At 60.9% G+C, this 57,457-nt stretch carries 49 protein-coding genes and 2 pseudogenes (1 of these 51 cut by a window edge); 19 read left to right on the forward strand and 32 right to left on the reverse strand.

The genetic code is table 11. From position 1 onward, the window contains the following. Nucleotides 1–64 precede the first annotated feature (64 nt). The 17 genes from SOP85_RS21560 to rpsB form a co-directional block, all read right to left on the reverse strand. Nucleotides 65–1,012 (reverse strand): acetyl-CoA carboxylase carboxyltransferase subunit alpha, encoded by a 948-nt coding sequence (locus SOP85_RS21560; RefSeq protein ID WP_274077160.1) that lies wholly within the window; start codon nt 1,010–1,012, stop codon nt 65–67. 150 nt (nt 1,013–1,162) lie between these two features. After that, complete coding sequence (gene dnaE, locus SOP85_RS21565; protein WP_274077161.1) at nt 1,163–4,684, reverse strand: DNA polymerase III subunit alpha; 3,522 nt, start codon at nt 4,682–4,684, stop codon at nt 1,163–1,165. A 77-nt stretch (nt 4,685–4,761) separates the two neighbouring features. Continuing rightward, nucleotides 4,762–5,388, reverse strand: coding sequence for a ribonuclease HII (gene rnhB / locus SOP85_RS21570; protein WP_323628191.1), 627 nt, complete (start codon nt 5,386–5,388; stop codon nt 4,762–4,764). A gap of 11 nt (nt 5,389–5,399) precedes the next feature. Continuing rightward, entirely contained in the window at nt 5,400–6,530 is a 1,131-nt protein-coding gene (gene lpxB, locus SOP85_RS21575; protein WP_272604841.1) for a lipid-A-disaccharide synthase, read from the reverse strand. 2 nt (nt 6,531–6,532) lie between these two features. Continuing rightward, nucleotides 6,533–7,309 (reverse strand): acyl-ACP--UDP-N-acetylglucosamine O-acyltransferase, encoded by a 777-nt coding sequence (gene lpxA / locus SOP85_RS21580; RefSeq protein WP_274077162.1) that lies wholly within the window; start codon nt 7,307–7,309, stop codon nt 6,533–6,535. After that, entirely contained in the window at nt 7,306–7,746 is a 441-nt protein-coding gene (gene fabZ / locus SOP85_RS21585; RefSeq protein ID WP_007978374.1) for a 3-hydroxyacyl-ACP dehydratase FabZ, read from the reverse strand. The genes lpxA and fabZ overlap by 4 nt, the downstream gene beginning before the upstream one ends. A 108-nt stretch (nt 7,747–7,854) precedes the next feature. Further along, on the reverse strand, nt 7,855–8,910 hold the full coding sequence (gene lpxD / locus SOP85_RS21590) for a UDP-3-O-(3-hydroxymyristoyl)glucosamine N-acyltransferase (RefSeq protein ID WP_274077163.1): 1,056 nt from the start codon (nt 8,908–8,910) through the stop codon (nt 7,855–7,857). A 3-nt stretch (nt 8,911–8,913) separates the two neighbouring features. Continuing rightward, nucleotides 8,914–9,417 (reverse strand): OmpH family outer membrane protein, encoded by a 504-nt coding sequence (locus tag SOP85_RS21595; protein WP_008057318.1) that lies wholly within the window; start codon nt 9,415–9,417, stop codon nt 8,914–8,916. Nucleotides 9,418–9,462: 45 nt separating this feature from the next. Next, entirely contained in the window at nt 9,463–11,838 is a 2,376-nt protein-coding gene (bamA, locus tag SOP85_RS21600; RefSeq protein ID WP_274077164.1) for an outer membrane protein assembly factor BamA, read from the reverse strand. A 72-nt stretch (nt 11,839–11,910) separates the two neighbouring features. Then, complete coding sequence (gene rseP, locus SOP85_RS21605; RefSeq protein ID WP_323628172.1) at nt 11,911–13,263, reverse strand: RIP metalloprotease RseP; 1,353 nt, start codon at nt 13,261–13,263, stop codon at nt 11,911–11,913. Between the two features lie 41 nt (nt 13,264–13,304). Further along, nucleotides 13,305–14,495, reverse strand: coding sequence for a 1-deoxy-D-xylulose-5-phosphate reductoisomerase (ispC, locus tag SOP85_RS21610; protein WP_323628174.1), 1,191 nt, complete (start codon nt 14,493–14,495; stop codon nt 13,305–13,307). After that, on the reverse strand, nt 14,492–15,298 hold the full coding sequence (locus SOP85_RS21615; protein WP_274077167.1) for a phosphatidate cytidylyltransferase: 807 nt from the start codon (nt 15,296–15,298) through the stop codon (nt 14,492–14,494). Before SOP85_RS21615 ends, ispC begins: the two co-directional genes overlap by 4 nt. Beyond that, a complete protein-coding gene (gene uppS, locus SOP85_RS21620) occupies nt 15,298–16,053 on the reverse strand; it encodes a polyprenyl diphosphate synthase (RefSeq protein WP_008057310.1) in 756 nt (251 codons plus the stop codon). Before uppS ends, SOP85_RS21615 begins: the two co-directional genes overlap by 1 nt. Before the next feature lie 13 nt (nt 16,054–16,066). After that, nucleotides 16,067–16,624: a ribosome recycling factor gene (gene frr, locus SOP85_RS21625; protein WP_323628175.1), complete on the reverse strand. Its 558-nt coding sequence runs from the start codon at nt 16,622–16,624 to the stop codon at nt 16,067–16,069. Further along, nucleotides 16,621–17,364, reverse strand: coding sequence for a UMP kinase (gene pyrH, locus SOP85_RS21630; protein ID WP_003222124.1), 744 nt, complete (start codon nt 17,362–17,364; stop codon nt 16,621–16,623). The genes frr and pyrH overlap by 4 nt, the downstream gene beginning before the upstream one ends. 212 nt (nt 17,365–17,576) lie before the next feature. Beyond that, nucleotides 17,577–18,440, reverse strand: coding sequence for a translation elongation factor Ts (gene tsf, locus SOP85_RS21635; protein ID WP_274077169.1), 864 nt, complete (start codon nt 18,438–18,440; stop codon nt 17,577–17,579). 190 nt (nt 18,441–18,630) lie between these two features. Beyond that, nucleotides 18,631–19,368: a 30S ribosomal protein S2 gene (gene rpsB / locus SOP85_RS21640; protein ID WP_003222119.1), complete on the reverse strand. Its 738-nt coding sequence runs from the start codon at nt 19,366–19,368 to the stop codon at nt 18,631–18,633. Between the two features lie 372 nt (nt 19,369–19,740). On the opposite strand from rpsB, the gene map reads away from it, so the two are divergent. The 3 genes from map to dapC all read left to right on the forward strand — a co-directional run bounded on the left by map (nt 19,741) and on the right by dapC (nt 24,588). Beyond that, nucleotides 19,741–20,523 carry a type I methionyl aminopeptidase gene (gene map, locus SOP85_RS21645; RefSeq protein WP_046816511.1) on the forward strand — a complete coding sequence of 261 codons (783 nt, stop codon included), beginning with the start codon at nt 19,741–19,743 and terminating at the stop codon, nt 20,521–20,523. Between the two features lie 41 nt (nt 20,524–20,564). Further along, nucleotides 20,565–23,267 (forward strand): [protein-PII] uridylyltransferase, encoded by a 2,703-nt coding sequence (locus SOP85_RS21650; protein WP_274077170.1) that lies wholly within the window; start codon nt 20,565–20,567, stop codon nt 23,265–23,267. 121 nt (nt 23,268–23,388) lie between these two features. After that, complete coding sequence (dapC, locus tag SOP85_RS21655; protein WP_046816509.1) at nt 23,389–24,588, forward strand: succinyldiaminopimelate transaminase; 1,200 nt, start codon at nt 23,389–23,391, stop codon at nt 24,586–24,588. An 8-nt stretch (nt 24,589–24,596) separates the two neighbouring features. Here dapC and SOP85_RS21660 read toward each other — a convergent pair whose 3' ends face one another. Next, a complete protein-coding gene (locus tag SOP85_RS21660) occupies nt 24,597–26,228 on the reverse strand; it encodes a Na+/H+ antiporter (RefSeq protein WP_323628176.1) in 1,632 nt (543 codons plus the stop codon). 281 nt (nt 26,229–26,509) lie between these two features. Here SOP85_RS21660 and SOP85_RS21665 point away from each other — a divergent pair, with 281 nt between their 5' ends. From SOP85_RS21665 to SOP85_RS21680, 4 genes are all read left to right on the forward strand, one after another. Further along, nucleotides 26,510–26,872, forward strand: a complete 363-nt coding sequence (locus SOP85_RS21665) for an ArsC family reductase (RefSeq protein WP_046816507.1) — start codon at nt 26,510–26,512, stop codon at nt 26,870–26,872. A 32-nt stretch (nt 26,873–26,904) separates the two neighbouring features. Further along, the gene (gene dapD, locus SOP85_RS21670; protein WP_274077172.1) at nt 26,905–27,939 is read left to right on the forward strand and encodes a 2,3,4,5-tetrahydropyridine-2,6-dicarboxylate N-succinyltransferase; all 1,035 of its coding nucleotides are present in this window, start codon (nt 26,905–26,907) and stop codon (nt 27,937–27,939) included. 114 nt (nt 27,940–28,053) lie between these two features. Next, the gene (locus tag SOP85_RS21675; protein ID WP_274077173.1) at nt 28,054–29,259 is read left to right on the forward strand and encodes an aminotransferase class V-fold PLP-dependent enzyme; all 1,206 of its coding nucleotides are present in this window, start codon (nt 28,054–28,056) and stop codon (nt 29,257–29,259) included. Further along, nucleotides 29,256–29,663, forward strand: a complete 408-nt coding sequence (locus SOP85_RS21680; RefSeq protein ID WP_323628178.1) for a SufE family protein — start codon at nt 29,256–29,258, stop codon at nt 29,661–29,663. The genes SOP85_RS21675 and SOP85_RS21680 overlap by 4 nt, the downstream gene beginning before the upstream one ends. Before the next feature lie 69 nt (nt 29,664–29,732). Here SOP85_RS21680 and tcdA read toward each other — a convergent pair whose 3' ends face one another. Next, entirely contained in the window at nt 29,733–30,542 is an 810-nt protein-coding gene (tcdA, locus tag SOP85_RS21685; protein WP_406591888.1) for a tRNA cyclic N6-threonylcarbamoyladenosine(37) synthase TcdA, read from the reverse strand. A gap of 213 nt (nt 30,543–30,755) precedes the next feature. Between tcdA and SOP85_RS21690 the strand changes: the two genes are divergently transcribed. The 4 genes from SOP85_RS21690 to SOP85_RS21705 all read left to right on the forward strand — a co-directional run bounded on the left by SOP85_RS21690 (nt 30,756) and on the right by SOP85_RS21705 (nt 35,990). Then, the gene (locus tag SOP85_RS21690) at nt 30,756–33,347 is read left to right on the forward strand and encodes a glycosyltransferase (RefSeq protein ID WP_274077176.1); all 2,592 of its coding nucleotides are present in this window, start codon (nt 30,756–30,758) and stop codon (nt 33,345–33,347) included. A 220-nt stretch (nt 33,348–33,567) separates the two neighbouring features. Continuing rightward, nucleotides 33,568–34,719 carry a succinyl-diaminopimelate desuccinylase gene (gene dapE, locus SOP85_RS21695; protein WP_323608748.1) on the forward strand — a complete coding sequence of 384 codons (1,152 nt, stop codon included), beginning with the start codon at nt 33,568–33,570 and terminating at the stop codon, nt 34,717–34,719. Continuing rightward, the gene (locus tag SOP85_RS21700) at nt 34,719–35,528 is read left to right on the forward strand and encodes a putative RNA methyltransferase (RefSeq protein WP_323628179.1); all 810 of its coding nucleotides are present in this window, start codon (nt 34,719–34,721) and stop codon (nt 35,526–35,528) included. The genes dapE and SOP85_RS21700 overlap by 1 nt, the downstream gene beginning before the upstream one ends. An 84-nt stretch (nt 35,529–35,612) precedes the next feature. After that, a complete protein-coding gene (locus tag SOP85_RS21705) occupies nt 35,613–35,990 on the forward strand; it encodes a hypothetical protein (protein WP_046816499.1) in 378 nt (125 codons plus the stop codon). 133 nt (nt 35,991–36,123) lie between these two features. Here the strand turns inward: SOP85_RS21705 and SOP85_RS21710 are convergent, their stop codons facing one another. Further along, on the reverse strand, nt 36,124–36,333 hold the full coding sequence (locus SOP85_RS21710) for a cold-shock protein (RefSeq protein ID WP_008035470.1): 210 nt from the start codon (nt 36,331–36,333) through the stop codon (nt 36,124–36,126). Nucleotides 36,334–36,499: 166 nt separating this feature from the next. Here SOP85_RS21710 and plsB point away from each other — a divergent pair, with 166 nt between their 5' ends. The 3 genes from plsB to SOP85_RS21725 all read left to right on the forward strand — a co-directional run bounded on the left by plsB (nt 36,500) and on the right by SOP85_RS21725 (nt 40,295). Beyond that, complete coding sequence (plsB, locus tag SOP85_RS21715) at nt 36,500–38,998, forward strand: glycerol-3-phosphate 1-O-acyltransferase PlsB (RefSeq protein WP_323628180.1); 2,499 nt, start codon at nt 36,500–36,502, stop codon at nt 38,996–38,998. Nucleotides 38,999–39,136: 138 nt separating this feature from the next. Continuing rightward, on the forward strand, nt 39,137–39,502 hold the full coding sequence (locus SOP85_RS21720) for a YbaY family lipoprotein (RefSeq protein WP_323628182.1): 366 nt from the start codon (nt 39,137–39,139) through the stop codon (nt 39,500–39,502). Between the two features lie 109 nt (nt 39,503–39,611). Next, on the forward strand, nt 39,612–40,295 hold the full coding sequence (locus SOP85_RS21725; RefSeq protein WP_323628183.1) for a DUF4197 domain-containing protein: 684 nt from the start codon (nt 39,612–39,614) through the stop codon (nt 40,293–40,295). A 61-nt stretch (nt 40,296–40,356) separates the two neighbouring features. On the opposite strand, the pseudogene SOP85_RS21730 reads toward SOP85_RS21725, so the two are convergent. From SOP85_RS21730 to SOP85_RS21740, 3 genes and pseudogenes are all read right to left on the reverse strand, one after another. Next, a pseudogene (locus SOP85_RS21730) lies at nt 40,357–40,899 on the reverse strand (Fic family protein); the annotation flags it as partial. 315 nt (nt 40,900–41,214) lie between these two features. Next, a complete protein-coding gene (locus SOP85_RS21735; RefSeq protein WP_274077182.1) occupies nt 41,215–44,280 on the reverse strand; it encodes an efflux RND transporter permease subunit in 3,066 nt (1,021 codons plus the stop codon). Nucleotides 44,281–44,286: 6 nt separating this feature from the next. Then, complete coding sequence (locus tag SOP85_RS21740) at nt 44,287–45,387, reverse strand: efflux RND transporter periplasmic adaptor subunit (protein ID WP_323608743.1); 1,101 nt, start codon at nt 45,385–45,387, stop codon at nt 44,287–44,289. A 93-nt stretch (nt 45,388–45,480) separates the two neighbouring features. Between SOP85_RS21740 and SOP85_RS21745 the strand changes: the two genes are divergently transcribed. After that, nucleotides 45,481–46,119, forward strand: coding sequence for a TetR/AcrR family transcriptional regulator (locus SOP85_RS21745; protein WP_323608741.1), 639 nt, complete (start codon nt 45,481–45,483; stop codon nt 46,117–46,119). Nucleotides 46,120–46,241: 122 nt separating this feature from the next. Here the strand turns inward: SOP85_RS21745 and SOP85_RS21750 are convergent, their stop codons facing one another. After that, the gene (locus SOP85_RS21750) at nt 46,242–47,024 is read right to left on the reverse strand and encodes a class I SAM-dependent methyltransferase (protein WP_406591885.1); all 783 of its coding nucleotides are present in this window, start codon (nt 47,022–47,024) and stop codon (nt 46,242–46,244) included. A gap of 93 nt (nt 47,025–47,117) precedes the next feature. On the opposite strand from SOP85_RS21750, the gene SOP85_RS21755 reads away from it, so the two are divergent. Beyond that, nucleotides 47,118–47,741 carry an energy transducer TonB gene (locus SOP85_RS21755; protein WP_323628184.1) on the forward strand — a complete coding sequence of 208 codons (624 nt, stop codon included), beginning with the start codon at nt 47,118–47,120 and terminating at the stop codon, nt 47,739–47,741. Between the two features lie 3 nt (nt 47,742–47,744). On the opposite strand, the gene SOP85_RS21760 is transcribed toward SOP85_RS21755, so the two are convergent. The 7 genes and pseudogenes from SOP85_RS21760 to ppc all read right to left on the reverse strand — a co-directional run bounded on the left by SOP85_RS21760 (nt 47,745) and on the right by ppc (nt 55,057). Continuing rightward, nucleotides 47,745–48,434, reverse strand: a complete 690-nt coding sequence (locus SOP85_RS21760; protein ID WP_323628186.1) for an extensin-like domain-containing protein — start codon at nt 48,432–48,434, stop codon at nt 47,745–47,747. A gap of 2 nt (nt 48,435–48,436) precedes the next feature. Next, complete coding sequence (locus SOP85_RS21765; protein WP_274077187.1) at nt 48,437–49,258, reverse strand: isocitrate lyase/PEP mutase family protein; 822 nt, start codon at nt 49,256–49,258, stop codon at nt 48,437–48,439. A 34-nt stretch (nt 49,259–49,292) separates the two neighbouring features. Continuing rightward, nucleotides 49,293–50,150, reverse strand: a complete 858-nt coding sequence (locus tag SOP85_RS21770; protein WP_442967933.1) for a DUF72 domain-containing protein — start codon at nt 50,148–50,150, stop codon at nt 49,293–49,295. Beyond that, entirely contained in the window at nt 50,150–50,455 is a 306-nt protein-coding gene (locus SOP85_RS21775; protein ID WP_274077188.1) for a hypothetical protein, read from the reverse strand. The genes SOP85_RS21770 and SOP85_RS21775 overlap by 1 nt, the downstream gene beginning before the upstream one ends. Nucleotides 50,456–50,726: 271 nt before the next feature. Next, nucleotides 50,727–51,401 carry a tRNA (adenosine(37)-N6)-threonylcarbamoyltransferase complex dimerization subunit type 1 TsaB gene (gene tsaB / locus SOP85_RS21780; RefSeq protein WP_323628187.1) on the reverse strand — a complete coding sequence of 225 codons (675 nt, stop codon included), beginning with the start codon at nt 51,399–51,401 and terminating at the stop codon, nt 50,727–50,729. Between the two features lie 88 nt (nt 51,402–51,489). Beyond that, a complete protein-coding gene (gene adk, locus SOP85_RS21785; RefSeq protein ID WP_274077190.1) occupies nt 51,490–52,137 on the reverse strand; it encodes an adenylate kinase in 648 nt (215 codons plus the stop codon). A gap of 289 nt (nt 52,138–52,426) precedes the next feature. Next, nucleotides 52,427–55,057, reverse strand: a pseudogene (ppc, locus tag SOP85_RS21790) (phosphoenolpyruvate carboxylase). Between the two features lie 200 nt (nt 55,058–55,257). On the opposite strand from ppc, the gene SOP85_RS21795 reads away from it, so the two are divergent. From SOP85_RS21795 to SOP85_RS21805, 3 genes are all read left to right on the forward strand, one after another. Next, nucleotides 55,258–55,602: a pilin assembly protein gene (locus SOP85_RS21795; protein WP_274077192.1), complete on the forward strand. Its 345-nt coding sequence runs from the start codon at nt 55,258–55,260 to the stop codon at nt 55,600–55,602. 274 nt (nt 55,603–55,876) lie between these two features. After that, the gene (locus SOP85_RS21800) at nt 55,877–56,284 is read left to right on the forward strand and encodes a DUF4398 domain-containing protein (RefSeq protein ID WP_323628188.1); all 408 of its coding nucleotides are present in this window, start codon (nt 55,877–55,879) and stop codon (nt 56,282–56,284) included. Between the two features lie 59 nt (nt 56,285–56,343). Then, nucleotides 56,344–57,141 (forward strand): OmpA family protein, encoded by a 798-nt coding sequence (locus SOP85_RS21805; RefSeq protein WP_323628193.1) that lies wholly within the window; start codon nt 56,344–56,346, stop codon nt 57,139–57,141. A 123-nt stretch (nt 57,142–57,264) separates the two neighbouring features. Here SOP85_RS21805 and SOP85_RS21810 read toward each other — a convergent pair whose 3' ends face one another. After that, nucleotides 57,265–57,457, reverse strand: the 3' portion of a protein-coding gene (locus SOP85_RS21810) for a hypothetical protein (protein ID WP_274077194.1). It continues 137 nt past the right edge of the window; the window shows 193 of its 330 coding nt (coding positions 138–330); the start codon falls outside the window, past its right edge; its stop codon occupies nt 57,265–57,267.

Consider the following 57,457-nt stretch of genomic DNA (forward strand, 5'->3'; position numbering starts at 1 on the left):
TTTGATCTTAAAAAATCAAGATCAAAAGATCGCAGCCTGCGGCAGCTCCTACAGGGGTACCGCGTTAGAGACCGTAGCTCATCAGACGATCATAGCGGCGCTTCAGCAGCGCATCGTTGTCGAACTTCTTCAGCATTGCCAGTTGCGAGCTCAGTTCGGCGCGGATCGAGGCAGCGGCAGCAGCCGGATCACGGTGTGCGCCGCCAAGTGGCTCGCTGATCACTTTATCCACGATGCCCAGGCCCTTGAGACGCTCGGCGGTGATGCCCATGGCTTCAGCGGCGTCCGGTGCTTTCTCGGCGGTTTTCCACAGGATCGATGCGCAACCTTCCGGCGAGATCACCGCGTAGGTCGAGTACTGCAGCATGTTCAGCTGATCGCAAACGCCGATGGCCAGCGCACCACCAGAACCACCTTCACCGATCACGGTGGCGATGATTGGGGTTTTCAGGCGAGCCATGACGCGCAGGTTCCAGGCAATCGCTTCGCTCTGGTTGCGTTCTTCAGCGTCGATGCCAGGGTAAGCGCCCGGGGTGTCGATGAAGGTCAGGATCGGCATCTTGAAACGCTCGGCCATTTCCATCAGGCGACAGGCCTTGCGGTAACCTTCCGGACGCGGCATGCCGAAGTTGCGGCGAACCTTTTCGCGCACTTCGCGGCCTTTCTGGTGACCGATGACCATTACTGGCTGGTCTTCCAGACGGGCAATACCGCCAACGATGGCGGCGTCGTCGGAAAAGTGACGGTCACCATGCAGCTCGTCGAACTCGGTGAAGATGTGTTCGATGTAGTCCAGGGTATATGGACGCTTCGGGTGACGCGCCAGACGCGCGATCTGCCAACTGGTCAGCTTGCCGAAGATGTCCTCGGTCAGCGTGCTGCTCTTGTCCTGCAGGCGGGAAATCTCATCGCCGATATTCAGCGAATTGTCATTACCGACCAAGCGCAACTCTTCGATCTTGGCTTGCAGGTCGGCGATCGGCTGTTCGAAATCTAGAAAATTCGGGTTCATAGGCGTCCGTCTTGGGTCGACGTCCAAGAGAGCTTGGGCCGGCCGGTTGTCTATTCGCGCCCTACCATAAGGGACAGGCGCGTTCAGGTCGAGATTAAATTCTGGTCAAGCTCAGGGCCCCGCTCAAAGTTAAAAGCGACACCCTGACCGTTAACGGTATTGGAGGAAGACGTTGTCTCGCCCGAACTGGTCACGCAGGGCTTGAATCAACGCATCCGCCGGGTCGATTCGCCAGCCTTCGCCGAACTGCAGCAAGGCTTTCGCATCGGGACTCGTGTAGTCCATGGTGATCGGGCACGCACCGCGGTGACGCTTCAACAGCTCACCCAGCCAGCGTAGCTGATCGCCCTTGAGATCCTTGGCGTGTAACTTCAGGCGCAGGCTCTCGGCCAGGTTGGTGCGCGCATCCTCCATGCTCATCACCCGCTTGACCCGCAAGCGCAGGCCACCGGAGAAGTCGTCGTTGCTGACTTCGCCTTCGACCACCACCATCGCATCGGTCTGCAACAGCGATTGCGCGGAATGGAACGCATCGGCGAACAGCGACGCTTCGATCCGCCCCGAACGGTCGTCGAGGGTGATGAAGCCCATCTTGTCGCCCTTTTTGTTTTTCATCACCCGCAGGGCGATGATCATGCCGGCAACGGTCTGGGTATCGCGCGCAGGTTTCAAATCGATGATGCGCTGACGGGCGAAACGGCGGATTTCGCCTTCGTATTCGTCGATCGGGTGACCGGTCAGGTACAGGCCCAGGGTGTCTTTCTCGCCCTTGAGCCGTTCCTTGAGGGTCAGTTCCTTGGCCTTGCGATGATTGGCGTAGACGTCGGCGTCTTCCTCGACGAACAGCCCGCCAAACAGGTCGGCATGGCCGCTGTCATGGGTACGGGCGGTTTGCTCGGCAGCCTTGATCGCCTCTTCCATCGCGGTCAGCAGTACCGCACGGTTGCGGTCGATATTGGCCTGATAGGCTTTGGCTTCGTCGTGGAAATACGGGCCCAGGCGATCCAGCGCACCGCTGCGGATCAAGCCGTCGAGGGTGCGCTTGTTGATGCGCTTGAGGTCGACCCGGGCGCAGAAATCGAACAGGTCCTTGAACGGACCGTCCTGCCGCGCTTCGGTGATCGCCTCCACCGGCCCCTCGCCAACACCCTTGATCGCGCCAAGGCCGTAAATGATCCGGCCTTCGTCGTTCACCGTGAACTTGAACTCGGAAGTGTTCACGTCCGGCGCGTCGAGACGCAGCTTCATCGTGCGCACTTCTTCGATCAAGGTCACGACCTTGTCGGTGTTGTGCATGTCCGCCGAGAGTACCGCGGCCATGAACGGCGCCGGGTAGTGCGCTTTCAGCCACGCGGTCTGGTACGACACCAGGCCATAGGCGGCGGAGTGGGACTTGTTGAAGCCGTAACCGGCGAATTTTTCCACCAGGTCGAAAATGTTACCGGCAAGGTCCGCGTCGATGTTGTTGGTCGCGCAACCTTCGATGAAACCGCCGCGCTGCTTGGCCATTTCCTCGGGCTTTTTCTTACCCATGGCCCGGCGCAGCATGTCCGCACCGCCGAGGGTGTAGCCGGCCATGACCTGGGCGATCTGCATCACCTGTTCCTGATACAGGATGATGCCGTAGGTCGGGGCCAATACGGGCTTGAGGCCTTCGTACTGGTAGTCCGAGTGCGGATACGCGAGTTCCGCGCGACCGTGCTTACGGTTGATGAAGTCGTCCACCATGCCCGATTGCAGCGGGCCGGGACGGAACAGCGCTACCAGTGCGATCAAGTCTTCCAGGCAGTCGGGCTTGAGCTTCTTGATCAGCTCTTTCATGCCTCGGGATTCAAGCTGGAACACCGCTGTGGTTTCGGCTTTTTGCAGCAGCGAATAGGTCGGTTTATCGTCCAGCGGGATGAACGCGATGTCCAGCGGCGGCTCGTTGACCTTGGCGCGGTCGCGGTTGATGGTCTTCAGCGCCCAGTCGATGATCGTCAGGGTCCGCAGGCCGAGGAAGTCGAACTTCACCAGGCCGGCGGCTTCGACGTCGTCCTTGTCGAACTGGGTTACCAGGCCATCGCCCGCTTCGTCGCAATAAATGGGCGAGAAGTCAGTCAGCTTGGTCGGCGCGATTACCACGCCACCGGCGTGCTTGCCGACGTTACGCACAACGCCTTCAAGCTTGCGGGCCATCTCCCAGATTTCCGCGGCTTCTTCATCGACCTTGATGAAGTCACGCAGGATTTCTTCCTGTTCGTAGGCCTTTTCCAGGGTCATGCCGACTTCGAACGGGATCATCTTCGACAGGCGATCCGCCAGGCCGTAGGACTTGCCCTGCACCCGCGCCACGTCGCGGACCACAGCCTTGGCGGCCATGGAACCGAAAGTAATGATCTGGCTTACCGCGTTGCGGCCGTATTTCTCGGCCACGTAGTCGATCACCCGGTCGCGACCGTCCATGCAGAAGTCGACGTCGAAGTCGGGCATGGAGACCCGTTCCGGGTTGAGGAAACGTTCGAACAGCAGGTCATATTCCAGCGGGTCGAGGTCGGTGATCTTCTGCACATAGGCCACCAGCGACCCGGCACCCGACCCCCGGCCAGGACCTACCGGCACACCGTTGTTCTTGGCCCACTGGATAAAGTCCATCACGATCAGGAAGTAACCGGGGAACCCCATCTGGATGATGATATCCAGCTCGAAATTCAGCCGGTCGACATAGACCTGGCGCTTGGCTTCATAGTCCTCGGTGGTGTCCTTGGGCAGCAGGACGGACAGCCGCTCTTCGAGGCCATCGAAGGACACCTTGCGGAAGTATTCGTCGATGGTCATGCCATCGGGGATCGGGAAGTTGGGCAGGAAGTGCGTGCCCAGCTTGACTTCGATGTTGCAGCGCTTGGCGATCTCGACGGTGTTTTCCAGCGCCTCGGGAATGTCGCTGAACAGCTCGGCCATTTCCTCGGCACTTTTGAGGTACTGCTGATCGCTGTAGTTCTTCGAGCGGCGCGGATCGTCGAGGGCCCGGCCCTCGCCGATGCATACGCGGGTTTCGTGGGCGGCGAAATCTTCCTGCTTGATGAAGCGCACGTCGTTGGTCGCGACCAGCGGTGCGCCGATTTTCTCGGCCAGCGCCACGGCGCCGTGCAGTTGCTCTTCATCGTTGGGGCGGTTGGTGCGCTGGATTTCCAGGTAGAAACGATCCGGAAAAACCGCCATCCACTCACGCGCCAGGGTTTCCGCTTCGTCCGGGTTGCCGCTGAGCATGGCCTGGCCGATCTCGCCCTCTTTGGCCGCCGACAGCATGATGAGGCCGTCGCTGGCTTCGGCCACCCATTCGCGCTCGATGATGATCGAGCCATTGCGCTGACCGTCGATGAAACCTCGAGAGATCAATTCGGTGAGGTTGCGATAACCCGCGGCATTCATCACCAGCAGGCTGATCCGGCTCAGGGGGTTGTCCGGATCCTTGTTCGACAACCACAGGTCGGCGCCGCAGATCGGCTTGATCCCGGCACCCATGGCGTTTTTATAGAATTTGACCAGGGAACACATGTTGTTCTGGTCAGTGACCGCTACGGCAGGCATGTTCATGCCGACCAGGGTCTTGACCAGCGGCTTGATCCGCACCAGACCGTCGACCAGGGAGTATTCAGTGTGCAGGCGTAGGTGAACGAATGAAGCCGGCATAGTGATCCTGCATTAAGTCATGAAAACAACAAGGCCCGGATTGTACCGGGCCTTGGTGAAAAAAATCAGCCTTGCAACTAAGACTCGATGAGACTCTCTCCGGCCTCATAGGCCAGGCGCACCGGGGCAAACGAGCGCCGGTGAATCGGCGTCGGCCCCAGGCGTGCCAGCGCTTCCAGATGAACGGGCGTCGGGTAGCCTTTGTGCCCGCCGATCCCGTAACCCGGGTAGATCAATTCGAAAGCAGCCATTTCACGGTCGCGACTGACCTTGGCCAGAATCGATGCCGCGGCGATCGCCGGGACCTTGCCGTCGCCCTGCACCACCGCTTCGGCACGCATCGGCAACTTCGGGCAACGGTTGCCGTCGATCATCGCCAGTTTCGGCTGGACGTGCAGCCCGGCAATGGCGCGCTGCATGGCCAGCATGGTGGCATGGAGGATGTTCAGCTCATCGATCTCTTCGACTTCCGCGCGGGCAATGCACCAGCTAAGGGCTTTTTCGCAGATTTCGTCATAGAGTTTTTCGCGCCGGGCTTCGGTGAGCTTCTTCGAGTCGTTCAGCCCGAGGATCGGACGGTTAGGATCAAGAATCACCGCCGCGGTCACCACGGCGCCGCATAACGGGCCGCGACCGACTTCGTCGACACCGGCAACCAGTTCTTCCACTTCCGCGACCAAGGTGAAATCCAGCCCCATCTGCATGCTTGTCTTACTCATTTTACTGGGTCGATCAGGTTCAGCACTGCATCCGCAGCCTGGTTGGAGGCATCCAGACGAAGGGTCCGGTGAATTTCATCAAAACCGCGGGTTTGCTCTTCGCCACCCTCGATCAGCGGCGACAGGGTCTGGGCCAGCGCTTCGACCGTGGCATCGTCCTGCAACAACTCGGGCACCAACAGGCGCTGGGCCAGCAGGTTCGGCAAGGACACGTACGGGCTCTTCACCATGCGCTTGAGAATCCAGAACGTCAGCGGTGCCAGGCGATAGGCAACCACCATCGGCCGCTTGTACAACAAGGCTTCAAGCGTTGCGGTCCCCGAGGCAATCAGTACGGCGTTGCAGGCTGCCAAAGCCAGATGGGACTTGCCGTCGAGCAAGGTCAGCGGCAAATCGCGACCGGCCAGCAGCTCTTCAAGCTGCGCCCGGCGCTGTGGGTTGGCACAAGGCACGACAAACCGCACACCGGGGCGCAGTGCCCGCAGGCGTTGGGCGGTATCGAGAAACAAGGCGCCTAGTCGGCCGACTTCGCCGCCACGACTGCCGGGCATCAGCGCCACCAACGGCCCGTCGGGCAATCCCAGTTCGGCCCGCGCCGCAGCGCGATCGGCTTCCAGCGGAATGGCATCGGCCAGGGTGTGCCCGACAAACCGCACCGGCACACCCTTCTCTTCGTAGAATTTCGCTTCGAACGGGAACAGCGTGAGCATCAGGTCGCAACCTTCGCGAATCTTCAGCACCCGCTTCTGCCGCCAGGCCCAGACCGACGGACTGACGTAATGCACGGTCTTGATCCCGGCCTGACGCAACTTGAGTTCGATGTTGAGGTTGAAGTCCGGGGCATCGATACCGATGAACACGTCCGGCTTCGCGGCGATCAGGTCGGCTACCAGCTTCTTGCGGCGCGCCAGCAATTCCCGCAAACGGCCCAGCACTTCCACCAGGCCCATGACCGACAGGCGTTCCATGGGAAAGTAGGACGTCAGGCCTTCGGCCTGCATCAACGGACCGCCGACTCCGATGAACTCGACCGCCGGATGGCGAGCCTTGAGCGCGCGCATCAGACCCGCGCCCAAAATGTCGCCGGAAGCCTCGCCCGCCACCAGCGCAATACGCAAATTGGCCATGGTTAGCGGGTGATGCCGCGGGTCGAGGACTGTATGGAGTCGCGGAACACCGCCACTTCCGGGAACTGGGCAGAGGATTCGGCCAGTTCGGCGAGCGCCTGCTCAACCGTCAAGCCCTGGCGATAGACCACCTTGTAGGCACGACGCAGGGCGTGGATCGCGTCTTCGCTGAAACCGCGACGGCGCATGCCTTCGAAGTTCATGCTGCGGGCTTCGGCCGGGTTGCCGAACACCGTGACATAGGCCGGGACGTCCTTGCCAATCGCCGTACCCATGCCGGAAAAGCTGTGGGCACCGATGTGGCAATACTGGTGAACCAGGGTAAAACCGGACAGGATCGCCCAGTCTTCCACGTGCACGTGGCCGGCCAGCGCCGTGTTGTTGACCAGGATGCAGTGGTTGCCGATGACACTGTCGTGACCGATGTGGGCGTAGGCCATGATCAGGTTGTGATCGCCCAGGGTGGTTTCCGAACGGTCCTGAATGGTCCCACGGTGAATCGTCACACCTTCGCGGATGACGTTGTGGTCACCCATCACCAGGCGGGTTTCCTCGCCTTTGTATTTCAGATCGGGCGTGTCCTCACCTACCGAGGAAAACTGGTAGATACGGTTGTGCTTACCGATTCGGGTCGGGCCCTTGAGAATCACATGCGGCCCGATCACGGTCCCCTCGCCGATTTCCACACCTGCGCCGATGATCGACCACGGGCCGACCTCGACACCGTCAGCCAGGACGGCCGTCGGATCGATGATTGCGCGAGGGTCGATCAAACTCATAGTTTGCGTTCCGCGCAGATGATTTCAGCGGAGCAGACCGGCTTGCCATCGACCGAAGCCTGGCACTCGAACTTCCAGATCTGCCGCTTGCAGCTGATGAACTTGGCTTCCAGGATCAGCTGGTCGCCCGGCAGTACAGGCTGGCGGAAGCGCAGCTTGTCGGAGCCGACGAAGTAATAAAGGGTGCCGTCGGCGGGTTTCACGTCGAGCATTTTGAAACCAAGGATCCCTGCAGCCTGAGCCATCGCTTCGATGATCAGTACGCCCGGCATGATTGGATGCGCAGGAAAGTGACCATTGAAGAAGGGTTCGTTGATGCTGACATTCTTGTAGGCGCGAATGCGCTTGCCTTCAACATCCAGCTCCACTACCCGGTCCACCAGCAGGAACGGGTAACGGTGAGGCAGGTATTCGCGAATCTCGTTGATGTCCATCATTTCGGGGGGAAGCCTATGTAAAGATTGGGAGCGCGCGACTGATGCACACTCCTCTAGCAAATCAAGGACGCAGTCTAGCGGCTGTGCACACTTGATATGGAAATGGTATCAGCCATCTGATGAAGCATTACCGCCAGGGGTCACGTCCCCAGTTTGCTTTTCCAGCTGTCGCAGACGCCGCGCGATGTCATCGAGCTGACGAATACGGGCCGCGCTTTTGCGCCACTCGGCGGCTGGCTGCATCGCCGTTCCGGAAGAATAGGCACCCGGCTCGGTGATCGAGTGGGTCACCATGGTCATCCCGGTGATGAAAACGTTGTCGCAAATATCGATATGCCCCACCAGCCCTACGCCACCGGCGAGCATGCAATGCTTGCCGATTTTAGTGCTGCCGGAGATCCCCACGCAGGCCGCCATGGCGGTGTGATCACCGACCTGAACGTTGTGGGCGATCTGGATCTGGTTGTCGAGTTTCACACCATTGCCAATGACGGTATCGGCCAGCGCACCACGGTCAATGGCGGTGTTCACGCCGATTTCCACGTCATCGCCGACCAGGACACCACCGATCTGGGCAATTTTCTGCCAGATGCCTTTCTCGTTGGCAAAGCCGAAGCCTTCGCCGCCAAGCACCGCACCGGACTGGATCACCACCCGCTTGCCGACGCGCACGTCGTGATACAGCGTGACGCGCGGTGCCAGCCAGCCGCCTTCGCCAACGACGCTGCGGGCGCCGATGAAGCAGTGCGCACCAATGGTCGTACCGGCAGCAATATGCGCCCCGCTTTCGATCACCGCAAATGCACCGATACTCGCCGCCGGATCGACCACCGCATCCGCGGCAATCACTGCCGTCGGATGAATACCGGCTGCCGCCTTGGGCTTGGGATCGAACAGGTGGGAAATACGCGCGTAAGCAGCGTAAGGATCGGGCACCACCAGGCAATCCCCGGCAAAACCTTCGGCGTCAGCGGCCTTGAGCAACAACGCTGCCGCCTGACTGCCTGCCAGGTATTTGCGGTATTGGGGGTTTGCGAGAAAGCTCAACTGAGCTGGGCCAGCCTCCTGCAAGGTGGCTAGCCCAGTAATTGCTTTCTCCGGGTCGCCACGTAGCGTGGCGCCGAGGAACTCGGCCAGCTGGCCGAGCTTAATGGTCACTGTCATGGATTACTTCAGCTGATTCATGCGCTCGATAACCTGGCGCGTGATGTCGTACTGAGGTTTGACATCAATCACTGCACCACGCTCGAAGACCAGGTCAAAAGCACCTTTCTTGATGACTTCTTCCACAGCGCTGTCCAGTTTCGGCTTGAGCTGCTTCAGCATTTCACGGTCGGCAACGGCTTTGGCTTCGTTCAGTTCCTTGGACTGGAACTGGAAGTCACGGGCCTTTTGCTTGAATTCAAGCTCCAGACGCTCACGCTCGCCTTGCTGCATTTTGTCGCCACCGGCCATCAGGCGATCCTGGATACCCTTGGCGCTGCTTTCCAGCGTCTTGAGCTTGCTCAGCTGAGGACCGAATTTCTTCTCGGCATCCACGGCGTATTTCTTGGCCGCATCGGATTCCAGCAGGGCCATCTGATAGTTCAGGACGGCGATTTTCATGTCGGCAAATGCCGGACCTGCAACCAGTACGGAAGCCAGGAGAACCAATTGAGTCAACTTACGCACGATGCACTCCTACAAAATCCATTGTCGTTATCTTGGGGCAGACGCTTAGAACGTCTGACCGAGGGAGAATTGGAACACTTGAGTTTCAGCGTCATCCGGTTTCTTGACTGGCATGGCCAACGCAAAACTCAGAGGACCCAGTGCGGTGACCCAGGTCACACCCACACCGACGGAACTGGCCATATTGCTCAGACTGATGTCGTTGCACTTGGTGTTGGACTTCGTGCCATCAGCGTTGGTGGAATCAGAGCACGATGAGTCGAAAACGTTACCCACATCCCAGAATACCGAGGTACGCAGGGAACGCTGGTCCTTGACGAACGGCAGCGGGAACAGGACTTCAACACCACCCTGGATCAGGACGTTACCACCGAACGGCAGCGGATCCTGGTCCGGGTCGAGCGCAGTGCCAGGGTTCTTGCCGGTACTTGGTGTACTGCGAGGACCCAGGGTGCTGTCCTTGAAGCCGCGAACCGAGTTGAAACCACCAGCATAGTAGTTTTCATAGAATGGCAAGCCATCGGTCGAACCGTAACCATCGCCATAACCCAGTTCGGTATGCAGGCGCATGGTGTAGTTGTCGCTCAGTGGCTGGAACAACTGGCCACGGTAGTCGAGCTTGAAGAACGACAGGTCGCTGCCTGGAACCGTGGATTCCAGCACGAGGCTCTGGGAATGACCACGGGTCGCCAGTACGCCCTTGTTCAGGGTGGACTCGGACCAACCGGCCGAAGCCTTGAAGTTCAGGTACTTGTCGCCTTCCTTGTTAACGAAATCAAAGATTTCGTCGACGGTATAGACACCGGTCTTGATCTCGTCCTGCTGGGCCGTCAGGCCGAAGGTCAGGCGCGAAGTCTCGCTGATCGGATAACCGACGCTCACGCCGGCACCCAGGCTGTCCACGGCATAGCTGGCTACGTCGACGTCGAGGTCATCGTAGTCAGTCGTACGGTAGAACGCGTTGTAGCCCAGGCTCACGCCATCGGCAGTCCAGTAGGGGTCAACGTAACCGAAGTTGTAGCGGCTCTGGTATTCGCTGCGGGTCAAGCCGAGGCTGACCTTGTTACCGGTGCCGAGGAAGTTGTTCTGGGTGATCGAACCACCGAGGATCAGGCCCGCACTCTGGGCGAAGCCGACGCTGGCGGTAATCGAACCGGACGCCTGCTCTTCAACGCTGTAGTTGACGTCAACCTGGTCATCGACACCCGGTACAGCCGGGGTTTCAACGTTGACTTCCTTGAAGAAGCCCAGACGCTCCAGACGGGTCTTGGATTGGTCGATCAGGTAGGTCGAGGCCCAGCCGCCTTCCATCTGGCGCATTTCGCGACGCAGCACTTCGTCTTCGGACTTGGTGTTGCCACGGAAGTTGATGCGGTTCACGTAGGCACGCTTGCCTGGATCGACAGCGAAGGTGATGTCTACCGTGTGGTCGTCATCGTGGGGCTGAGGCACGCCATTGACGTTGGCGAAGGTGTAGCCCTCGTTACCCAGGCGACGAGTGATCAGTTCAGACGTGGTGGTCATCAGCTTGCGCGAGAACACCTGGCCTTTCTGTACCAGCAGCAGCGACTTGACCTGGTCTTCAGGGACTTTCAGGTCGCCGCTGAGCTTCACGTCACGAACGGTGTACTTGTCACCTTCGTTGATGTTGACGGTGATGTAGACGTGCTTCTTGTCCGGCGTGATGGACACCTGGGTCGAAGCGATGTCCATGTTGATGTAGCCGCGGTCCAGGTAGTAGGAACGCAGGCGCTCCAGGTCACCGGAGAGTTTTTCACGGGCGTACTTGTCATCGTTCTTGAAGAACGACAGCCAGTTGGTGGTCTTGAGTTCGAACAGGTCGATCAGGTCTTCATCAGGGAAGACCGTGTTGCCTACCACGTTGATGTGCTGGATAGCGGCAACGGTGCCTTCGTTGATGTTGACCTTCAAGCCGACGCGGTTGCGCGGCTGCGGGATCACTTCAGTGTCGACGGTAGCCGAGTAGCGACCCTGGGCGACGTACTGGCGCTGCAGTTCGTTACGTACGCCTTCGAGGGTGGCGCGCTGGAAGATCTCGCCTTCGGCCAGGCCGGATTGCTTGAGACCCTTCATCAGGTCTTCGGTGGAGATCGCCTTGTTGCCTTCGATCTCGATACTGGCAACCGACGGACGCTCGACTACCGTGATAACCAGGACGTTGCCATCGCGGCCCAGTTGGATATCTTGAAAGAACCCGGTTTTGAACAGCGCACGAGTGGATTCCACCAGGCGTCGATCATCCGCCTGTTCACCGACGTTCAACGGCAAAGCACCAAAGACGCTACCCGCGGAGACCCGCTGGAGGCCATTGACGCGAATATCAGAGATAGTGAAGGACTCGGCGTGAACTTCGGCGATCATCAATACGGTGAGAACCGCAGTTAGCAGCAGACGTTTCATGAAGTCCTTTCTTATTCCAACTGGCAATAAAAACTGCCGCAAAATGCGGCAGATTCGCAATTCAGCGAAGCGTTACAGTCGACCCAGATCATTAACCAGAGCAAGCAACATCACCCCGATCACCAAACTGATGCCGATCTGTATCCCCCAACCTTGCACCCGATCCGACAAGGGACGACCACGCGCCCACTCGATCAGATAAAACAACAAATGCCCCCCATCCAGCACAGGAATGGGCAGCAAATTCAGAACCCCCAGGCTAATACTCAGATAAGCAAGGAAATTCAGGAAATCAGCGACACCCGACTGGGCCGAAGCGCCCGCCACTTTAGCAATGGTTATCGGTCCACTCAAGTTTTTTACCGAGAGCTCGCCGAACAACATTTTCTTCAGCGAATCGAGGGTCAGCACGCTCATCGTCCAGGTGCGTCGAGCCCCTTCCCCCACGGCTGCCAACGGCCCGAAACTGACTTCGCGAATCATCTCTGGTGGCCAATCGACAGCTTTTACCCCTGCCCCCAGGTAACCACTGGGTGCCTTTTTTTCGCCACGGGCAGCCAACATCACGGGAACGTCGATTTGAGCACCGTCACGCTCCACCCGCAGCATGATTTTGGTATCAGGATGCATACGAACGATATCGACGACCTGCTGCCAGTCATCCACGGCCTTGCCATCGAGCGCCAACAGGCGGTCACCGGTCTTCAGGCCGGCGGCCTGGGCCGGGCCTTTGGAATCCAGTTCAGCCAGGACGGGCGGCAATGCCGGGCGCCACGGGCGAATGCCCAGGGAACGAATCGGATCCGGTTCATCGGCACCTTTGAGCCAGTTGTCCAACACCAGCTCGCGCGGCGAATCCACTGTAGTGCCCTGCTCGCGAACCAGCAGCTGCAGGGAACCGCTTTCACCCAGGCGACGGACCAGTTGCAGATTGACCGCAGCCCAGCCGAAAGTGGGCTCGCCGTCGATGGCAACGATTTCCTGACCTGCGTTCAGGCCCGCCTTGGCAGCCAGGCTACCGGACTCGACAGCGCCGATGACCGGGCGCACCTGCTCGGTGCCGAGCATCGCCAACGCCCAGAAAAAAACCATTGCCAGCAAGAAGTTGGCAATCGGCCCCGCCGCCACGATAGCGATGCGCTGGCGCACGGTTTTGCGGTTGAAGGATTGCTCGAGCTGATCGGCCGGCACTTCGCCTTCACGCTCGTCGAGCATCTTCACGTAGCCACCCAATGGAATGGCAGCCACCACGAATTCGGTACCCTTCTTGTCGTGCCAGCGCAGCAGCGGCATGCCGAAGCCCACGGAGAAACGCAGCACCTTGACCCCACAGCGACGCGCGACCCAGAAATGGCCGAACTCGTGGAAGGTAACCAGCACGCCCAAAGCGACCAGGGTGCCGACAATCATATAGAGCGCGCTCATCTATTTTCTCCGCATTCCTATCCAGTCCTGCATCGCAGCACTTACCGCCCTTGACGACTCAACCATTGTTCAGCCAGCAAACGCGCCTTGGCATCCGCCGTGAACACCGCCTCAAGATCATTCACTGCAACCACAGGTTCGAGATTGAGGACTTCCTCGATGATACTCGCGATTTCCAGGTAACGAACCCGTCCGTCGAGAAAGGCCGCGACAGCGACTTCATTTGCCGCATTCAACATCGCCGGAGCGCTGTTACCCGCCTCGGCTGCCTGGCGCGCCAGTCGCAGGCACGGGAATCGATCTTCGTCCGGGGCCTGGAAGTCCAGGCGCGCGACGGCAAACAGGTCCAGCGGCGGCACGCCCGAGTCGATTCGCTCCGGCCAGGCCAGCGCGTTGGCGATCGGCGTGCGCATGTCCGGGTTACCCAACTGGGCCAATACCGAACCATCGATGTAGTCGACCAGCGAATGAATCACGCTTTGTGGGTGGATCACTACTTCAACCTGGGACGGCTTGGCATCGAACAGCCAGCAGGCCTCGATCAGTTCAAGCCCTTTATTCATCATGCTGGCCGAATCGACCGAGATCTTGCGCCCCATGGACCAGTTAGGGTGGGCACAGGCCTGCTCGGGTGAAACATGCGCCAGCTCGGCCATGGGCGTCTGCCGGAACGGACCGCCAGAGGCGGTCAGCAGGATCCGGCGTACGCCGACCGGTTCCAGGCCACGGGCAAAATCCCGGGGCATGCATTGGAAAATCGCGTTGTGCTCACTGTCGATCGGCAGCAATACCGAGCCGCTTTTGCGCACGGCCTGCATGAACAAGGCGCCGGACATGACCAGCGCCTCCTTGTTGGCCAGAAGGATCTTCTTGCCGGCCTCGACGGCCGCCAGGGTCGGGCGCAGGCCTGCGGCGCCGACGATGGCCGCCATGACCGCATCAACCTCAGGGTCGGCAGCCACCTGGCACAACCCCTCCTCCCCCACCAGCACGCGAGTGGCAAGACCGGCAGCGCGCAGGTCATCCTGCAAGCCGCGGGCAGCAGCGGCCTCAGGCACCACGGCAAACCGCGGGACGTGACGCACGCACAGCGCCAGCAGCTCGCTCAGGCGAGTGAAACCGCTCAAGGCGAAGACCTGGTAGCGCTCAGGGTGGCGGGCGATGACATCCAGGGTGCTCAGACCAATCGAGCCGGTCGCCCCGAGGACGGTAATCTGCTGAGGACGGCTCATGGTGCAGCCATCCACAACAGTACGGCAAATACCGGGATCGCCGCGGTCAGACTGTCGATGCGATCCAGCACGCCGCCATGCCCCGGCAGCAGGTTGCTGCTGTCCTTGATCCCGGACTGGCGCTTGAACATGCTTTCGGTGAGATCACCCACCACCGAGACGAACACGATCAGCGCGGCGCCGATCAGCCCCTTGAACAATTCGGCCACCGTCCAGTCGCGCACCAGGGCAACCAGGGTGGTGATCACCAGGCTCAGGGCCAGGCCGCCGTACACGCCTTCCCAGCTTTTGCCCGGGCTGACCTGCGGCGCCAGCTTGCGCTTGCCAAACGCACGTCCGGAGAAATAGGCACCGATATCCGCGCCCCAGACCAGCACCATCACCGCCATGATCAACCAGTTGCCCAGCGGGTACTGCTTGATCTGCACCAGGCCTTGCCAGGCCGGCAACAGGATCAACAGGCCGATCAGCAGCTTGCAGGCGGCGCTCGCCCAATGCTCACTGGAGCGCGGGTAGGTCAGCACCAGGTAAGTCGCCAGCGCCCACCAGAGCACCGAAGCCCCCAACACCCAGGGCGCAAGGCCGGGCAGGATGTACATGACGAACAGCATCAAGGCGACGACGGCGGCATAGCCGGCACGAAACGCTTGCGCAGCGAAACCGGCCAGGCGCGCCCATTCCCAGGCGCCCAGGGTTACGACCAGGCCGATGAACAGCGCAAAAGCGGAACCCTCCAGCAGAAAAAACCCACCCAGGGCAATCGGCAGCAGGATCAGCGCGGTGATGATTCGTTGTTTAAGCATTAAACCCGGGCTCCAGCCTCGACCTGCTCGCTCGTTTTACCGAAGCGGCGCTGGCGAGATGCGAAATCGGCCAGCGCATTGCGCATGGCATCGTGTTTGAAGTCCGGCCAGAACAGGTCGGAGAAGTACAACTCGGCGTAGGCCAGCTGCCACAGCAGGAAGTTACTGATGCGATGCTCGCCACCGGTACGGATGCACAAGTCCGGCAACGGCAGGTCGCCGGTGGCCAGGCAGGTTTGCAGCAATTCCGGGGTAATGTCTTCCGGCCGCAGATGCCCCGCCTGGACTTCACGCGCCAGACGCTGTGCGGCTTGGGCGATATCCCACTGACCGCCGTAGTTGGCGGCGATCTGCAGGACGAAGCGATTGGCGCCGGCCGTCATGGCCTCGGCTTCACGCATGGCGGCCTGGAGCTCCGGGTGGAAGCGCGAGCGGTCGCCAATGATGCGCAAGCTGATGTTGTTGTCGTTGAGGCGCTTGGCCTCACGACGCAATGCCTTGAAGAACAGATCCATCAAGGCACTGACTTCATCGGCCGGGCGCTGCCAGTTCTCGCTGGAGAACGCGAACAGGGTCAATACTTCGACCCCTGCCTCGGCGCACACCTCAATGACTGCACGCACCGCATCCACACCCGCTTTATGCCCGGCGACACCCGGCATAAAGCGTTTTTTCGCCCAGCGATTATTACCATCCATGATGATCGCGACATGGCGCGGCACCGCGGAAGGTGCAACCTGCTTGGTCTTTTCCATGAACACGCGACCCTTATACGGCCATCAGGTCTTTTTCTTTCTGCGCCAGGTTCGCGTCGATTTGAGCCACGTACTTCTTGGTCAGATCATCGATTTCGCCAGTTGCGCGACGCTCTTCGTCTTCGCTGATTTCCTTTTCCTTGACCAGATCCTTCAGCGAGCTGTTGGCATCGCGACGGATGTTGCGCACGGCAACGCGGGCATCTTCAGCTACATCACGCGCCTGCTTGGTGAAGCCCTTGCGGGTTTCCTCGGTCAGGGCCGGCATGGAGATCAGCAGCAACTCACCCAGGTTGGTCGGGTTCAGGTTCAGACCTGCACTGCCGATGGCCTTGTCGACGGCACCGAGCATGTTGCGCTCGAAGGCAACGACTTGCAGGGTACGGGCGTCCTTGACGGTGATGTTCGCCACTTGCTTGAGCGGGGTATCGGCGCCGTAATACGGAACCATTACACCTTCCAGAATGCTTGGGTGCGCCTGGCCGGTACGGATCCGACCGAAGTTGTGCGCCAGCGATTCCACGGACTTCTGCATGCGCTCTTGAGCGTCTTTCTTGATTTCGTTGATCATTGTTGGCCTTCCTCGATCAGGGTCCCTTCAGCGCCACCATGGACGATGTTCAGCAGGGCGCCGGGCTTGTTCATGTTAAAGACGCGCAGCGGCATCTTGTGGTCGCGGCACAGGCAAATGGCCGTCAGATCCATCACGCCCAGCTTGCGATCCAGTACTTCATCGTAGGTCAGATGATCGAACTTCTCGGCATGCGGGTCTTTGAATGGGTCAGCGGTGTAGACGCCATCGACCTTGGTTGCCTTGAGCACGACATCGGCATCGATTTCGATTGCACGCAGGCAAGCCGCGGAATCCGTGGTGAAGAACGGATTACCGGTGCCGGCCGCGAAAATCACCACGTCCTTGGAGTTCAGGTGGCGCATGGCCTTGCGGCGATCGTAGTGATCGGTCACACCCACCATGGAAATGGCCGACATCACGATGGCCGAGATATTGGCACGTTCCAGCGCGTCGCGCATGGCCAGGGCGTTCATCACAGTGGCCAGCATGCCCATGTGGTCGCCTGTGACCCGGTCCATGCCGGCCTTGCTCAGCGCTTCGCCGCGGAACAGGTTGCCGCCGCCGATCACCAGGCCGACCTGGACACCGATGCCGACCAACTGGCCGACTTCCAGCGCCATGCGATCCAGAACCTTCGGGTCGATCCCGAACTCTTCCGAGCCCATCAGGGCCTCGCCGCTAAGCTTGAGTAGAATGCGTTTATAGCGAGCCTGATAACCACTGCCCTGCTGAGCCATTGCGAATCTCTCCTGCGGCGTATTTTAAAAATTCTTTGCGAGCTGTTTTTCAGCTGGCGTTCACTCTAGCGTGACGCTGCTTCAGCGCCATCGGAACATGGCTTTGTAAGCCAGTTCCAAGTGGAAGCCAATTAAAAATTGGCAACCCATCTGAAAAGAGGCTGCGCGCGTGAGCGGGCAGCCTCTTCAGGGCGACAGTTAAAAAAACCGTCTTATTGCTTGGCGGCAGCCAGTTGTGCGGCAACTTCTTCAGCGAAGTTGTCAACTGGCTTCTCGATGCCTTCGCCCACTTTGAAGTAGGTGAAGGAAACGATTTCAGCGCCGGCTTTCTTGGCCAGGGCACCTACGGTGACTTCCGGGTTCATCACGAAAGCTTGCTCAACCAGGCTGGCTTCGGCCAGGAACTTGGTGATACGGCCGGCAATCATCTTCTCGACGATTTCAGCTGGCTTGCCTTTCATCTTGTCTTCGTTCAAGGACAGGAAAACGCCCTTTTCACGCTCGATGGCTTCTGGCGAAACCTGCGATGGCAGCAGGAACTCAGGGTTGCTTGCCGCCACGTGCATGGCGATCTCTTTGGCCAGCTGAACATCGCCGCCCTTGAGAACAACAGCAACACCGATCTTGTTACCGTGCAGGTAAGTACCGACCACGTCACCTTCAACGCGAACCAGGCGACGGATGTTGACGTTTTCGCCAACTTTGGCCACCAGGGCTTCACGAGCCGATTCCTGAGCAGCGATCAGCGGAGCTGCGTCGGTCAGTTTTTCGTCGAATGCTTTTTCTACGCTGGCAGCAACGAAGTTCTTGAAGTCGTCTTGCAGTGCCAGGAAGTCGGTCTGCGAGTTCACTTCCAGCAGTACGGCGGACTTGTCGTCAGCCTTGATGGCGATGGCGCCTTCAGCGGCAACGTTGCCCGCTTTCTTGGCAGCCTTGATGGCGCCCGAAGCACGCATGTCATCAATGGCTTTCTCGATGTCGCCGCCGGCCTTGGTCAAGGCCTTTTTGCAGTCCATCATGCCTTCGCCAGTACGCTCGCGCAGTTCTTTGACCAACGCTGCAGTAATCTCTGCCATTTCAAAATTCCTCTTGGATAGGTTATCAACCATTCCACCCGATCGAACGGGCGTTCAATTCTTCCCGAACCACCCTTGTTAGCTGCCGCACGTTACAGATAGAGCAGTGGGCGCCGACAAATGGTTTTCGAGGTGGCAAAAAGGGGGCCAAGCCCCCTTTTTGCTTACTGAGTCAACGCCAGGGCGTCAATTACTCAGCTGCAGCCTGAGTTTCTTCAGCTGCGAACTCTACGGTGCCGCCGGCAACGTTGTTGCGACCACGGATAACAGCGTCAGCCATCGAACCCATGTACAGCTGGATAGCGCGGATTGCGTCATCGTTGCCTGGGATGATGTAGTCAACGCCTTCCGGGCTGCTGTTGGTATCGACTACGCCGATAACCGGGATGCCCAGCTTGTTGGCTTCGGTGATCGCGATGCGCTCGTGATCAACGTCGATAACGAACAGAGCGTCTGGCAGACCGCCCATGTCCTTGATACCACCCAGGGAACGATCCAGCTTTTCCAGGTCACGGGAGCGCATCAGCGCTTCTTTCTTGGTCAGCTTGGCGAAAGTACCGTCTTCGGCTTGTACTTCAAGGTCACGCAGACGCTTGATGGAAGCACGGATGGTCTTGAAGTTGGTCAGCATGCCGCCCAACCAGCGGTGATCGACGTACGGCGAACCGCAACGTGCTGCTTCTTCAGCAACGATCTTGCCAGCGGAACGCTTGGTGCCGACGAACAGAATCTTGTTTTTGCCCTGGGCCAGACGCTCTACGAAAGTCAGAGCTTCGTTGAACATTGGCAGGGTTTTTTCAAGGTTGATGATGTGGATCTTGTTACGCGCGCCGAAAATGTACTTACCCATTTTCGGGTTCCAGTAACGGGTCTGGTGACCGAAGTGCACACCGGCCTTCAGCATATCGCGCATGTTGACTTGGGACATGATAGTTCCTTAATAAGTCGGGTTTGGCCTCCACGTATCCCAATGACCAACCACCAGCATTTCGCTTGCGGCACCCAGGTCATCGTGTCGACACGTGTGTGGATTTAGGCTTTTCGGGGCATCCCCGGAAAGCGGCGCATTTTATACCACAAGGATGGAAAAAACGGAACCCGGATTCTCAAATCGAGGCGAACGCACATCGCCAGCCCTTGGAATCCGCCCAGAATGCACCATTCTATAAGGAGAAGCGATGCACTGAGCCGCGGATTTGCGCTGATCGTCTGTTAGAATCGCGTTTTTCAGGGCTGCGAAGATCGATCGCGCAACGCCCTTTTCGTCAAGAAAGCGCCATCGAGCGCAGAGAGAGCCTGTATGACCGTCACCCTCAAAACCCCCGAGGACATCGCAAAAATGCGCGTCGCCGGCAAACTGGCCGCCGATGTGCTGGAAATGATTGCTGAACATGTCAAACCGGGCGTTACCACCGATCAACTGAACCAGATCTGCCACGACTATATCGTCAACGAGCAGAAGGCCATCCCTGCCCCGCTGAACTACAAGGGCTATCCCAAGTCGATCTGCACCTCGATCAACCATGTGGTCTGCCACGGCATCCCGAACGACAAGCCGCTCAAGGATGGCGACACCCTGAACATCGACGTCACCGTGATCAAGGATGGCTACCACGGCGACACCAGCCGCATGTTCCACGTCGGCACCGTGCCGGTCTGGGCCGAGCGCCTGTCGCAAGTGACCCAGGAATGCATGTACAAGGCGATCGAGATCGTCAAGCCCGGCTGCCGCCTGGGCGACATCGGTGAAATCATCCAGAAGCACGCCGAGAAAAACGGTTTTTCGGTGGTTCGTGAGTTCTGCGGCCACGGCATCGGCAAGGTGTTCCATGAAGAGCCGCAGATCCTGCACTACGGCCGTGCCGGTACCGGCATGGAACTGAAGGCCGGCATGACCTTCACCATCGAGCCGATGATCAACCAGGGCAAGGCCGACACCAAGGTGCTGGGCGATGGCTGGACCGCGATCACCAAGGACCGCAAGCTGTCGGCACAGTGGGAACACACCCTGCTGGTGACCGAGACCGGTTACGAGATCTTCACCCTGCGCAGCGATGACACCATCCCCCGCGTTTCGGCCTGATCCGCTCACCGAACCCAGCCTATAGAAAGGAAAGCCAATCAATGCCGCAGGTGGATCCCGAACTCTTCGATCGTGGCCAGTTCCAGGCTGAACTGGCCCTGAAGGCCAGCCCGATCGCGGCCTTCAAGAAGGCGATCCGCCAGGCGCGCGAAGTGCTCGACGGACGCTTTCGCAGCGGCCGGGACATTCGCCGATTGATCGAGGACCGTGCCTGGTTCGTCGATAACCTCCTGCAAAAGGCCTGGGAGCAGTTCGACTGGAGTGAGGACGCCGACATCGCGCTGGTCGCGGTCGGCGGCTACGGTCGTGGCGAGCTGCACCCCTACTCCGACATCGACCTGTTGATCCTGCTCGACAGCGCCGACCACGAGGTTTTCCGCGATTCCATCGAGCGCTTCCTGACCCTGCTGTGGGACATCGGCCTGGAAGTCGGCCAGAGCGTTCGGTCGGTCGAGGAGTGCGCCATCGAAGCCCGCGCCGACCTGACAGTCGTCACCAACCTGATGGAAAGCCGCACCATCTGCGGCCCGGAGCACTTGCGCCAGCGCATGCTGGATGTCACCAGCACCGCGCACATGTGGCCGAGCAAGGACTTCTTCCTGGCCAAGCGCGCCGAGCAGAAAGCCCGTCACCACAAGTACAACGACACCGAATACAACCTGGAACCCAACGTCAAGGGCTCGCCCGGCGGCCTGCGGGATATCCAGACGATTCTGTGGGTGGCCCGTCGCGAGTACGGCACCTTGAACCTGCGGGCACTGGCCGGCGAAGGGTTCCTGGTCGAAAGCGAAAACGCCTTGCTGGCCTCCTCCCAGGAGTTCCTGTGGAAGGTCCGCTACGCCCTGCACATGCTCGCCGGGCGCGCCGAAGACCGCCTGCTGTTCGATCACCAGCGCACCATTGCCGGGCTGCTGGGCTTTGAAGGGGACGACGCCAAGCAGGCCGTCGAGAACTTCATGCAGCAGTATTTCCGCGTGGTCATGAGCATTGCCCAGCTCAGCGACCTGATCATCCAGCACTTCGAGGAAGTCATCCTCGCACCGGAGGATGCAGCGCCGCCACAGCCGGTCAACTCGCGATTCCAGCTGCACGACGGCTACATCGAGGCGCGTAACGACAATGTGTTCCGCCGCACGCCGTTCGCCATGCTCGAGATCTTCGTGCTGATGGCCCAGCAACCGGAAATCAAGGGCGTACGCGCCGACACCATTCGTCTGCTGCGCGAAAATCGCCACCTGATCGACGACAACTTCCGCAACGACATTCGCAACACCAGCCTGTTCATCGAGCTGTTCAAATGCAAGATCGGCATCCACCGCAACCTGCGCCGGATGAACCGCTACGGCATTCTCGGGCGTTATCTGCCGGAGTTCGGTTTCATCGTCGGGCAGATGCAGCACGACCTGTTCCACATCTACACGGTCGACGCCCACACCCTGAACCTGATCAAGCACCTGCGTAAGTTGCAGTACACGCAAGTGTCGGAAAAATTCCCGCTGGCCAGCAAGCTCATGGCCAAGCTGCCCAAGCCTGAACTGATCTACCTCGCCGGGCTGTATCACGACATCGGCAAGGGCCGGCATGGCGATCACTCGGAGATCGGCGCGGTGGACGCCGCCGCCTTCTGCCAACGCCATCAACTGCCGGTGTGGGACAGCCGCCTGATCGTCTGGCTGGTGCAAAACCATCTGGTGATGTCGACCACGGCCCAGCGCAAGGATTTGTCCGACCCGCAGGTGATCCATGATTTCGCCCTGGCCGTGGGCGATGAAACCCGCCTCGACTACCTGTACGTGCTGACGGTCGCCGACATCAACGCGACCAACCCGACCCTGTGGAATTCCTGGCGGGCCAGCCTGCTGCGCCAGCTCTACACCGAGACCAAGCGCGCCCTGCGTCGTGGCCTGGAAAACCCGGTGGACCGCGAAGAACAGATCCGCCAGACCCAGAGCGCCGCGCTGGACATCCTCGTGCGGGGCGGCACCGACCCGGACGACGTCGAGCAGTTGTGGGCGCAATTGGGTGACGACTATTTCCTGCGCCACACCGCCGGCGACGTCGCCTGGCACAGCGATGCGATCCTCCAGCAGCCGGCCGACGGCGGGCCGCTGGTGCTGATCAAGGAAACCACCCAACGCGAGTTCGAGGGCGGCACGCAGATCTTCATCTACGCACCGGACCAGCACGACTTCTTCGCCGTGACCGTGGCCGCGATGGACCAGCTCAACCTGAACATCCATGACGCCCGGGTCATCACCTCCAGCAGCCAGTTCACCCTCGACACCTACATTGTGCTCGACACCGACGGCGACTCGATCGGCGATAATCCGGCGCGGGTCAAGCAGATCCGTGACGGCCTGGCCGAAGCCCTGCGCAATCCGGACGATTATCCGACCATCATCCAGCGTCGGGTACCGCGCCAGCTCAAGCATTTCGCCTTTGCGCCACAGGTGACGATCCACAATGACGCCCAGCGTCCGGTGACCGTCCTGGAACTGACCGCCCCTGACCGCCCTGGCCTGCTGGCACGGGTCGGCACGATTTTCCTGGAGTTCGACCTGTCGCTGCAAAACGCCAAGATCGCCACCCTCGGCGAGCGCGTGGAAGACGTGTTCTTCATTACCGACGCAAACAACCAGCCGTTGTCCGACCCGTTGTTGTGCAGTCGGTTACAAGACGCAATCGTCGAGCAGTTGAGTGTTAACCAGGAACCCGATATCAAGTTGTCGCGCATCAGTATCTGAATATACATATTCCCCCTGTGGGAGCGGGCTTGCTCGCGAAAGCGTCCTGTCAAACACCATTGATGGCGACAGACACACCGCTTTCGCGAGCAAGCCCGCTCCCACATTGAACGAGGCCCTCATGAACAACGCCCTGACCCAGCTCCAGCCCTACCCGTTCGAAAAGCTCCGCGCCCTGCTCGGCAGCGTCACGCCCAACCCCGACAAGCGCCCTATCGCGCTGTCGATCGGCGAACCCAAGCACCGCTCGCCAAGCTTCGTCGCCGAGGCCCTGGCCAGCAACCTGGATCAGATGGCCGTGTACCCGACTACCCTCGGCATCCCGGCCCTGCGCGAAGCCATCGCCGCCTGGTGCGAGCGTCGCTTCGGCGTGCCGAACGGCTGGATCGACCCGGCGCGCAACGTGCTGCCGGTCAACGGTACCCGCGAAGCGCTGTTCGCCTTCACCCAGACCGTGGTCAATCGTGGCGACGACGCGCTGGTGGTCAGCCCCAACCCCTTCTATCAGATCTATGAAGGCGCTGCGTTCCTCGCCGGGGCCAAGCCGCACTACCTGCCGTGCCTGGACGAAAACGGCTTCAACCCGGATTTCGATGCCGTTTCCCCGGACATCTGGAAACGCTGCCAGATCCTGTTCCTGTGCTCGCCGGGTAACCCGACCGGCGCTCTGATTCCGGTCGAGACCCTGAAGAAGCTGATCGCCCTGGCTGATGAGCACGACTTCGTGATCGCCGCGGACGAGTGCTACAGCGAACTGTATTTCGACGAACAGACCCCGCCGGCCGGGCTGCTCAGCGCCTGCGTGGAATTGGGTCGCAAGGACTTCAAGCGTTGCGTGGTCTTCCACAGCCTCTCCAAGCGCTCCAACCTGCCGGGCCTACGTTCTGGCTTCGTGGCCGGTGACGCGGATATCCTCAAGGGCTTCCTGCTCTATCGCACCTACCACGGCTGCGCGATGCCGGTTCAAACCCAACTGGCCAGCGTCGCCGCGTGGAACGACGAAGTGCACGTACGCGCCAACCGTGCGCTGTATCGCGAAAAGTATGACGCCGTGCTGGAAATCCTCAGCCCGGTGCTGGACGTGCAACGCCCGGACGGCGGTTTTTACCTGTGGCCGAATGTGGCCGGTGACGACGCAGCCTTCTGCCGCGACCTGTTCGAGCAGGAGCACGTGACCGTGGTGCCAGGCTCCTACCTGTCGCGGGATGTCGATGGCGTCAATCCGGGTGCCGGCCGTGTGCGCATGGCGCTGGTTGCGCCGTTGGCCGAGTGTGTCGAGGCTGCGCAACGTATCCGCGACTTCATCCAGCGCCGCAAATAACCGCGGGGTTATTTCACCTGGCCGAGCTTGGCTTCACTCAGATCCAGCTCACCCAACACCTCACGCAACACGTCATCGCCGATCTGGTGATGACGACTGAGGCTGTACAGCTCCAGGCGCTGCGCCCGCAGCGCCTTCAAGCGCAAACGCCGCTCCAGCAAATCCATCTGGAACGCCAGTGCCTGGGCTTCGGCCGAGTCATTGAACACCTCCAGCTGATGCCGATATTCGGACATGATCCGCGCCTTGAGCTCTGCCGCCAGCGCCGCTTGAGCAGCGTCCTGTGGGTTGACCTCTTCGGTTTCGAGGGCATGGATCGCCGCTTCGGCGGTTTTGCGCCAGGCGTCGCGCACTTCATTGCGGCGCTTGTCGTCCGGGCTTTTCTCGATGCCGCGCAGCAGCAACGGCAAGGCAATGCACGCGGCGATCAACGACAGCAGAATCACCCCGGCGGCGATGAAGATCAGCAGGTCGCGCTCGGGAAATGCGTCGCCCCCCATGAGCATCGGCACCGACAACACACCCGCCAGCGTCACCGCCCCGCGCACGCCACCGACGGTCAGCAACCAGCAGGAGCGCGCGCTCGGCACCCGGGTGATCTCATCCTTGCCGCGCCAGCGCCGCAGCACAATGGACAGGCGCCAGATGCTTTGCACCCAGACGAACCGCAGCACCAGCAACACCAGGAAAATCGCCAGCACATCGAAGCATCGATACAACAGCGTCGGCCACAGCGAGGTTTCATGGCTGGCCACGGCCTTGACGATGTCCGGCAACTGCAAGCCCAGCAGCAGGAAGATCAAGCCATTGAAGGCGAACTCGAGCAATGACCAGACGCTGCGATTGAGCAGCCGCGTGTTGGTCTGGCGCGGCAGCAGATCGAGCCAGCTCTGCATCATCCCCGCCGCGACCGCCGACAGGATGCCCGACGCCCCCACGCGCTCGGCCAGCACGTAAGCGGCAAACGGCAGCAACAACATGAAGACGACGTGGGTGGCAGGGTCATCCCAGCCACGGGCGATCATCCACGAGCGCAGGCGCCCCACCACCCAGCTCAATGCCACGCCGATGGCCAGCCCCCCAACTGCCACCAAGACGAAGGTGACGCTGGCATTGGCCAGCGAGAACGCACCGGTCACTGCCGCCACAAGAGCGAACTTGAACGTCACCAGACCAGAGGCATCGTTCATCAAGGCTTCGCCCTGCAGGATGTGCATCAAGGGCGTGGGCAAGCGATTCTGCGAGATCGCCGAGACCGCCACGGCGTCCGTGGGCGACAGCACTGCGGCCAAGGCAAAGGCTACCGGAAGCGGGATAGTCGGCAGCAACCAGTGAATGAAATACCCGGCGCCGACCACGGTAAACAGCACCAACCCCACCGCCAGAGTCAGGATCGGGCCACGTAGTTGCCAGAATTCACGCTTGGGCATGCGCCAACCGTCGGAAAACAACAAAGGCGGCAGGAACAGGAACAGAAACAATTCAGGGTCCAACGCCACATGCAGACCGAGGGTCGGCCAGGCCAGCAAGGCGCCCGCGGCAATTTGTACCAACGGCAGTGGCAGGGGGATCAACCGCCCGAGCAAGCGCGAAACGCCTACCAGCATCAACAGGATCAGGACGGTGTAGGCGGTTTGCATAAAACGGAAATCTCAGACTATCGACAGCGTTGAACTGCCATATTAGCCGCTTAGGATACGTCTGACCGTTGTACCTATGTCGCAGCCCCCGTGTGGGAGCCAGCCTGCTGGCGATGGCGGCGCCAAATTCAATACTGATGCCGACAGATCCGACGCTATCGCCAGCAGGCTGGCTCCCACAGGTTTTGCAGTGGGAAATCGACCTCAAGCGCCGCGAAACCGTCCGGCCATGGCATAATCCGACACCTTTTATTTCCGACACCTGTAAAGGGGGCGATTCCTTGACCGTTTCAAGTAAAACGTTGCACCTTTTCGGCATCAAGGCCTGCGACACCATGAAAAAGGCGCGCACCTGGCTCGATGAACACGCTGTCAGCTATGACTTCCATGATTACAAAGCGGTCGGTATCGACCGTGAACACCTGACCCAATGGTGCAACGAGCACGGCTGGGAAGTGGTGTTGAACCGTGCAGGCACGACCTTTCGCAAGCTCGACGACGAACGCAAAGCCGATCTCGACCAGCCGAAAGCCATCGAACTGATGCTCGCACAACCTTCGATGATCAAGCGCCCGGTGCTCGATCTCGGTGACCGAACCCTGATTGGCTTCAAGCCAGATATCTACGCGGCCGCGCTCAAGTAAGCAGCCCGTTCCAATTTGTTAGAGGTATCAACATGTCCACTACCCTGTTCAGCCTGGCCTTTGGTGTCGGCACTCAAAACCGTCAAGGCGCGTGGCTGGAAGTGTTCTACGCACAGCCACTGCTCAACCCTTCGGCCGAACTGGTTGCTGCCATCGCGCCGATCCTGGGCTACAGCGAAGGCAACCAGGCCATCACCTTCACCACCGCGCAAGCTTCGCAGCTGGCTGAAGCCGTGAAAGGCGTCGACGCTGCCCAGGCCGCCCTGCTGACCCGTCTGGCAGAGAGCCACAAGCCCCTGGTCGCCACCATCCTGGCTGAAGACGCACAACTGACCTCCACGCCTGAGGCTTACCTCAAGCTGCACCTGCTGTCCCATCGCCTGGTCAAGCCCCACGGCCTGAACCTGGCGGGCGTGTTCCCGCTGCTGCCGAACGTCGCCTGGACCAGCCAGGGCGCGATTGACCTGGCCGAACTGGCTGAGCACCAACTCGAAGCCCGCCTGCGCGGCGAGCTGCTGGAAGTGTTCTCGGTGGACAAGTTCCCGAAAATGACCGACTACGTGGTACCGGCCGGCGTGCGTATCGCTGACGCCGCGCGCCTGCGCCTGGGCGCCTACGTGGGCGAAGGCACCACCGTGATGCACGAAGGCTTCATCAACTTCAACGCCGGCACCGAAGGCCCGGGCATGATCGAAGGCCGCGTTTCCGCTGGCGTATTCGTCGGCAAGGGCTCGGACCTGGGCGGCGGTTGCTCGACCATGGGCACCCTGTCTGGCGGCGGCAACATCGTGATCAAGGTGGGCGAAGGCTGCCTGATCGGCGCCAACGCCGGTATCGGCATCCCGTTGGGCGATCGCAACACCGTTGAATCGGGCCTGTACGTGACCGCCGGTACCAAAGTGGCGCTGCTGGACGAGAACAACAAGCTGGTCAAGGTCGTGAAGGCCCGTGAACTGGCCGGCCAGGCCGACCTGCTGTTCCGTCGCAATTCGGAAACCGGTGCCGTGGAATGCAAAACCCACAAATCGGCCATCGAACTGAACGAAGCGCTGCACGCTCACAACTAAGCCTGTGGGAGCGAGCCTGCTCGCGATGGCGTCCTCGAAACCGCCATCGTGAGCAGAATCGAACCCATAATGGTCAGGCGTACACCCCGCCCATGTTCACCAGGGCCCGATAGCATGATGATTCTCTCTCCCTGGCGTGCCGACTTTCCGGCCATCGCCGCCCTGCAACGGCAAGGCCAGACCTATCTGGACAACGCCGCCACCACGCAAAAACCGCAAGCCCTGCTCGATGCCCTGGCGCATTACTACGCCAACGGCGCGGCCAACGTGCATCGGGCGCAACACCTGCCCGGCGCCCATGCCACCCAGGCGTTCGAGGACAGTCGGCGCAAAACCGCCCATTGGCTGAATGCCGGCGACAGCGGTCAAATTGTCTTTACCCACGGCGCGACTAGCGCGCTGAACCTCCTGGCCTATGGCCTGGAACCTCTTTTCAATCCAGGCGACGAGATTGTCATCAGCGCCCTGGAACACCACGCCAACCTGCTGCCGTGGCAGCAACTGGCGCACCGTCGCGACCTGAAGCTGGTGATCCTGCCGCTGGATGCCGACGGTGTGATCGACCTTGAAGCCGCCGCACCCATGATCGGCCCTCGCACACGTCTGCTGGCCGTCAGTCAGTTGTCCAACGTTATTGGCGCCTGGCAACCGTTACCCGCGCTGCTGGCGCTGGCCAAGGCACACAACGCCTTGACCGTGATCGACGGCGCCCAGGGCGTGGTCCATGGCCGCCATGACGTGCAGGCGTTGGGCTGCGACTTCTATGTATTTTCCAGCCACAAGCTCTACGGCCCCGATGGCCTGGGCGTTCTGTTCGGGCGCAATGAGGCGCTCAAGCAACTGCGCCATTGGCAGTTCGGCGGCGAAATGGTGCTGGACGCGGATTACCTCAGCGCGCGCTTTCGCCCTGCCCCGCTGGGTTTCGAGGCCGGAACGCCGCCGATTTCCAGTGTCATCGGGCTGGGGGCAACCCTGGATTACCTCGCCGGCCTCGACCAGGACGCGGTCTCGGCCCATGAAGCGGCGCTGCATGCCTGTCTGTTGAAAGGCCTTGAGTCACGCAACGGCATCCGGTTGCTAGGCAAACCGCAGGTGGCACTGGCCAGTTTTACCGTCGAAGGTGTGCATAACTCGGATCTGGCGCACTTGCTGACCGAACAGGGCATCGCCGTGCGCGCCGGTCATCACTGCGCCATGCCATTGCTCAAAAGTCTTGAGCTGTCCGGGGCGATTCGGGTGTCGTTGGCGTTGTACAACGATTCCGAGGATCTTCAACGGTTCTTTGAAGCGCTGGACCAGGCGCTGGAGTTGCTGCGATGAGCTTGCCCGCCGATGCCGTGACTGCACTCGCAACTTTTCAGGCTGCCGCTGGCTGGGAACAGCGTGCGCGTTTGCTGATGCAATGGGGCGAGCGTCTGCCCGCCCTGAGCGATGCGCAGATGTGCGACGCCAACCGGGTGCACGGCTGTGAAAGCCAGGTGTGGCTGGTGGGCGAGTTGCAGAGCGGTCATTGGCAGTTCAGCGCCAACAGCGATGCGCGGTTGATTCGCGGTTTGGTGGCATTGCTGCTGGCGCGGGTCAACGGCTTGTCTGCGGTCGAGTTGCGGCAGGTGGATTTGCCGGAGTGGTTCAATCAGTTGGGACTGGGGCGGCAGTTGTCGCAGTCGCGCAGTAACGGCTTGAATGCTGTTCTCCAGCGGATGCGGAGCCTAAGCGACGTGTAGGAGCTGCCGCAGGCTGCGATCTGTTGATCTTGATTTTCAAGATCAACAGATCGCAGCCTGCGGCAGCTCCTACAGGGGTTTGACCCGCTCCGCCGGCCGCCTTACACCCGCCACAATCTTGTCCACCGCCTTGGTCGCCGCGACCATGCCGAAGGTCGCCGTCACCATCATCACCGCGCCAAAGCCGCCGGCACAATCGAGCTTCACCCCATCACCGACAAAACTCTTCTGCAAACAAATGCTGCCATCCGGTTTCGGGTAGCGCAGTTGTTCGGTGGAGAACACGCACGGCACGCTGTAATGACGGGTCACGGTGCGCGAGAAGCCATAGTCGCGACGCAAGGTGGAGCGTACTTTCGAAGCCAGCGGGTCATTGAACGTGCGGTTGAGGTCGCAGACCTGGATCAGCGTCGGGTCGATCTGCCCGCCCGCACCACCGGTGGTGATGATCTGGATCTTGCGCCGCTTGCACCAGGCGATCAGCGCCGCCTTGGCGTTGACGCTGTCGATGCAGTCGATCACGCAGTCGATGTTCGGCGTGATGTACTCGGCCATGGTCTCGCGCGTGACGAAATCCGGCACCGCGTGCACCGTGCAGTCCGGGTTGATCCCGCGCAGGCGCTCGGCCATCACCTCGACCTTGGGTTTGCCGACGGTGCTGTCCAGTGCATGCAACTGGCGGTTGGCGTTGCTGACGCAAACATCATCCAGATCGAACAGTGATATCTCGCCCACACCGCAACGCGCCATGGCTTCCGCCGCCCAGGAGCCGACGCCACCGACACCGACGATCGCCACATGCGCCGCTTTCAAGCGCTCAAGGCCTTCGATGCCATACAAACGGGCGATGCCTGCAAACCGCGGATCTTCTGTACTCATGACCATAACCCCAAAAACCGGCGGGCATTATATGGCGATATGAAGACAAAATCAGTCACATGAAAAACTGAAAGAACTTTAACGAAATCAAACTGCCCAATATCGGGTAATTCCCTGTCCGCTGTACGTTCAGAGAATGCCCAGTGTAGGATGCGCGCCCCTCGGCGGTCCGACCGTTCCTTCGTTCCACAGTCTTTGGAACCCGAAATAACTATGTCATCGCGTAAATTTGGACTCAACCTGGTGGTGGTGCTCGCCATCGCTGCCTTGTTTACCGGCTTCTGGGCGCTGATCAACCGCCCGGTGACCGCCCCCAACTGGCCCGAACAGATCTCCGGCTTCTCGTACTCACCTTTCCAGCAGGGTCAATTCCCGCAGAAAGAGCAGTACCCGACCGACGATCAAATGCGTCGTGACCTGGAGATCATGAGCAAGTTGACGGACAACATCCGTACTTACTCGGTCGACGGTACGCTGGAGAACATTCCCAAGCTGGCGGAAGAGTTTGGCCTGCGCGTGACCCTGGGGATCTGGATCAGCCCGGACCAGGAGCGCAACGAGCGCGAAATCACCCGCGCCATCGAAATCGCCAACACTTCACGCAGTGTGGTTCGCGTGGTGGTCGGTAACGAAGCGATCTTCCGCAAGGAAATCACCGCCCAGGAACTCAGCGTCATGCTCGACCGCGTCCGCGCTGCCGTGAAAGTGCCGGTGACCACGTCCGAACAGTGGCACGTCTGGGAAGAGCACCCGGAACTGGCCAAGCACGTCGACCTGATCGCCGCCCACGTGCTGCCGTACTGGGAATTCATCCCGATGGACAAGGCCGGGCAGTTCGTCCTCGACCGCGCCCGCGACCTGAAAAAGATGTTCCCGAAAAAACCGCTGCTGCTCTCCGAAGTGGGCTGGCCGAGCAACGGCCGCATGCGCGGGGGCGCCGATGCGTCGCCGGCAGACCAGGCGATCTACCTGCGAACCCTGGTCAACAAGCTCAACCGCCAGGGCTTCAACTACTTCGTGATCGAAGCCTTCGACCAGCCGTGGAAGGCCAGTGACGAAGGCTCGGTGGGTGCTTATTGGGGCGTGTTCAACGCCGCGCGCCAACAGAAATTCAACTTCGAAGGCCCGGTGGTCGCCATTCCGCAATGGCGCGTGCTGGCCGTCGGTTCGGTGGTGCTGGCCCTGCTGTCGTTGACCCTGTTGATGATCGACGGCTCGGCGTTGCGCCAGCGTGGACGCACCTTCCTGACCTTCATCGCGTTCCTCTGCGGTTCGGTGCTGGTGTGGATCGGTTATGACTACAGCCTGCAATACAGCACCTGGTTCAGCCTGACCGTGGGGTTCCTGCTCGCCCTTGGTGCGCTCGGGGTGTTCATCGTATTGCTGACCGAGGCCCATGAACTGGCCGAAGCCGTGTGGGTGCACAAGCGCCGGCGCGAGTTCCTGCCAGTGGAAGGCGACTCCAGCTACCGTCCGAAAGTGTCGATCCATGTGCCGTGCTACAACGAGCCGCCGGAGATGGTCAAACAGACCCTCAACGCCCTGGCCAACCTCGACTATCCGGACTTCGAAGTCCTGATCATCGACAACAATACCAAGGACCCGGCCGTCTGGGAGCCGGTGCGCGATTACTGCGCAACCCTCGGCCCGCGCTTCAAGTTCTTCCACGTCGCGCCCCTGGCCGGCTTCAAGGGCGGCGCGCTGAACTACCTGATTCCGCACACCGCCAAGGATGCCGAAGTGATCGCGGTGATCGATTCCGATTATTGCGTGCACCCCAACTGGCTCAAGCACATGGTGCCGCACTTCGCCGATCCGAAGATCGCCGTGGTGCAGTCGCCGCAGGACTACCGCGACCAGAACGAAAGTACCTTCAAGAAGCTCTGCTACGCCGAGTACAAAGGTTTCTTCCACATCGGCATGGTCACCCGCAACGACCGTGACGCGATCATCCAGCACGGCACCATGACCATGACCCGCCGCTCGGTGCTCGAAGAATTGGGCTGGGCCGACTGGTGCATCTGTGAAGACGCCGAGCTGGGCCTGCGGGTGTTCGAAAAAGGCCTGTCGGCGGCGTATTACCACGACAGCTACGGCAAAGGCTTGATGCCCGACACCTTCATCGACTTCAAGAAACAGCGTTTCCGCTGGGCCTACGGCGCGATCCAGATCATCAAGCGTCACACCCGCAGCCTGCTGCGCGGCAAGGACACCGAGCTGACGCGCGGCCAGCGCTACCACTTCCTCGCGGGCTGGCTGCCATGGGTGGCCGATGGCATGAACATCTTCTTTACCGTCGGCGCGCTGTTGTGGTCGGCGGCGATGATCATCGTGCCGCAACGGGTCGACCCGCCGCTGCTGATTTTCGCCATCCCGCCCTTGGCGCTGTTCGTGTTCAAGGTCGGCAAGATCATCTTCCTCTACCGTCGCGCGGTGGGCGTGAACCTCAAGGATGCCTTCTGCGCGGCGCTGGCCGGGCTGGCGTTGTCGCACACTATCGCCAAGGCGGTGTTGTACGGCTTCTTCACCAGCAGCATTCCGTTCTTCCGCACGCCGAAGAATGCCGATAACCACGGCTTCTGGGTGGCGATTTCCGAGGCCCGCGAAGAAGTGTTCATCATGTTGCTGTTGTGGGGCGCGGCCCTGGGGATCTACCTGGTGAACGGCATGCCGAGCAACGACATGCGCTTCTGGGTGACCATGTTGCTGGTGCAGTCGCTGCCGTACCTGGCCGCCCTGATCATGGCGTTCCTGTCGTCGCTGCCCAAGCCGTCGGTCGAAGCGCAAGCGGCACCCGTGGTCTAAATAAGGCCGGATACACTAAACGGCGGCCAATGGTCGCCGTTTTGCTTTAAGATAACCGCCATTTTGCGGGGCTTGGCGTGATATCCATCCCTGTGGGAGCCAGCCTGCTGGCGATGGCAATGTAACAATCACCGTTTATGTTGACTGCCACACCGCCATCGCCAGCAGGCTGGCTCCCACATTCAGTCCGCGCCCATATTCATGATCTCCGGAGTTTTCCATGACGGCCCACGCCGACCTTTCGCCGACCCTTCAACTCGCCATCGACCTGATCCGCCGTCCGTCCGTGACCCCGGTCGACGCCGATTGCCAGAAGCAGATGATGCAGCGCCTGGGCGATGCCGGTTTTGCCCTGGAACCGATGCGCATCGAAGATGTGGATAACTTCTGGGCCACCCACGGCAAACACGATGGCCCGGTGCTGTGCTTCGCCGGCCACACCGACGTGGTACCGACGGGCCCGGTGACCGCCTGGCAGATCGACCCGTTCAATGCAGTGATCGACGAGCACGGCATGCTCTGCGGCCGTGGCGCGGCGGACATGAAAGGCAGCCTGGCATCGATGACCGTGGCCGCCGAGCGTTTCGTCGCCGACTACCCGGATCACAAAGGCAAGGTCGCCTTCCTGATCACCAGTGATGAAGAAGGTCCGGCGCATCACGGCACCAAGGCAGTGGTTGAGCGCCTGGCTGCGCGCAAGGAGCGTCTGGACTGGTGCATCGTCGGCGAACCGTCGAGCACCACCCTGGTCGGTGACGTGGTCAAGAATGGCCGTCGCGGCTCACTCGGTGCCAAGCTGACCGTACGCGGTGTGCAGGGCCACGTAGCCTATCCGCACCTGGCGAAGAACCCGATCCACCTCGCCGCCCCGGCACTGGCGGAACTCGCCGCCGAGCACTGGGACCATGGCAACGATTTCTTCCCGCCGACCAGTTTCCAGATTTCCAACGTCAACTCCGGCACCGGCGCGACCAACGTGATCCCGGGTGACCTGGTCGCCGTGTTCAACTTCCGCTTCTCCACCGAATCCACCGTCGAAGGCCTGCAAAAGCGCGTCGCCGACATCCTCGACAAGCACGGCCTGGACTGGCACATCGACTGGGCATTGTCCGGCCTGCCGTTCCTCACCGAGCCGGGCGCGCTGCTCGATGCGGTGTCGTCGAGCATCAAGGACATCACCGGTCGGGACACCAAGGCGTCCACCAGTGGGGGCACCTCCGACGGCCGCTTCATCGCGACCATGGGCACGCAAGTAGTCGAACTGGGGCCGGTCAACGCGACCATCCACCAGGTCAACGAGCGCGTACTGGCGGCTGACCTCGACGTGCTGACCGAGATTTACTACCAGACCCTGATCAAGTTGCTCGCCTGATGCTCGCGTGTCCGATCTGCAGCGAACCGCTGGGCGCGGTGGACAACGGCGTGGCCTGCCCCGCCGGGCATCGTTTCGACCGCGCGCGCCAGGGTTACCTGAACCTGTTGCCGGTGCAGTACAAGAACAGCCGCGACCCTGGGGATAACCAGGCAATGGTCGAAGCCCGCCGCGACTTCCTCAACGCCGGCCATTACGCGCCGGTGGCCAAGCGCCTGGCGCAACTGGCTGCCGGCTACGCGCCACAGCGCTGGGTCGACATCGGCTGTGGCGAGGGTTACTACACCGCGCAGATCGCCGACGCCTTGCCGGAGGCCGACGGCTACGCCCTGGACATTTCCCGGGAAGCGGTCAAGCGTGCGTGCAAACGCAATCCCGGGCTCACCTGGTTGATCGCCAGCATGGCCCGCGTACCGCTGGCGTCGGGCAGCTGTCAGTTCCTCGCCAGCGTCTTCAGCCCGCTGGATTGGGACGAAGCCAAACGCCTGCTCAGCCCCGGCGGCGGCCTGATGAAAGTCGGACCGACCAGCGGCCACCTGATGGAATTACGCGAGCGGCTGTACGACGAAGTGCGCGAGTACATCGACGACAAGCACCTGGACCTGGTGCCCGAAGGCATGGCGCTGGCGCACAGTGAAATCCTGACCTTCAAACTGACGCTAACCAGCGGCCAGGACCGGGCGAACCTGCTGGCCATGACGCCCCACGGCTGGCGTGCGAGTGCTGAACGCCGGGCAGCGGTGATCGAGCAGGTCGAACCCTTCGAGGTCACCGTATCGATGCGCTACGATTATTTCGTACTTCAATAACTTCAAACATTTTTGGCCTTGGGCAACGGCCCGAGGCCGGCTAAATCCGCGAATGGATTTTTCAGACACGCAGTGAGGACATCCATGCGCCAACCCGATATCGAGATTTACCTGAAAGACGCCGACGTCGACCACAAGGCCATCTCGGCCTGGCTCGGCACGGCACTGGGCCCGTGCACCGACTGGGTACAGAAAGGCCAGACCTACAAGTGCAAGGCGGGCAATGTGCCGGTGACCTGGTTGCCCAAGGCCGTAGGAAAGTGGAACAGCCTGTACCTGGAAAGCGACCAGACGCCGTGGGACGACGACATCGCCTGCGCCCGCGCCGCGTTTGCCGCGCTGAACGTCGAAGTGCGCTGCGCACCGGGTAGCTGGGTCGAGGAAGAAGGTGAAGAGACGGCGGATCGCTGGATTCGCATCAGCGCCGATGGTGAAGAAGAGATCACCTGGAAAACCGCGTAAACGACGCCAAACACATGTGGGAGCGGGCTTGCTCGCGAATGCGGTGTGTCAGTCGCCATCAACGTTGACTGACACACCGCATTCGCGAGCAAGCCCGCTCCCACATTGGTTCTGGCTGATCTGAAGATCCGAGTTACAGACCTACGACATCCTCGGCCTGCAACCCCTTCTCGCCAGTCACCACCCCATACTCAACCTGCTGGCCTTCGGTCAGCGAACGATGCCCTTCGCCGCGAATCGCGCGGTAATGCACGAACACGTCCACCCCGTCCTCGCGTTGAATAAAGCCGTAGCCCTTGGCGTCGTTGAACCACTTCACGTTGCCGGTTTCGCGCGTAGCCATTTTCAGTACCCCCGTTGTTTTTATTTTGAGCGGCCGAGTATATGACAGGCACAGAAACTCTCAACTACAGATTGGTTGACCGCTTTTTTGCCGATTTTCGATGAATACGGCACACTATCGAGCGCCCGAGCAACCGCTCGGTTTTATTCACTCACGCAGAAGCCGTATGACCCGCTCCCCGTTCCGCCGTCTTGTGTTTGGCACCCTGCGCCGACTGTTGTACCTCTGGGTTCGCTCGGAGACGATCAACCAGTCGTCGTTCACCCTCAACCTCGACCGCAGTCGTCCGGTGTTCTACGTCCTGCAAAACCCTTCGCTGACCGACCTCGCCGTGGTCGACACCGAATGCACCAAGGCCGGCCTGCCGCGGCCGGTGTTGCCGGTATCGGTGGGCAACCTGCTGGAACCGGCCGCGTTCTTCTACCTGACCCCGGACCCGGACTGGCTCGGCCGCCAGGACAAGCGCGGTGCGCCGCCCACCCTGACCCGCCTGGTCAGCGCCTTGAGCCAGAACGCCGCCGAAGACGCGCAGATCATTCCGGTCAGCGTGTTCTGGGGCCAGTCGCCGGACAGCGAAAACAGTCCATGGAAACTGTTGTTCGCCGACAGCTGGGCGGTCACCGGGCGCCTGCGTCGCCTGCTCAGCATCATCGTGCTGGGACGCAAGACCCGCGTGCAGTTCTCCGCACCCATCCACCTGCGCGAACTGATCGAGCACAACAAGGGCCACGAGCGCACCGTGCGCATGGCCCAGCGCATCCTGCGGGTGCACTTCCGCAACCTGAAGGCCGCAGTGATCGGCCCGGACATTTCCCACCGACGCAACCTGGTCAAGGGCCTGGTCAACCAGCCCCTGGTCCGGCAAGCGATCCTCGACGAAGCCGAGCGCGAGAACATCTCGCCGGAGAAAGCCAAGGCCCAGGCCCTGCGCTATGGCAACGAGATCGCCTCGGACTACACCTACACCGCTATCCGTTTCCTGGAAGTGGTGCTGAGCTGGTTCTGGAACAAGATCTACGACGGCATCAAGGTCAACCACATCGAAGGTGTGCAGAAGGTCGCCCAGGGTCACGAAGTGATCTACGTCCCGTGCCACCGCAGCCACATCGACTACCTGCTGCTGTCGTACCTGCTGTTTCGCAACGGCCTGACCCCGCCGCACATCGCCGCCGGCATCAACCTGAACATGCCGGTGATCGGCAGCCTGCTGCGCCGTGGCGGCGCGTTCTTCATGCGCCGCACGTTCAAGGGCAACCCGCTGTACACCTCGGTGTTCAACGAATACCTGCATACCCTGTTCACCAAGGGCTTCCCGGTGGAGTACTTCGTCGAGGGCGGCCGTTCGCGCACCGGGCGCATGCTGCAGCCGAAGACCGGGATGCTGGCGATCACCCTGCGCAGCTTCCTGCGCTCGTCGCGCATGCCCATCGTCTTCGTGCCGGTGTACATCGGTTACGAGCGCGTGCTGGAAGGCCGCACCTACCTTGGCGAGTTGCGTGGCGCGACCAAGAAGAAAGAATCGATCTTCGACATCTTCAAAGTCATCGGCGCCCTCAAGCAGCGCTTCGGTCAGGTCGCGGTGAACTTCGGTGAGCCGATCAAGCTCGCGGAATTCCTCGACAGCGAACAGCCGGACTGGCGCAAGCAGGAACTGGGCCCGCAGTTCAAACCCGCCTGGCTCAACGAAACCACCAACCGCCTCGGTGAGAAAGTCGCACAGCACTTGAACGAAGCGGCGGCGATCAACCCGGTCAACCTGGTCGCGCTGGCGCTGCTGTCCACCAGCCGCCTGGCCCTGGACGATCGCGCCATGGCGCGGGTGCTCGACCTGTACCTGGCGTTGTTGCGCAAAGTCCCGTACTCACCGCACACCACGTTGCCGGAAGGTGACGGCCGGGCGTTGATCGAGCATGTGAAGGACATGGACCTGCTCTCCGAGCAGAGCGATGCCTTGGGCAAGATTCTCTATCTGGACGAGCAGAACGCCGTCCTGATGACCTACTACCGCAACAACGTGCTGCACATCTTTGCGCTGCCGGCGCTGCTGGCGAGTTTCTTCCAGAGCGCGTCGCGCATGAGCCGCGAACAGATCCTGCGCTACACCCGTGCGCTGTACCCCTACCTGCAAGCAGAGTTGTTCATTCGCTGGTCGCTGGACGAGCTGGATGCGGTGATCGACCAGTGGCTGCAAGCCTTCGTCGAGCAAGGTCTGTTGCGCTTCGAGAACGACGTCTACCTGCGCCCGGCACCAAGTTCACGGCATTTCGTATTGCTGACGCTGCTGTCGAAAAGCATCGCCCAGACCTTGCAGCGCTTCTACATGACCGTCTCCCTGCTGCTCAACAGCGGCCAGAACAGCATCAGCGCCGAAGAACTGGAAGACCTGTGCACGGTCATGGCCCAGCGCCTGTCGATCCTGCATGGCCTGAACGCCCCGGAATTCTTCGACAAGAGCCTGTTCCGCCACTTCATCCAGACGATGCTCGACCTTGAAGTGCTCAAGCGCGACGAAGCCGGCAAGCTGAGCTACCACGAACTGCTCGGTGAACTGGCAGAAGGCGCGGCCAAGCGGGTATTGCCGGCGGAGATTCGCTTGTCGATCCGTCAGGTGGCGTTGCATCGCAGTGAAGATGCGGCGGATCAACCGCCACCCACCGCGCCCTGAAATCCCTGACGACCCTGAACATGGATGTTCAGGAAGATTCGTCGTGGATTTGCCGAATTCCCCTACAGGGGTTTGGCTAATTCAACCATATGCTTGGCACTCGTCATCTTCGACGAATCATTGGATAAGGAAATCATGATGAACAACGAACACACCAAGAGCATCAACGGTACCGTTCACTATCCGCAGAGGATCGGGCTCGCACCGAACTCGATACTTCAAGTCAGCCTGGAGGACGTCTCCCTGGCTGATGCACCGGCCAGGCAGCTCGCTGCCCAGGTTACCCGCAATGCTGAGACCGCCGGGTTGAGTTTCAATCTTGAGTACAGCACCGCGGATATTCAGCCAGGTCACACCTACGCAATCCGTGCACAAATCGAAAACGAAGGACGGCTCATCTTTATCAACACTGAACGCTACCCGGTAGAGTTGGGTGTCGACTATTTGCAGCCACTGGACATACGGGTCGACAACGTCGCCGCAACCGCGCAACCGGATGCCTGATGTAATGCCAAATGCCTGGATCGGTTTGCGAGGCGCTATTGCTGGCGAAATCCGTTAAATTGTCGTTGGCGCCGCTCTTCTTCACGCGCCAATAACAAGGATCCGCTTCATGAAAAAAATCCGTTTTACCGCCCTGTGCGCAGGTTTGATGATCTCTGCCAGCGCTATGGCGCTGTCCCTCACTGACCTGTCGCAGAAAGACGCCACCGGCGGACTCAAGGACGCCCTGACCCAAGGCGCGCAACTGGCCGTGAAACAACTCGGCACCCCGGGCGGCTTCAGCAACAACCCGGACGTGAAGATCGAACTGCCGGGCAAACTGGGCAAGGTCGCCAGCAAAATGAAACAGTTCGGCATGGGTGATCAGGTCGATCAACTGGAAACCAGCATGAACAAAGCGGCGGAAACCGCCGTGACCCAGGCCCAGCCGATCCTCGTCGACGCGGTGAAGAAAATGTCCGTTGCAGACGCCAAGGGCATCCTCAGTGGCGGCAATGACTCAGCCACCCAGTACCTGAACAAGACCAGCCGCGAACAGATCCGCGCCAGGTTCCTGCCGATCGTCAAGCAAGCCACCGACCAGGTCGGCCTGGCCCAACAATACAACTCGTTCGCCGGCCAGGCCGCGACCATGGGCGTGATCGACGCAAAGAACGCCAACGTCGAGAACTATGTGACCGAACAGGCGTTGAACGGCTTGTTCGAGATGATCGGCAAACAGGAAGAAACCATCCGCCAGAACCCCGCGGCTGCGGCGACCAGTTTGGCCAAGAAGGTATTCGGCACACTGTAACAACCACCTGTAGGAGCTGCCGCAGGCTGCGATCTCTTGATTTTGATTTAAAAAACAAGATCTAAAGATCGCAGCCTTCGGCAGCTCCTACCCGCTCAAAAAACCCGGACTCCGACAACCAACGATCAAAGCTCTCGGCATTAACCAGACTTTTCCTATAAGCCTCGGTAAAGCTGCTGACAGCACGCAGCACCACCCAACACTGGAAATCGATGAAGTACGTCAAGTCCAGGTCATCCGCTTCGCTATTGAGATAGGAGCGTCCGTATTTCACCGGCGCATTGCGTAGCAAGACGCTGATCGCGATGTAACGAAACGCCGAGAAATCATTCTTGAACATGAACCAGTAGAACAACGCCCGTGCGACGCGACCGTTGCCATCACGAAATGGATGCTCATAACCCAGCGCGAAATGCAGCGCGATACCCTTGATCAACGGGTGCAGGTAATCCGCCCGATGCGGATCGTCATGGGATTGATTGATCCACTTCGACAGCACCCGCAATCGAGCCGCGAGCCCCGCGGCGGGAGGCGGAACATGAACCGTATTGCCCTGGCCGTCCTGCACCACCACGTCATCGTTGACCCGCAGAACCCCCGGCGAGCAACAGGCTGGCGTACTGCGCTGTGCGGGCTTTCGGCGTTCTTTGTGTGGCGATTTTGTCAGCAAATCGAAAACCGGGTCTGACCTCCCCTTCAGCATGGGTGGCTTTTTCATTGATGCCGTCTCAGAACTCGTGAAACCGAATCTTGAGTACAACATCCGGGCCTCTGGGGCTCAATATCGGACGGTTCTGATATGGCTGTAGGAAGTTCCGCTGGCTCGGTTTGGCTGTCAGGCCGTCATCGCCGGCAAGCCAGCGCCTACAGCAGATCGGGTACAGCCGCGAGCAAAGGGTCGGCCCGAAGCCGCCCAAGGTCAGATCGGCTCCTTTTTGACCCGGAACCAGGCCGCATACAATGCCGGCAGGAACAACAGCGTCAACGCCGTCGCCACAATCAAACCGCCCATGATCGCCACCGCCATCGGCCCGAAGAACACACTGCGCGACAGCGGTATCATCGCCAGAACAGCCGCCAGCGCGGTCAACACAATCGGCCGGAACCGCCGCACCGTGGCCTCGATGATCGCCTGCCAGGGCTTCAACCCGGCAGCGATGTCCTGCTCGATCTGATCCACCAGGATCACCGAGTTACGCATGATCATCCCCGACAGCGCGATGGTCCCGAGCATGGCCACAAAACCGAACGGCTGGCGGAACACCATCAGGAACAGCGTCACTCCGATCAAGCCCAAGGGCGCCGTCAGGAACACCATTGCCGTGCGTGAGAAACTGCGCAACTGCAGCATCAGCAAGGTCAACACCACCACGATGAACAACGGCACGCCAGCCTTCACCGAGTTCTGCCCGCGTGCCGAGTCTTCCACGGTACCGCCGACATCCAGCAAGTAGCCGTCGGGCAGTTCAGCGCGGATCGGATCAAGTGTCGGCATGATCTGTTGCACCAAAGTCGCCGGTTGTTCCTTGCCATAGATGTCGGCACGCACGGTGACGTTGGGCAGGCGATTGCGGTGCCAGATCACGCCTTCTTCAAAGCCGTATTCCAGCGTCGCAATCTGCGACAGGGCGACGCTGCGACCATTGTCGGTCGGCACCGCCAGGCTTGGCAGCAGCGACAGCTCGGTGCGCTCGTGCAAGGTGCCGCGCAACAGGATCTCGATCAACTCGTTGTCTTCGCGGTACTGGCTGACGCTGGAACCGGTCAGCGAGCTCTGCAAAAACTTCGACAGGTTCGCCGTGCTCACCCCCAGTGCCCGAGCACGGTCCTGATCAATGTTCAGGTACACCACCTTGCTCGGCTCTTCCCAGTCCAGGTGGACGTTGACCACATGGGGGTTTTCGCGAACCTTGGCCGCGACTTTGCGGGCCAGTGCGCGGACTTCCTCGATGTGCTCACCGGTCACCCGGAACTGCACCGGATAGCCAACCGGCGGGCCGTTTTCCAGGCGCGTGACCCGCGAGCGCAAGGCCGGGAATTGTTCGTTGAGGGTGGTGATCAGCCAGGTGCGCAGGGGTTCGCGATCCTCGATGGTTTTCGCCAGGACGACAAACTGGGCGAAGCTCGCGGCGGGCAGCTGCTGATCCAATGGCAGGTAAAAACGCGGTGAACCGGTGCCGACGTAGGCTACGTAGTTGTCGATCCCGGCTTTGTCCTTGAGCAACGCTTCGAGGCGCTTGACCTCTTCGGCCGTATTGCTCAGGGATGCGCCTTCGGCCAGCTTCAGGTCGACCATCAACTCCAGACGGCCGGAGGCCGGGAAGAACTGTTGCGGCACGAAGCGGAACAGCACGATGGAGGCAATGAACAGCACCACGGTCGCGGTGATCACGGTTTTACGCCAGCGCACGCACCATTCCACCAGACGCCGAACGCGCTGATAAAACGGCGTAGCGTAAGGATCGGGTTGGCCGGCTCCGTGTTTGGCTGCATGAATTTTCGCCAGGTCCGGCAGGAGTTTTTCCCCCAGGTACGGCACGAAGAGCACCGCCGCCACCCAGGATGCCAGCAGCGCAATGGTCACCACTTCGAAGATCGAACGGGTGTATTCGCCGGTACCCGATTGCGCGGTGGCGATCGGCAGGAAGCCGGCGGCGGTGATCAGCGTGCCGGTGAGCATCGGGAAGGCGGTACTGGTCCAGGCATAGCTCGCCGCCTTGATCCGGTCGAAGCCCTGCTCCATTTTGATCGCCATCATTTCCACGGCGATGATGGCGTCGTCCACCAGCAAGCCCAGCGCCAGCACCAGTGCGCCGAGGGAAATCTTGTGCAGGCCAATCCCCAGGTAATACATGCAGGCGAACGTCATCGCCAGCACCAGCGGAATGGCCAGGGCCACCACCATGCCGGTGCGCACACCGAGGGAGAAGAAGCTCACCAGCAACACGATGGCCAGCGCTTCGACCAACACCTGGACGAACTCGCCGACCCCGGTTTTCACCGCGGCCGGTTGGTCGGAGACCTTGCGCAATTGCATGCCGGCCGGGAGATTCTTCTGGATACGGGCAAACTCGATTTCCAGGGCCTTGCCCAGCACCAGGATGTCACCACCGTCCTTCATCGCCACCGCCAGGCCGATGGCGTCTTCAGCCATGAAGCGCATGCGCGGAGCCGGTGGATCGTTGAACCCGCGACGCACGTTCGCGACATCCGAGATGCGGAACGTCCGATCGCCGACGCGAATCGGGAAGTTCTTGATCTCCTCTACCGTCTGAAAATTCCCCGAGACCCGTAGCTGCAATCGCTCGCTGGTGGTTTCAAAGAACCCCGCGGTGGACACCGCATTCTGTTCTTCAAGGGCTTGTTGCACCGCCGCCAAGGGCAGCCCGAGGGTGGCGAGCTTGACGTTGGACAGCTCGATCCAGATCTTCTCGTCCTGCAAACCGAGCAGGTCGACCTTGCCTACATCCTTGACCCGCTGCAGCTGGATCTGGATGCGGTCGGCGTAGTCCTTGAGCACGGCGTAATCGAAACCTTCGCCGGTCAGTGCGTAGATATTGCCGAAGGTGGTGCCGAATTCATCGTTGAAGAACGGCCCCTGGATACCCGGCGGCAGGGTATGACGAATGTCGCTGACCTTCTTGCGCACCTGATACCAGAGTTCCGGGATATCCACCGAGTGCATGGAGTCACGGGCGATGAAGGTTACCTGGGATTCACCGGGGCGGGAGAACGACACGATGCGCTCGTACTCGCCGGTTTCCATCAGCTTCTTTTCAATGCGTTCGGTGACCTGGCGCGAGACTTCCTGCGCGGTCGCTCCCGGCCAGTTGGTGCGGATCACCATGGCCTTGAAGGTGAAGGGCGGGTCTTCGCTTTGACCCAGCTTGGTGTAGGACAATGCGCCGACGATCGCCAGCAAGAGCATCAGGAACAGTACGATCTGGCGATTGCGCAGTGCCCAGGCGGAAAGATTGAAACCCATCGGGGATTACTCCTTGTCCGCCAGATTGACCACGCGGTTGGAGCGATCCACCGGGCGTACGGCCTGCCCGTCGAGAAGCACATGGACGCCGGCGGCCACCACCCAGTCGCTGGCATTGAGGCCTTCAAGCACCGGAACGGTTTTCTCACCGAAGGCGCCGACCCGCACCGGGGTCTTCTTCAAGGTGTTGTTGGCGCTGACGACCCAGACGTAGGTCACGCCGTTTTCCGCAGTCAGCGCCGACAGTGGCACCGACAACGCCACGGCTTCGGCCGTCTGCACGAAGACACGGGCGCTCTGGCCGAGTTCGGCCGGCACCTTGCCGGCATTGAAGGCGATACGTGCGGCGAAGGTGCGGGACTTGGGATCAGCGGCCGGCGACAGCTCGCGGATGTGTCCGGCGAAGCGTTGATCCGGTTGCGTCCACAACTCCACCGCCACCGGCTGGCCGACCTTGAAGCGGCCGAAGCTCTGCTCCGGCAGGCTGATCAACACTTCACGCTCGCCATCGGTGGCCAGGGTGAACACTGTTTGCCCGGCCGCGACCACTTGCCCGACTTCCACCGCACGCTTGGCAACGATGCCATCCTGCGGCGCGCGCAATACCGCGTAACTGGCCTGGTTGGTCGAGACGTTGAATTCGGCCTTGATCTGTTTAAGGCGCGCTTCACCGGAGCGGTACAGGTTTTCGTGATTGTCGTACTGCGAGCGGCTGACCAGCTGGCGCTCCATCAGCGTTTTGTAGCGATCACGCTCGGCGCGCACCATGTTCAAATTGGCTTCGGCGGCCGCGACCTGGGCACGGGTGGCTTCCAGTTGCAGGCGCACGTCCTGGGGGTCGAGTTCTGCCAGTGGTTGATCGGCCTTGACCCGCTGCCCTTCGTCGACCAGTCGTCGGCTGACTTTGCCGCCAATGCGGAACGCCAGGTCCGGTTCAAAACGGGCGCGCACTTCACCGGGATAACTTTCCATCGCCTGGGCCGAAGGCTCTGGCTGGACCACCATGGCCGGGCGCACGCTGGCCACGGGCGCCTCCTCGTGACCACACGCGGTCAATAAGAACGCCAGGCTGACTGGCAACGCGAGGGGCAAGGCATAGCGGAACATGGTGAAGGACCTTTCGCCAATGGTGCTTGGAATAATTATACTGACGAGTATGTTATTAATAGCAAACTCACCAGTCCAGTAATAAAAGCGAATATGCCGAACAATCTTTCAGCACCCAATGGCCCAGGCCGCCCCAAGGATCTGGCCAAGCGCCAGGCGATCCTCGATGCAGCGAAAACGCTGTTTCTGACCAAGGGTTATGCCAACACCAGCATGGATGCAGTCGCTGCGCAGGCCGGGGTGTCGAAGCTGACGGTCTACAGCCACTTCAACGACAAGGAGACGCTGTTCTCCGCTGCCGTGGTGGCCAAGTGCGAGGAGCAATTGCCGTCGCTGTTCTTTGAATTGCCCGAAGGCGTGGCAGTGCAAACGGTGCTGCTGAACATCGCCCGCGGCTTTCACCAACTGATCAACAGCGACGAGTCGGTGAACCTGCACCGGTTGATCATGGCCCTGGGCAGCCAGGACCCGAAACTCTCGCTGATCTTCTTCGAGGCCGGGCCACAGCGCATGCTGCACGGCATGGAGCGGTTGCTGGCGCGGATCGACGAAAGTGGCGTGCTGAGCATCGATAAACCGCGCAACGCAGCGGAGCACTTCTTCTGCCTGCTCAAGGGCGCGGCGAATTTTCGGTTGCTTTACGGTTGCGGCGAGCCGTTGACCGGCGATGCGGCGGAGAGCCATGTGCAGGAAGTGGTGGGGTTGTTCATGCGGGCTTATCGGCCTGAGTGAGCCTGATGGATTTGTAGTGATTGTGCCGGCGTATTCGCGAGCAAGCCCGCTCCCACAGGGGTTCGAGGCGTTACACAATTCCCTGTGGGAGCGGGCTTGCTCGCGAAGCAGGCGACTCGGTCTTACGGCTTGAGCGCCTTCTTCGGATAGATGTCATACCGGCTGGATTTGCCATCCAGCGCATGACTCGGCTTCGGCCCTTCAATGCACGGCGCCTTGCGCGGGCGCTTCACCACCACCCGGTGGGTGGCCAGCGCCAACGCCGCTTCGAGCAAGGCCGGCGCATCCGGATCATCCCCCACCAGCGGCCGGAACAGGCGCATTTCCTTCTTCACCAGGGCGGTTTTCTCACGATGGGGGAACATCGGGTCGAGGTAGATCACCTGCGGCGGCTCCCCCTCCCAATTGCGCATCACCTCGATCGAGTTGCCCTTGAGCAAGCGCATGCGCGCCACGATGGGCGCCACGTCGAAATCTTCCGCGCCCCGGGCCAGGCCATCTTCGAGCAAGGCACCGATCAAGGGCTGACGCTCGATCAGGCTCATCTCGCAGCCCAGGCTCGCCAGCACGAACGCATCCTTGCCCAGCCCGGCGGTGGCATCCAGCACGCGCGGGCGAACGCCCTGGGCGATACCGACGGCCTTGGCGATCATCTGCCCGCTACCGCCACCGTACAACCGGCGATGCGCCGCGCCACCCTCGACGAAATCCACCCGCACCGGGCCGGGCGCGTCCGGCCCCAGCTGTTGCAGCTGCAAACCCTGGTCACCCACCTGCAACGCGAACTCGCCGTCCGCCACTTGCAGCGGCAGGCCCAGGCGCTCGGCCCATTGCTCGGCCTGGGGCTCGAAGGCCGCACCCAGCGCCTCGACATGGATGCGGCAGGCCGCTGGTTGATCAATCATCGGAAAACACGCTCAAAAAATTAATGATCGGCAAAAACGGCCGATAACAAAACTATCGAGCATTTTGCCAGAGCTGAGCGTCGACCGAGAGAAATGTCAGACATTCAACCCACAATCACAGGTTTTATCTCGCCCTACGGCGATTACAACCTGCGCAACACCCAGGCGCTGAGCGGCGTCAGTCACCTCTGGCAGGATTTCTTTGCCCGTGCGCTGGCCGATCAGTCGGGTGAAGCAGTGCTGCCTGAATCGTTGAATTTTCCACCGGTCGATCTCGACAGCCCGGTTGAGCCCACCGTAGGCAGCGACCTGCTGGCCCACATCGTTTCCCAGCGCGAATGCGACGTGAAGGACACCGAAGTCCGCCCGCCCGAGCCGCTGTTCCTGCCGATTGCCGAATTCGAAATGGACCTGGCCGACAAGCCGTTCCCGCCCTTCCCGCCTGAAGAAATCGTTGCCCAGCAAAAACAGCAGGACTTCGAGAGCGGCTGGGTGCGCCCGATCGTGCTCACCGCCGGCCAACCGTTGCCAGAAACTGGCCCGGCGCCGCAACCGCGGGCGCTGCACCTGCCCATCGCCGAGTTCGAACTCGAGCTGCTGGACAAGCCCTTCCCGCCATTCTCGCCCGAAGAGATGGTGGAGCAACAGAAACAGCTCGATTTCGATAGCCGCTGGGCGCGCCCGATCGTGCTGCAGAACCTGCGCCTGGCCGCCTGAGCCTCAACGACAGACCCACCACGGCCCGACATCCACATGAAAGTGATTGCGATGGGCGGCGTTGTAATCCGGGCTCAACACCACACTGAACAGGCCACAGGCGCCATCGCGGACCTGCCTTAGAAACGCGGCGTCCTGGTTACTCTTCGGCCAATCCTTGAGCACGCTGATGGTCCGACCGTCAGCCAGGCGAAATCCGGCGATATCCAGGGCATTGGCCGACGCATGCTGGCTACGCCTGCCATTCTCGCGACTGTAGACATTGCGACAGGCAAAGCTGCCGAGATGATCGACCCGCGTGACGGCTTGCCCATAGACCGCCTGCGCCGCGGGTTGCAGCGCGTGATGCTCGAACAGGGCGAACGACACCGCCAAGCGGCAACTGGCGAGGAAACTGCTGCTCAGGGCCACGTCACTGCCCTGGACACGCAGGGTATCGGTCAGCGGACATTTGGCGTCCGGGCTATCGGCCTGACGGGTCACGCGCAAACCGGAGCTGCTCAACGCCTGGTCGCACAGCTGCGGATCATCACGCAGACGCATCAGTTTGTAGCGGGTCAGAAGGTTAGGCTCAGCTTTCACATCGAGCGGCGCCCAGGGATTCCACTGTGGCGGCAGGGAGATCCAGCCGCGCCAGACGCCCACTCCCGCCGCTGCAATGATCAACAGCAAAAGCCACCCGCGAAACCGCATCGTCAGCCTTTGAAAAACTGATTGGCCTGGGCATACGGCATGGAGCGCGTCGTGAAGCCGAACGTGCCCGACGTCTTGATCTCCTCGGCGGCGCGATAGAACTCGCCTAACGCCGCCAGGGCCAGCGCCGAGCCGACACTGATGCGCTTGACGCCCATTTCGCCCAGTTGCTCGACCGTCAGCTTCAAGCCGCCGGACATCAACACGTTGACCGGCTTCGGTGCCACGGCGCGGACCACGGCCAATACCTCTTCAGCGCTGCGCAACCCTGGCGCATACAACACGTCGGCGCCGGCTTCGGCGAACGCCTGCAAGCGGCGAATGGTGTCGGCCAGATCCGGATTGCCATGCAGGTAATTCTCGGCCCGGGCTGTCAGCGTAAACGCGAAGGGCAAGCTGCGGGCGGCAGCGACGGCAGCCTCGATACGCGCCACGGCATGTTCGAAGCAGTAAATCGGCCCCTCTGCACGGCCGGTGAAGTCTTCGATCGAACCGCCGACGGCACCGGCGGCCGCGGCTGCCAGAATGCTTTGTGCGCACTCGGCGGGATCATCGGCAAAGCCGTTTTCCAGATCGACCGCGACCGGCAGGTCGGTGGCGGCCACAATCGCCCGGACGTTGGCCAGGGTGTCGTCCAGCGTCAGGCCGCCATCGGGGCGGCCCTGGGAAAAAGCGTACCCGGCGCTGGTGGTCGCCAGCGCCTCGAAACCCAGGCTGGCGAGCATTTTCGCCGAGCCGGCGTCCCACGGATTGGGAATCACAAAAGCCCCTTGGCGTTCGTGCAGGACTCTGAACGCTTGGGCTCGAAGGGTTTGCGCATCCATTGGCAGGCTCCTGTGCAGGGAAACGAGTCCGCTGTCAGAGCAAGCCAAGTTGCTCGGTCGCGGGCTCTCTGTATAGCTCAGGCAGCGCCGGCAAGCCAGGCAGTCGCAACATCAGGCGTGTGTGAAAACGTTGCGCCAGTTTCGCCGCGAGCACGTTGTCGGCGGTGTGCAGGAAGATGTAGGGCGTACGGCCCTCTTCGATCCACAGGGCGATTTTTTCCACCCACGGCTCCAGGAACAGATCGTTGGCTTCAAGCTGCGGATGACCGATGAAACGTACCTGCGGAAATTGCGTGAACACTGCCGGGCGTGGTGGCACCCGGGGTTTCTTCGATTGGGCGTGAAGCACCGAGGGCTCGGTCGAGGTACAGCTGAACAGCGCACGGGGATCGAGGCAGATACGTTCGACGCCGCGATCGAGTAGAAGGCGATTGAGTTCGCGCTCGCTGTCACCCTTGGCGAAAAAGTCGTCATGGCGCACTTCCACCGCCAATGGCCGCTGCAGCCCATCGATAAATCCGGCCAGCTCCGGCAAGCGTTGTGGTGTGAAGCTCTTCGACAACTGCAACCACAGTGGGGACACCCGCTCACCGAGGGGGCTGAGTAGCTGGGTGAAGGTTTCGGCGGCGGTCAGTTGTTCGCGCAGGTCACCGCCGTGGCTGATCTCGCGGGGAAACTTCGCGGTGAAGCGAAAGTGTCCGGGCATGGCCTCGGCCCAACGCTGAACCGTGCTGGCAGCGGGACTGGCGTAGAAGGTCGTATTGCCTTCCACGGCATTGAACACTTGCGCATAGAGATTGAGAAAATCGGCGGGTTTGGCCGCAGGCGGGTACAGGTAATCGCGCCAGGCGTTTTCACTCCAGGACGGACAACCGAGGTAGTAAGGCAGCATCAGATGTACAGGTCGAGGCCCAGCACTTGCGCATCCCAATCGACGAAACTGGCGGTGCTCAGGTAACTGGCCAGCGCCGTTGCCACGCTCTTGCTCATCGCGCGGTGATAAAGCATGTCCTGCTGACGGGCGGGAAGATTGCTGAGCTTTTGCGCGGCGGCCTTGGCGGCACGGGAAGCCAGTTGTTCTTCGCTGGCAAACTCCAGCTCACCCTCGATATCGACGGACTCGTCATGCACTACCTGGTCTTTGCGAGGCTTGCGCTTGATGGGGTAGGACTGAGAGGAAACGCCGTCTATACGCATAGGTGCATGCTCGGTATCAGTAATGGCAGTCTAGTGGCACCCAGGCCACATCGAAAACCGCCTAGTGATAACTAGAACACATAAAAGGCAAAAGGTTTAAAAGCTGGGGTTACAAACTGACGATTGGCTTTGTCAGATAGATCGCCTTCGCGAGCAAGCCCGCTCCCACAGGGTTAGCGGAGATCCTGTGGGAGCAAGCCCACTCCCACAGGGTGGTGGAGAACCTGTGGGAGCGGGCTTGCTCGCGAATGGGACGACACGGTTTCGAGTATTAACGCGCCTTCGGCGTCGCTACCTTGTCCCGCAAATAAACCGGCTGCGCCTCATCCGCCACGATCGCCTCGCCCCGCGCCCAGGCAAACCGCGCCAGGGTCAGCAAATCTTCTGCATGGGGTAGCATGCCCGCATCCTGGCCACTCAGCTCGACAGCGATGCGCTCGGCATAACCCCAGCCGGTGCCTGCACCGAACCACTGGCCACTGGCATCGGCCGGCAAGGCAGCCGACTCCGGTGGCAATACCGCTTCAGCACCGACCAGGCGCATCTCCCCCGCCGTCTCGCGGTAGCAGCCCCAATACACCTCGTCCATGCGCGCATCGATGGCCGCCGCGACCTGGCTCACACCATGCTCGCGATAGGCGCGTTGGGCCAGCACGGCCAGGTTCGACACTGGCAACACAGGGCGATCGAGCGCAAACGCCAGGCCTTGCACCACACCGATGGCAATGCGCACGCCGGTGAACGCGCCCGGCCCGCGACCGAAGGCGATGGCGTCGACCGCTTGCAGGGTGGTGCCGGCATCGGCGAGCAACTGCTGGATCATCGGCAGCAGCTTCTGTGCATGCAGGCGCGGAATCACCTCGTAATGGCTCGTCACTTTGCCGTCATGCAGCAAGGCAACGGAGCAAGCTTCAGTCGCGGTGTCCAGGGCCAGCAAGGTGCTCATCGATGTATCCACAAGAGTGATCGGAAAAAAGTGCGTCAGTATAAACAACTACGGCCCGCAAGCGGGCCGTAGAAGATCAAGCGATTTTTCAGCTCAGGGCTGCAAGCACCTTGGCGGTGATTGCTTCAACCGAACCGACGCCTTCGATATGGCTGTACTTCGGCTTGCCATTGGCAGCCGACAGCTCCTGGTAGAAGGCCACCAGCGGCTTGGTCTGCGAATGGTAGACCGACAGGCGATGACGCACGGTTTCTTCGGTGTCGTCCTTGCGCTGCACCAGCTCTTCGCCAGTGATGTCGTCCTTGCCGGCAACTTTCGGCGGGTTGTAGACGATGTGGTAAACGCGGCCGCTGGCCTCGTGAACACGGCGACCGGCGATACGTTGCACGATCTCTTCGTCTTCAACGGCGATTTCAACCACCGCATCCAGCTCGACGCCAGCAGTCACCAGGGCTTCAGCCTGGGGAATGGTGCGCGGGAAGCCGTCGAACAGGAAACCGTTGGCGCAGTCGGGCTGGGCGATACGGTCCTTGACCAGGGCGATGATCAAGTCATCGGACACCAGGCCGCCGGCATCCATGATGCTCTTGGCCTTGATGCCCAGCTCGGTGCCGGCCTTGACCGCGGCGCGCAGCATGTCGCCCGTGGAGATTTGTGGAATGCCGAATTTTTCGGTGATGAACTTAGCCTGAGTACCTTTACCGGCCCCGGGAGCTCCCAGCAGAATGACGCGCATCGATGTGCTCCTCAATTTTTTATTTAGATAACGTCAGATTCGCCTCGTGGGGCCAATCTCAAAAATAGGGTCGTGACCGCCCAAACGGCCAAAGGCTGCTCAAGATACACAGCAGGCTGCGCCCACACAAGCCGCCAAAAGTCGGAGAAACCGCTGTCTGTCGTGACCCTGTAACCCGGTTCCCCAAGTCGCAACCCCATCATTAACTGTCGCTTGGCAGCACTTTTGCACCCGCTATCGAAGCACATCCGACGCTCGCGCCGGATGCTCCAAAGCACGACAAAAAACCTTAGCCGGTATTGCGCAAACCGGCGGCAATCCCCGCCACAGACACCAGCAACGCCTGTTCTACCGGGCTATCCTGTGCCACATCACGTTGCCGCGAGCGTGCCAGCAACTCGGCCTGCAATAGATGAAGCGGGTCGAGGTACGTGTTGCGCAAGCGGATGAATTCAAGGGTGGCTGGGCTATGTGCCAGCAGCTGCGACTGACCGGTCAGCCCGAGAACGATGGTGCATGCCTGCGACAATAGGTCGCGTAAGTGCGCGCCCAACGGCAGCAAGTCCGGTTCGACCAGCCGCTCATCGTAAGACCGCGCGATATCCGCGTCGGCCTTGGCCAGGACCATTTCCAGCATGTCGATGCGGGTGCGGAAGAACGGCCATTGCTCACGCATCTGCGCAAGCAGTTCGCCTTCACCGCGCTCCAGCGCCTTGCTCAGGGCCGCTTCCCAGCCGAGCCAGGCCGGCAGCATCAGGCGGGTCTGGGTCCAGCCGAAGATCCACGGGATGGCCCGCAGGCTTTCGATCCCGCCAGCGCGGCGCTTCGCCGGACGACTGCCCAGCGGCAGGCGCCCCAGTTCCTGTTCCGGGGTGGACTGGCGGAAATATTCCACGAACTGCGGATTTTCCCGCACCACGGCGCGGTAGGCGCTGACTCCGTCGGCGGCCAATTCGTCCATCAAGTGGCGCCACTCAGGCGTTGGCGGTGGTGGCGGCAGCAAGGTCGCCTCGAGTACCGCGGCCAGGTACAGGTTGAGGTTTTGCTCGGCGATGTCCGGCAGGCCAAATTTGAAACGAATCATTTCTCCCTGCTCGGTGGTGCGGAAACGTCCAGCAACCGAACCGGGTGGCTGCGACAGGATCGCCGCGTGGGCCGGGCCGCCACCACGCCCCACGGTGCCACCGCGACCATGGAACAACAGCAGTTCCACTTGCTGTTCGCGGCAGATATCCACCAGCCGCTCCTGCGCCCGGTATTGTGCCCAGGCGGCGGCGGTGGTCCCGGCGTCCTTGGCCTAGTCGGAATAACCGATCATCACTTCCTGCGGGCCTTGCAGGCGCGAGCGATAACCCGGCAGCAGCAACAGCTTCTCGATCACCGGGCCGGCGTTGTCGAGGTCGGCCAGGGTTTCGAACAGCGGCACCACGCGCATCGGCCGCAGCACCCCGGACTCTTTGAGCAACAGCTGCACGGCCAGCACATCGGAAGCGGCACCGGCCATGGAGATCACGTAGGAACCCAGCGACGCCCCTGGCGCAGCGGCGATTTCCCGGCAGGTCGCGAGCACTTCGGCGGTGTCGGCCGAGGGCTTGTAGTGGGCCGGCAGCAAGGGCCGGCGGTTATTCTGTTCGCGCGTCAGGAAGGTGATGCGCTCTTCTTCGCTCCAGTCCTCATAGCGACCCAGGCCAAGGTAGTCAGTGATTTCGGTCATGGCCGCGGTGTGGCGCGACGAGTCCTGACGCACATCGAGGCGCACCAGGAACAGGCCGAAGGTCACTGCCCGGCGCAGGCAATCGAGCAACGGACCGTCGGCAATCACGCCCATGCCGCACTCATGCAGCGAGTGGTAGCACAACTCCAGCGGGTCGAGCAGCTCGCGGTTGTTCTGCAACACATCGGCCGGTGCCGGCGTCGGGGTCGACAACGCGGTGTGCGCCCAGTTTCTCGTCGCCCGCAGGCGTTCGCGTAGCTGTTTGAGCACCGCGCGATAAGGTTCGGCGCTGTCGCCTGCCTTGGCCCTCAGTTCTTCACTGGCCTGCTGCATCGACAACTCGGCAGCCAGATGATCGACATCGCGCAGGTACAGATCGGCCGCCATCCAGCGCGCCAGCAGCAGCACTTCCCGGGTCACCGCCGCCGTCACGTTCGGATTGCCGTCGCGGTCGCCGCCCATCCACGAGGCAAAGCGAATCGGTGCGGCTTGCAGTGGCAAACGCAGGCCGGTGGCAGCGTGCAGGGCCTGGTCGGCCTTGCGCAGGTAATTGGGGATCGCTTGCCACAGCGAATGCTCGATCACCGCGAAGCCCCATTTGGCTTCGTCGACCGGCGTCGGGCGCGTGCGGCGAATTTCTTCGGTGTGCCAGGCTTCGGCGATCAGGCGCTGCAAGGTCGACTTGATCTGCTCGCGCTCGGCACTGGTCAGGTCGCGATGGTCCTGGGCTGCCAGTTGCGCGGCGATGGCGTCGTATTTCTGGATCAGCGTGCGGCGCGCGACTTCGGTCGGGTGCGCGGTCAGCACCAGTTCGATTTCCAGCCGACCCAGTTGCCGGGCCAGGGCCTCGGCGCCATGACCTTCGGCGCGCAGGCGGGCGAGCAACTCCGGCAGCACCCGCGCTTCGAAGGGCGCGGCCTGGGATTCTTCGCGACGGTGAATCAGCTGGTACTGCTCCGCGATGTTGGCCAGGTTGAGAAACTGGTTGAAGGCCCGCGCCACCGGCAGCAATTCGTCCTCCGTCAACTGGTTGAGGCTGGTGCTCAGTTCGGCGTCCATGGAGCCGCGGCGGTCCGCCTTGGCGCCCTTGCGGATCTGCTCGATCTTGTCGAGAAAGCCGTCCCCGTACTGTTCACGAATGGTATTGCCCAACAACTCACCCAGCAGGTGAACGTCTTCGCGCAAGCGTGCATCAATATCGGTCATCAACAGTTCTCCAGGGAAAAATCCGGTCGACCAGGAACCTTAAGAGTGCCGCTCCAGACCGGTTCTTACAAGCAAGACGACGAAGGGCCTGTAAACCTTTGGCGTTGAAGCTAGTCTCAAGAGTAAGCCGTACAACGGCTGTCGCCGGCGCCTGCCGGACATTCCCCGCCTGCCTGGAGCAGGAGCGCAATGAGGTCATTATGAAAATCCGCGAGCTTGCCAACCACTGGGAAGAAAACGCCAAAGGTCGCCTGACCGATACAGGCTATTCGATTCATCTGGACGTGGAGGCTGCCGCACGGCTTGCGGCGATCATCGAAATGTACCCCAAGCGCAGCCCCGAAGAACTGTTGGGCGAACTGATCGGGGCCGCCCTGGAAGAGCTGGAAAAAAGCTTTCCCTACGTGAAAGGTTCGACCGTGGTCGCCACGGATGAAGAAGGCGATCCGCTGTACGAAGACATCGGCCCTACCCCACGTTTTCTAGCGTTGTCCCGTCGTCATCTGCACGACTTGTCGACCGGTAACGACAAGCAGAAACACTGACTTCCCCGCATTCATCCCCTTCTGAAAAACGCTGCTCGCGCCCCCTTCGAGGGGGCGTGAACAGCCATGTTCATCGCCGCACTCCTCGATATAGAGCCCTGTCCACTGAATCGAAGTTTTTTTCGGTAGCAGGCTAATTTCTCTGAACTTTCAAAAAACGCCTTGGGTCAACCCAGTAACCACGCCTGGGACGGCCGTATCAAAACGCCCCCAAAACGGTAGCTCACGGCTCCTTGCCCAGGATGGATGTTCACGTTTCTCAGGAGTTAGCCCCATGGAGTTGAAAACGATGAAAACCCGAACTGGCAAATCCTCTTCCCTGCACAGCCTGAAAATGGCGGCACTGGCGATCGGCGGCAGCCTGGTATTGGCCGGTTGCGCCGGTAACCCACCCAGCGAGCAATTTGCCGTCACCGAATCCGCGGTCAACGATGCCGTCAGCGCCGGTGGTACCGAATTCGCTGCGGTGGAAATGAAGGCTGCCCAGGACAAGCTCAAGCAAGCCGAAATTGCCATGCATGACAAAAAGTACGATCAAGCCAGGACCCTGGCCGAACAGGCTGAGTGGGATGCTCGCGTCGCCGAGCGCAAAGCCCAGGCGATGAAAGCCGAACAGACTGTGAAGGACTCTCAGAAAGGAGTTCAGGAACTGCGTCAGGAAAGCCAGCGCACCGTTCAGTAACGGCGCGGCCCGACGTATTTCTTTTCGACTAAAAGGACGAAACCATGATTTCCAAAAGCATGAATTACAAACACGTGATGATCCCTGCCCTGCTGGCCGCAAGCGTCGCCCTGGCTGCGTGCTCCACGCCACCGAACCCCAGCCTTGAACAGGCCCGCACCAACTATGCTGGCCTGCAAGCCAACCCGCAGGCGAGCAAAGTCGCGGCGCTGGAAACCAAGGAAGCCAGCGATTACCTGGACAAAGCCGACAAGGCTTATCTGGACAAGGAAGACGCGGCCAAGGTCGACCAGTTGGCCTACCTGACCAACCAGCGCGTCGAAGTGGCGAAACAGACCATCGTCCTGCGCACCGCCGAAGCCAACCTGAAAAACGCTTCCGCGCAACGGGCCCAGGCCCGTCTGGACGCCCGCGACCAGCAGATCAAACAGCTGAAGGACAGCCTCAACGCCAAGCAGACCGATCGCGGCACGCTGGTGACCTTCGGTGATGTGCTGTTCGCCACCGACAAGGCCGAGCTGAAATCCAACGGTCTGGTGAACATCAACAAACTGGCGCAGTACCTGCGGGACAACCCGGATCGCAAGGCGATTGTCGAGGGCTACACCGACAGTACCGGTACCGCCTCGCACAACCAGTCGTTGTCGGAACGCCGCGCGGGCTCCGTGCGCATGGCACTGGTGAAGATGGGTGTCGACCCGACCCGCATCGTCGCTCAGGGTTATGGCAAGGAATACCCGGTGGCGGATAACACCAGTACTTCGGGCCGGGCGCAGAACCGCCGGGTGGAAGTGACGATTTCCAATGACAACCAGCCGGTGATCCCGCGTTCGGCGGTGAGTGCCAACACTCAGTAATTGGCTATATGCAAAACTAAATGTGGGAGCGGGCTTGCTCGCGAAGGCGGTTTCACATTCAACAGAAATGTTGACTGACACACCACCTTCGCGAGCAAGCCCGCTCCCACATTTGATCTCGGTTTATTGTTCCAGCTTCTGCGGGGTTTCCTGCCCCATGCAACGCACGGCTTTTTTCCGCTCGTTCACCAACACCCCGGTCAGGCCTTTCTGCTCGGTGTCGAACAATACCAACACCCCATCTATGCACTGCGCCACTTGCGCCGCCGGTTCCAGGGAGACTTTGTAGTCTTCGCCGGGCACGGTCTTGAGCATG

This window comes from Pseudomonas sp. YuFO20, from assembly GCF_035064975.1.
Lineage (GTDB): Bacteria > Pseudomonadota > Gammaproteobacteria > Pseudomonadales > Pseudomonadaceae > Aquipseudomonas > Aquipseudomonas putida_AE.

Excerpts from the sequence above, each read along its gene's own strand:
- rnhB (WP_323628191.1), bottom strand. The coding sequence starts at position 5,388 with ATGCAGATGGGGCTGGATTTCACCTTGGTCGCGGAAGTGGAAGAACTG.
- dnaE (WP_274077161.1), bottom strand. The coding sequence starts at position 4,684 with ATGCCGGCTTCATTCGTTCACCTACGCCTGCACACTGAATACTCCCTG.
- SOP85_RS21740 (WP_323608743.1), bottom strand. The coding sequence starts at position 45,387 with ATGTTCCGCTATGCCTTGCCCCTCGCGTTGCCAGTCAGCCTGGCGTTC.
- lpxD (WP_274077163.1), bottom strand. The coding sequence starts at position 8,910 with ATGACAGTGACCATTAAGCTCGGCCAGCTGGCCGAGTTCCTCGGCGCC.
- SOP85_RS21735 (WP_274077182.1), bottom strand. The coding sequence starts at position 44,280 with ATGGGTTTCAATCTTTCCGCCTGGGCACTGCGCAATCGCCAGATCGTA.
- adk (WP_274077190.1), bottom strand. The coding sequence starts at position 52,137 with ATGCGCGTCATTCTGCTGGGAGCTCCCGGGGCCGGTAAAGGTACTCAG.
- SOP85_RS21755 (WP_323628184.1), top strand. The coding sequence starts at position 47,118 with ATGTCAGACATTCAACCCACAATCACAGGTTTTATCTCGCCCTACGGC.
- lpxB (WP_272604841.1), bottom strand. The coding sequence starts at position 6,530 with ATGGCCAATTTGCGTATTGCGCTGGTGGCGGGCGAGGCTTCCGGCGAC.
- SOP85_RS21650 (WP_274077170.1), top strand. The coding sequence starts at position 20,565 with ATGCCGCAGGTGGATCCCGAACTCTTCGATCGTGGCCAGTTCCAGGCT.
- ispC (WP_323628174.1), bottom strand. The coding sequence starts at position 14,495 with ATGAGCCGTCCTCAGCAGATTACCGTCCTCGGGGCGACCGGCTCGATT.
- dapE (WP_323608748.1), top strand. The coding sequence starts at position 33,568 with ATGACGGCCCACGCCGACCTTTCGCCGACCCTTCAACTCGCCATCGAC.
- frr (WP_323628175.1), bottom strand. The coding sequence starts at position 16,624 with ATGATCAACGAAATCAAGAAAGACGCTCAAGAGCGCATGCAGAAGTCC.
- SOP85_RS21725 (WP_323628183.1), top strand. The coding sequence starts at position 39,612 with ATGAAAAAAATCCGTTTTACCGCCCTGTGCGCAGGTTTGATGATCTCT.
- rseP (WP_323628172.1), bottom strand. The coding sequence starts at position 13,263 with ATGAGCGCGCTCTATATGATTGTCGGCACCCTGGTCGCTTTGGGCGTG.
- SOP85_RS21700 (WP_323628179.1), top strand. The coding sequence starts at position 34,719 with ATGCTCGCGTGTCCGATCTGCAGCGAACCGCTGGGCGCGGTGGACAAC.
- SOP85_RS21560 (WP_274077160.1), bottom strand. The coding sequence starts at position 1,012 with ATGAACCCGAATTTTCTAGATTTCGAACAGCCGATCGCCGACCTGCAA.
- SOP85_RS21675 (WP_274077173.1), top strand. The coding sequence starts at position 28,054 with ATGATGATTCTCTCTCCCTGGCGTGCCGACTTTCCGGCCATCGCCGCC.
- SOP85_RS21705 (WP_046816499.1), top strand. The coding sequence starts at position 35,613 with ATGCGCCAACCCGATATCGAGATTTACCTGAAAGACGCCGACGTCGAC.
- tcdA (WP_406591888.1), bottom strand. The coding sequence starts at position 30,542 with ATGAGTACAGAAGATCCGCGGTTTGCAGGCATCGCCCGTTTGTATGGC.
- SOP85_RS21770 (WP_442967933.1), bottom strand. The coding sequence starts at position 50,150 with ATGCTGCCTTACTACCTCGGTTGTCCGTCCTGGAGTGAAAACGCCTGG.
- SOP85_RS21615 (WP_274077167.1), bottom strand. The coding sequence starts at position 15,298 with ATGCTTAAACAACGAATCATCACCGCGCTGATCCTGCTGCCGATTGCC.
- tsaB (WP_323628187.1), bottom strand. The coding sequence starts at position 51,401 with ATGAGCACCTTGCTGGCCCTGGACACCGCGACTGAAGCTTGCTCCGTT.
- SOP85_RS21680 (WP_323628178.1), top strand. The coding sequence starts at position 29,256 with ATGAGCTTGCCCGCCGATGCCGTGACTGCACTCGCAACTTTTCAGGCT.
- SOP85_RS21745 (WP_323608741.1), top strand. The coding sequence starts at position 45,481 with ATGCCGAACAATCTTTCAGCACCCAATGGCCCAGGCCGCCCCAAGGAT.
- pyrH (WP_003222124.1), bottom strand. The coding sequence starts at position 17,364 with ATGGCTCAGCAGGGCAGTGGTTATCAGGCTCGCTATAAACGCATTCTA.
- SOP85_RS21765 (WP_274077187.1), bottom strand. The coding sequence starts at position 49,258 with ATGGATGCGCAAACCCTTCGAGCCCAAGCGTTCAGAGTCCTGCACGAA.
- fabZ (WP_007978374.1), bottom strand. The coding sequence starts at position 7,746 with ATGATGGACATCAACGAGATTCGCGAATACCTGCCTCACCGTTACCCG.
- SOP85_RS21710 (WP_008035470.1), bottom strand. The coding sequence starts at position 36,333 with ATGGCTACGCGCGAAACCGGCAACGTGAAGTGGTTCAACGACGCCAAG.
- SOP85_RS21750 (WP_406591885.1), bottom strand. The coding sequence starts at position 47,024 with ATGATTGATCAACCAGCGGCCTGCCGCATCCATGTCGAGGCGCTGGGT.
- SOP85_RS21760 (WP_323628186.1), bottom strand. The coding sequence starts at position 48,434 with ATGCGGTTTCGCGGGTGGCTTTTGCTGTTGATCATTGCAGCGGCGGGA.
- SOP85_RS21720 (WP_323628182.1), top strand. The coding sequence starts at position 39,137 with ATGAACAACGAACACACCAAGAGCATCAACGGTACCGTTCACTATCCG.
- plsB (WP_323628180.1), top strand. The coding sequence starts at position 36,500 with ATGACCCGCTCCCCGTTCCGCCGTCTTGTGTTTGGCACCCTGCGCCGA.
- rpsB (WP_003222119.1), bottom strand. The coding sequence starts at position 19,368 with ATGTCCCAAGTCAACATGCGCGATATGCTGAAGGCCGGTGTGCACTTC.
- SOP85_RS21660 (WP_323628176.1), bottom strand. The coding sequence starts at position 26,228 with ATGCAAACCGCCTACACCGTCCTGATCCTGTTGATGCTGGTAGGCGTT.
- dapC (WP_046816509.1), top strand. The coding sequence starts at position 23,389 with ATGAACAACGCCCTGACCCAGCTCCAGCCCTACCCGTTCGAAAAGCTC.
- SOP85_RS21690 (WP_274077176.1), top strand. The coding sequence starts at position 30,756 with ATGTCATCGCGTAAATTTGGACTCAACCTGGTGGTGGTGCTCGCCATC.
- uppS (WP_008057310.1), bottom strand. The coding sequence starts at position 16,053 with ATGGAAAAGACCAAGCAGGTTGCACCTTCCGCGGTGCCGCGCCATGTC.
- SOP85_RS21805 (WP_323628193.1), top strand. The coding sequence starts at position 56,344 with ATGAATTACAAACACGTGATGATCCCTGCCCTGCTGGCCGCAAGCGTC.
- map (WP_046816511.1), top strand. The coding sequence starts at position 19,741 with ATGACCGTCACCCTCAAAACCCCCGAGGACATCGCAAAAATGCGCGTC.
- tsf (WP_274077169.1), bottom strand. The coding sequence starts at position 18,440 with ATGGCAGAGATTACTGCAGCGTTGGTCAAAGAACTGCGCGAGCGTACT.
- SOP85_RS21775 (WP_274077188.1), bottom strand. The coding sequence starts at position 50,455 with ATGCGTATAGACGGCGTTTCCTCTCAGTCCTACCCCATCAAGCGCAAG.
- dapD (WP_274077172.1), top strand. The coding sequence starts at position 26,905 with ATGTCCACTACCCTGTTCAGCCTGGCCTTTGGTGTCGGCACTCAAAAC.
- lpxA (WP_274077162.1), bottom strand. The coding sequence starts at position 7,309 with ATGAGTTTGATCGACCCTCGCGCAATCATCGATCCGACGGCCGTCCTG.
- SOP85_RS21800 (WP_323628188.1), top strand. The coding sequence starts at position 55,877 with ATGGAGTTGAAAACGATGAAAACCCGAACTGGCAAATCCTCTTCCCTG.
- SOP85_RS21795 (WP_274077192.1), top strand. The coding sequence starts at position 55,258 with ATGAAAATCCGCGAGCTTGCCAACCACTGGGAAGAAAACGCCAAAGGT.
- bamA (WP_274077164.1), bottom strand. The coding sequence starts at position 11,838 with ATGAAACGTCTGCTGCTAACTGCGGTTCTCACCGTATTGATGATCGCC.